Origin of the sequence: Paenarthrobacter sp., assembly GCF_031180005.1 — a bacterium.
In the GTDB taxonomy this organism is placed as follows: domain Bacteria; phylum Actinomycetota; class Actinomycetes; order Actinomycetales; family Micrococcaceae; genus Arthrobacter.
The window spans coordinates 82,376-138,250 of record NZ_JAPSHI010000006.1 but is presented as its reverse complement, the minus strand read 5'-3'; the positions used below and the strand labels follow the sequence as shown (position 1 = coordinate 138,250).

Sequence of the window (55,875 nt, the reverse complement as noted above, 5' to 3'; positions counted from 1 at the left end):
AACGAGCTCGCTGCAGAGAAGGGATAGCCATGACCGCCAAAATCAGCCTCCGGAACGTCACCAAGGAATTCACGGTACGGGCCACCAAAACCACAAGCGCCACCCGCCTCACCGCTATAGATTCCTTGAGCTTGGACGTCCGCGACGGCGAATTCCTCACCTTGGTGGGGCCCAGCGGCTCGGGCAAGACCACGCTCCTGGACCTCCTGGCCGGGCTCTCCACCCCGACTTCCGGTGAAGTCCTGGTGGATGGCAAAACCGTCACCGGGCCGGGCAAGGACCGCGCCGTGGTGTTCCAGCAGTATGCGTTGTTCCCCTGGCGTACGGCCTCGGCCAACGTCTCCATTGGGCTCGAAGGTGTGGGACCGGACGGCAAGAAGCTGAACCGCCGCGAACGCGCCGCGAAAGCCAGCGAATACCTGGCCCTCGTAGGCCTGGCGGGCTTCGAGGACCGCTACCCTCACGAACTCTCCGGCGGCATGAAGCAGCGTGTTGCCATCGCCCGAAGCCTGGCCTATGAGCCGGATGTGCTGCTGATGGACGAGCCGTTCGCGGCCTTGGACGCCCAGACCCGCGAGCAGCTTCAGGATGAGCTCCTCAGGATCTGGAAGGCCACCGGCAAGACCATTGTCTTCATCACGCACGGCATCGATGAAGCTGTGTACCTCGGCGAGCGCGTCGCGGTGCTGAGCGCCCGCCCGGGCCGGCTCAAGGAAATCGTGGACATCAACATCCCGGACCGTGACGGCGACGAGGACATCCGTTCCAACCAAGCCTTTGTGGAGCACCGCCACCAGGTGTGGACGCTCCTGCACGATGAAGTCCGCCGGGCGCAGGACGCCGGCCACCGCAAGATCCTGCCTGACGGCAGCGCGCCGGACGAACCGGCAACCATCACTGAAAGGAGCGCCGCCTGATGAGCACCACACTCGCTCAAGCCGAATCTGCCGCTGCAGGGTCCAAGTCGGGTACGGCGACTGACGCAAGTGCCGCCGTCGGGCCTTCCGATACTCAGGCGGCTTCCGACACTCGGGCAGCAACTGGAGAGCGGACGACGCCGGCCCCCGGCATAGTGCGACGCGTCGCCGGTGCCGTGGGGTCGGGTCTGTGGAAGTCCGCAGCTGTCCTGGCTTTCCTGGCGCTGTGGGAGCTTGGACCAACGTATTTGGCGAGCCCGTCCACCAGGGTGTTCCTTCCACCGCTGCATGAAGTGCTGTTAGCGTGGGGCAAGCTCTTCGAAGCCGGCAGCATCCAAGGCCATATCGCGGCCAGCCTCACCCGGTCCGTGACCGGCTTCGGCGCAGCGCTGGTGGCGGGTGTCTCCCTGGGCTTGCTCATCGCTTGGTACGGACGCCTGAACTCGGTCCTGAATCCGTTGCTGGAGCTTTTCCGCAACACAGCGGCGCTGGCCCTTCTGCCTGTTTTCACGCTGCTGCTGGGCATCGGCGAGGAGTCCAAGATCAGTATCGTGGCGTACGCGGCCTTCTTCCCGGTGCTCCTCAACACCATTGCCGGGGTGAAGACGGTGGACCCCCTGCTGATCAGGGCCGCCCGCTCCTTGGGGCTCAACAGCTTCAGGCTCTTCCAGAAGGTCATTCTCCCATCAGCCGTACCCACGATCTTCACGGGCATCCGCATGGCCGGCACCGCCTCCATCCTGGTGCTGATCGCCGCCGAAATGGTGGGAGCCAAGGCTGGGCTGGGGTACCTGATCGTGAATGCGCAGAGCAGCTTCCTCATCCCGGAAATGTATGCGGGCATCCTCACGGTGTCCTTGCTGGGGCTCGGCGTGAACTTCCTGCTGGTAGCCCTTGAAAAGCACTTCTCCCGCTGGCGGACCGCTGTTGGCGCCGCAGCTTCCTGACCCACCCCGTGGCACCCGCTGCGACCATCACAACAAGATCCATCACAACAAGTAAGGAACACGTCATGACCGTCATAACCGAAACCAAGCTCGAGTTCGCCAAACTCGGCTCCCGCATCGGCGCCGAAATCCGTGGCCTGGACATCAGCGGAGACCTGAGCGAAGAAACTGTTGCCCAGATCCGGGCTGCGCTGAACGAGCACAAGGCACTTGTTTTCCGCGAGGCCAACATCCTCACGGACGAAGCCCAGGTGAAGTTCGCTTCGCATTTTGGACCGCTGACCAAGGCGCACCCGACGGTCGCTTCCGTGGACGGCGAAGAGAATGTCCTGCCCGTGGACAGCGAGAACGGTTCGGCCAATAATTGGCACACGGACGTCACCTTCGTGATCAACCCGCCGCAGGCCTCCACGCTGCGCAGCATCGATCTCCCCGCCTACGGTGGCGAGACCCTGATCGCGTCCTCGGCCGGGGCTTACCAGGACCTCCCGGAAGAGTTGCGGAACTTCGCGAACACTCTGTGGGCCATCCACACCAACGACTACGACTACTCGGTGCCCAAGAACCTTGAGCACTCCAACGCGGAAGAACGACGCAAGGAATTCACCCGGCTGAAGTTCGAAACCGCCCACCCTGTGGTGAGGGTCCACCCGTTGACCGGCGAGCGCGGATTGTTCATTGGGGGCTTCGCGCAGCGGCTTCGGATTGTGGGCCTGTCCAACACTGAATCCAGGGACATCATCCGCCTGCTGCAGGCGTACGTGACGCGTCCTGAGAACGTGGTCAGGGTGAACTGGGAGCCCAACCAAGTGGTCCTGTTCGATAACCGCATCACCCAGCACTACGCACCGGACAACTACGACGGCCAGCCCCGCAAGCTCAACCGTGTGACTATTGCGGGAGACATTCCGGTGAGCATCGATGGCAAGCCCAGCCAGGCCTTGCAGGGTGACTCGAGCACGTACTCCGTGGTGGCTCCGATCAGCGACGCCTCGTAGTATGTGTGGCTGTTCGCACCCAACTGAGTCGCAGTTCAGGCCGTTCTGAGCGTTGGAAACGGCCTCAACTGCGACTCAGTTGGGTTAAAACCGGCGTTAGGGGATGTTGTTTCCCCGCGCTGCCACCCACAGTCCGTACCACTCGGCACGGGTCATGTCGGCAGCCACGGAGGCAGCACCGGCGCAGGCAGCAATTCGGGCAGGGTTGGTGGTTCCGACTACCGGCGAGATCCTGGCCGGGTGCTTCATGAGCCAGCCCAGCAGTACCGACTCCGGCGTGGTGTTCTTCTCCCCTGCCAATTTCTCAAGCATCTCCGCTGTAGCCGAATCGGCCGGCGAAAGCTCCGCGGACGGCGCACCTGTATAGCGTCCCTGGGCCAACGACCCGTAGGCCTGCAGTTCAATTCCCTTGGCCATGCAGTGCTCAAGAGTCCCATGCGGAAAGCTGTATTCCAGACTTTCCGCATGGTTGACCAGCACGGTACTCTCCAGCCAGCCCCGGCGGAGCAGGCTCATTTCCAGCTGGTTCGCCACGATGGGCGTCTCCAACTCGTCCTGCAGGAAAGCGATCTGAGCGCCGGACATGTTGGACACGCCCAACTGCCGCACCTTGCCTTCCGCCATGAGCTGTCCGACGGCGTCCGCCACCTCGCGCGGGTCCATCAACGGATCGGGCCGGTGCAGGAGGAGCACATCCACGTAGTCCGTTTGGAGCCGCTTCAGGCTTTCGTTGACCCGTTCAAAGATGGCGTCACGGCTGAGGTCGTAATGCGTCTCCAGTCCGCGCTCCCCCAGCCTGATCCCGCACTTGGTCTGCAGCTGGATCTTGTCGCGCAGACCCTGCGAACGGGCAAGGACCTCACCAAAGACGGCCTCGGACTTTCCGCTGCGATAGATATCCGCATGATCGAAAAGCTCAATGCCAATACCTTGCGCAGCTTCAATCACCGCAGCTGCCTGATCGATCTCCAAAGCCCCATAGGACGTGCCGTCCCAAGGGCCGCCGAGTCCCATGCAGCCATAAATCAGGCGTCCCCGCCCGTTCGCATTCGTCATAACTTCAGTATTCTGCCGCAGCGCCAGTAGTGTCCTCAGCGCTTACGCGTTGCTGACAATCCACGCGGTGGTGTCGGCGGGCAGCTTGCCATCCTCCAGCGGTGCGCTGGAAACCACTGCCTTTCCTTCCGGAAGCTCCACCGGCTTGCTGCCGAAGTTGGTCACCGCATGCCAGCCGCCGGGGCGGACGAAATGAAGCACGTCCTGGTTGCCGGTCTCCACCCATTCAAGCTCCTCATCGGTCTGGAGTTCGCTCCGCAGGCTCAGTGCCTTCCGGTAGAGCTCCAGGGTGGAACCTTCCACACCCTCCTGCTTCGACACCGCATAATCCTTGAACCACTCCGGCTGCGGAAGGTGTGCTTTGCCGGCACCGAAGCCGAAGGAAGGGCCTTCCGCGGTCCATGGCAGCGGTACACGGCAACCATCGCGGCCAATCTCGACGCCGGGGTTCCGGAAGAAGGACGGGTCCTGGCGTTCGGAATCAGGGATTTCCGAGACTTCACGCAGCCCGAGCTCTTCACCCTGGTAGAGGTAGGCAGAACCAGGAAGCGCAAGCAGCAAAAGCGTCGCGGCGCGCGCACGACGCAAGCCAAGTTCGACGTCGAGCTCTTCAGCCGGCGCGCCGGCCAGCAGCCAGCCCTTGCCGTCCTGGCCTTTGGGCTCGCCGCCGGTGATGTCCTGCGCCGCATTGGTTCCCTGCGCTACGGAGCCGCCCTTGGGCAGGCCGTACCGGGTGGCGTGGCGGACGACGTCGTGGTTGGAGAAGACCCACGTGGAGGAGGCTCCGGATTCTTTGGCCGCTACCAGGTTGTCCGTGATGATCTTCCGGAAGGATTCCGCGTCGTAGTCGGACTGCAGGAGGTCGAAGTTGAAGGCCTGGCCCAGACCTTCGGGGCTGGCGTAGCGGGAGCGGCGGGACTCGTGCACCCAAGCCTCGGCGACGGCGGTCCGCGGCGGTTTGTACTCATTGAAGAGTTTGCGCCACTCGGCGTAGACCTCGTGAACTTCGTCGCGGTCCCAGAACGGGTGGGAACCGTCGGTGAAGCCGTCCGTGCCATGGGCTTTGGCTTCCAAGTCAGCCTTCATGGGCAGCGGCTCGGAAAGATCCTTGGCCATGCCGTGGGCGACGTCGATGCGGAAACCGTCCACGCCGCGATCCGACCAGAAGCGCAGTGTCTTGAGGAAGTCCTCCCGGATCTCCGGGTTCTCCCAGTTGAAGTCCGGCTGCTCCTTGGCAAAGATGTGCAGGTACCACTGTCCGGGCGTGCCATCAGGCTCGGTAATCCGGTCCCAGATGGGTCCACCGAAGACGGAGTCCCAGTCCGACGGCGGCAACTCGCCGTTTTCGCCCCGCCCGTCGCGGAAGATGTAGCGGTCGCGTGCCGCGGAGCCCTTGGGTGAGGCCAGCGCTTCCTTGAACCACTCGTGGCGGTCGGAGGAGTGGTTGGGAACGATGTCCACCACTATCTTGATGCCTGCGGCGTGCATGGCGGCGGCCATCTCGTCAAAGTCCTCAAGGGTCCCCAGCTTAGGGTCCACGTTGCGGTAGTCGTCCACGTCGTAGCCGCCGTCCGCGAGCGCCGACGGGTAGAACGGACTCAGCCAGACGGCGTCGATCCCCAAGTCCTTCAGGTAGGGGACTTTGGCCGTGATGCCCTTGATGTCTCCCAGTCCGTCACCGTTCGCGTCGTAGAAGCTGCGCGGGTAGATCTGGTAAACGGCGGCTTGGCGCCACCAGTTCGGATCGGACATGCGGTCGGCTTCAGTGCGGTGTGCCTGAGTGGCGGAAGTACTCACGAAACTCCTTTGATTTAGAATCTAAATTTATCTTCTGGACCAGTATGAAACTCTGGTCCGGGAAGGTCAACAACTGCTAGCCCTTAACGGCGCCCTGTGTCACCCCGGCCATAACCCAACGCTGCGTAAACAGGTAGGCGATGATCGCCGGTGCCATGGCCATCAAGTAGGACGCGAAGGACACGTGGTAGTTGTTACTGAACTGCGTTTGGAAAAGGTTCTGCCGCACAGGAAGCGTCTGCAATGCCGGATCGGAAATAATCAGCGACGGCATCATGAAGTCATTCCATGCGTAGAGGAAAGCGAAGATCCCAACGGTTGCACTCATCGGCGCCAGCAGCGGAAAAATCAGCTTCCAGAAGGTCTGCCAGGTTGTTGCGCCATCTATCCTGGCGCTCTCTTCCAATTCCATCGGGATCGAACGCAGGAACGCGGTGAAGAGCAGCACGCTGAAGCTCAGCTGGAACATGGTGGCCAGCAGGATCACGCCGAACGGGTTGTCCAGGCCGAGGCGGCCGGTGAGCTGGATCTGCGGCAGCGCAACCACAGGGAAGGGGATGAACATGGCCCCCAAAAGGTAGAAGAACGAGTACCTGAACAGCCGCCGTTCCCAGTTCCGAACGATCGCGTAGGAGGCGAAGGCGGCCAGGATGATGGTGGCAAGGACGGTACCCGCCGTCACCAGCAACGACATCGCGGCCCCCACCGGGAAGTTCGTGAGGGTCCACGCTTGAACGAAGCCCTCCAGGCTAAATGGAGCGGGGAACGAGAAGGCATTGCCATCCACCGCCTGCCCCTGGGTCTTGAACGCCATGGAGACCGTGACGTACAGGGGAAGAAGCACAGTCACTGCACAAAGAACGAGGACGGTGGTTGCCGGCCAGTTGACGCGTTCCACTTTGGAGCTGGATTTTCTTGTCATCGATTCGTTGGTCATTACAGTGCGTTCCGTCCGCGAGTCAGCGAAAGCTGTACAAGAGAGATGAGGATGGCGACCACGAAGAAGATCGTCGCGTTGGCCATCTGATAGGCGTAGTCGCCGCCGTTGAAGCCGGAAATAACAGTCATCGCGATGCTCCGGGTAGAGGTTCCCGGGCCTCCGTTGGTCAGCCCGACGATGATGTCATAAGCGTTGAGGAAGCCCTTGAACCCGAGAATGATGTTGATGACCACGTAACCGGCCACCAGGGGAAGGGTGATCTTCAGAAGCTGCTGGAATTTGCTCGCTCCGTCGATTTCCGCAGCCTCATACACATCTCCGGGCACCGCAACCAGGCCCGCAATGTAAATGAGCAGAGCCCCAGGGACTGCCTGCCAGGCCGTGACCAGCACGATCGCAATCCACGCGAGGTCGGGATTGGCCAGCAAGCTACTTTCCAGCCATGGAATTCCTGCCGCAGCCCCGAGGGACGGCAAGGAGTTCGAAAACAGGAAGTTGAAGACGTAGGCGATGATGATGCCGGAAACCACCATGGGGATGACGAAGATGGTCCGAAGCGCTGTTTTCATCCGGATACGCGCGGTGAGCCCGACGGCAAGCAGGAAGGCGATCACGTTTACCGCGATCACTGTGACGATGGAGAATCCGAAAGTGAACAGGTAGCTCTGCAGGATCGCCGGGTCGCTGAAGATCGCGATGTAGTTGGTTAGGCCAATGAAATCCCAGTCACCGATTCCAATGGAGTTCGTGAAACTGAAGAAGATGCCCATGATGCCCGGAACCGTGATGGCCAGCGTGAACAGAATGAGGCTGGGAACCAGGAAAAGGTAGAAGATCGGTTCAACGCGCCGCCTGCTGCGTTGGGTTTGGGGCCGCTTTTGACGGCCCTGCTTTTGAAGGCCCTGCTTGGACGTGGTGGGGGTGGTGATGGTGGACATGTAGCTGACTCCCTATGGTCTGCACTACTGGCGGAACGGTCTGCACTACTGGCGGAACGCCAGGCGCGCCCAATCTGCGTCGAGGGTGCGGAGGGTGGATGCAGGGGGTGCGCCGAACACGATTGCCTGCGTGTAGTTCATGATCGGGATGGTGCGGGGAACGAGCACCGACGGGCCCTGATAAACCTTGCCGTTGTCGTAGTACTCCACCATTCCCTCAATCCGGGGGTCCGGGACGTTGGCAGTCTCCTTGGTGGGCGTGAAGCCCAGCTGCGATTTGTTGTAAGCATCAATCACCTCAGGCCGGTACAAATACTCGAGGAAGCCCCGTGCAGCATCCTTATGCTTGGAGGCCTCCGGAATCCAGGCCGCGAGGTCAACATTGACGCGGACGCGCAAATCCTCAGGGTCCTCAGTCATCGGCAGCGGAAAGGTTCCGAGCTTCAGGTCGGGGGCGGTCTTGGCGATCTCGCTGAAAGCCCAGGGACCTTGGAGATACATCGCAGCTTTGCCCTGTGAAAACGCGAGGTTGCCGTCGCCGTATGCCCGGCTAGCAGCATCCTTGTTCACGTAGCTTTTAGCCAGTGTCAACATTTTCTGGACGGGTTGGTCAAAGTCCTTCTGGAATGACACCGAAGACTCCGGCCCAACGTCCACCCCTTCAGCTTCAAGCTTCTTGAAGAAGTCAAGGGTGTCCACTTGGCCGCCTACAGAGTAGTCAAACCACCCTTGGGCGATGGTCCAGTCATCCTTCCACGTGGCATAGAACGGCGTTACTCCAGCGGCTTTCAGAGCTTCACAGGCTGCGATCAATTCGCTCCAGGTGGTGGGCACGGCAATGTTGTTGGCAGCGAAGATTTCCTTGTTGTAGATCACGGACGACGCCATGACCGAATACGGCAGGGCGCTGGTCCGGCCCGGGTACGAACCGTACTGCTCCATGAGTGGCTGGAGGTCCTCGCGAATGCGGGATGCTGCCTCCGTCCCTGACAAGTCGCTCAACGCTCCGCGCTGGACGAACCGGGACGTCTCCATGTTGTAGTTGGCAAGGGCGATGTCCGGCGGGTTGCCGCGAACGAAACTCGCGGACACGACGTCGACGCCGGAAGTGTCCAGTACCACCTCGGTTTCGTCCTGGGACGCGTTGTAGTCGGCAACAAGTTTGGTCATGAACCCGATGGCTTCCCGTTTGCTGAACGTGAAGCGGATCGTCTCTTTCTCCGAATTCCCTGCGTCTCCGGCGCAGCCGGAGAGTAGGCCGGCGAGCAGTGCCAAGCCCAGGCCTATTGCTGCAAAGCGTTTCCTGCGTGTCGGTTTCACAGACACTGTAGCCCTTTCGTCTTGCGGACCTCAGTGGCCGCATTTCCATCGTGCGGCGGACGATGCGCATCGCCACCCGAAGTTTAGATAGGAGGTAAATTTATGACCTATCGCTATCCATGGTGAGTGATTCCCGCCACAGGGTCAAGGGTTTGTCGAAATGCATTGTCATCTAAATTTATGTACTAAATTTAGAGAGACCGCTCTATCACTCCGATCGGACGGCTGAAAAGTGGGAGCTCCTAATGCAGACCGGGACCGCACCGTCAACGCAACTGGTACGCAGGGTCAATGCCAGCGCCATGCTCAAAGCCATGCGCGGCGCCGGCATCGTCACCGGCACCGAGCTGATGGCTGCCACCGGGCTTTCACGAGCCACCGTCATTTCGATCTGCGACGAACTCGTTCGGCTCGGCTGGCTCCAGGAATTGGAGAACCAGCGAGGAGCCGGTGATTACGTCAAAGGCAGGCCTGCCCGGCGCTTCGCTTTTGACGACAGTGCGGCCAGCGTGATCGGCATCGATATAGGTGCCAACAAGATCACAGCGATCGTGGCCGACATGGCCGGTACGCCCTTGTCCCAGGTCACCATGCCTTTCCGCGCCTACAACGTCCCGGCCAATGAACGCGCAGACGTGCTGGACAGAATCGCGGCAGAGGCCTTGGAGAAGGCGGGCGTATCCGCCGACTCTGTTTTAGCCGTGTCCGTTGGCGTGGCTGCCCCGGTCAGCCGGGCGGGCGAGGTCCTCAGGGCACAGGAATTCTGGAAATCGTTCGATGTCCGCAAGATCGTGTCCGAGCGCCACGGTTGGCACGTGCTCTTGGAAAACGACGCCAACCTTGCAGCCCTCGCAGAACGGTGGCAGGGAAGCGCACAAGGAGTCGACAACCTGGTAGTCATGCTGGCCGGTGACCGATTGGGGGCCGGCATCCTCGAATCCGGCCGATTGCTCCACGGGCAGGTTGGTGGTTTTGGCGAACTGGGATACCTGGACAACGTGGACGGGGTGGGCGACACCTACGGCATTGCCCACTACGCAACGCTATGGGGCAGGGAAGCCCTCGAATCCGGCGCGGAAACTGAACTGCGGGCACTGTGCGGCGGTGATCCTGAAGCCCTGACGGCAGAGATGGTTTTCAGGGCAGCAAAGGAAGGCGACCACGCAGCGCGTAAAGTCCTCGACCTTATGGCGCACCGCATGGCCCGGGTGATTGGCTCAATCAGTACGTTGGTCAATCCTGAGCTGGTGGTGATTGCCGGAGCCGTCGCGGCTTCTTCCCAGACCTTGATCCCAGCCATGGAAGAACAGGTGCCGGACTTCACCTTCACTCCCCCACGCTTGGCAACATCAACCTTGGGAGATGGCATTGTGTCCCTTGGTGCCATCCGCCACGCGTTGGACTACGTGGAAGAGAATGCACTGGACCTCTACCCGGCCTCACTGTCAACGCAAGTTGCTGCGGGCTGACCTGGTCCAACATCGGCCCTAGTCCGGCATTGACATGGTCCGCAGGTCCAGTTGTCGGAGGACCCTGTCAGCCACCTCCGGATCGGTGCCTGGCTCGTTGCGGGCTGCCACCACTTCCTGCCTGGCGGCATCGAGGGCGATGGTCTGCACGGCGATGGCCAGCTCCCGTCCACGCTTGCGCTTCTCAGCAACGGATTCGTTCTGCAACGTGCCATCCAAGAGCTCGGCATGGAGGCGGCGCATCTTTTCCTTGACCAAGGTCACCTTCTCGGCGGGGAGTTCCTTCATGAGGTCATGGTCTTTCAAAGCTGCCACGGCCGCCGACTGGGCACGCTTGGCAAGGACCTTGGCCGCGTCCTGCTCATGTGATCCGTCCTCCGTCGCGTCCAGGACGCGCATGAGCCACGGCAGAGTCAGGCCAGGGAGGACCAGAGTGGCCAGGAGCACCGCACAGGCAATCACCAGGATCTCGTGACGGGCCGGGAAGTCGCTGCCATCCGGCAAGGTCATGGGGAGGGCCAAAGCCAGCGCCAAGGTGGCCAGGCCACGCATGCCGCACCACGTCAGGATCAACACTTCCTTGGGCGACGTCGGTTGCAACAGGTTTCTGCGCTTACGTGCAGTGAGGGCGAGGAGGCCCAGCCAGAGGAAGCGCACTACGAACACCAGGACGCAGATCACCACGGCCATGCCGATCATCCCGAAAATGGCAGTACCTTCATCGCGGATGACGTGACGGATCTCCAGCCCCACCAGCCCAAAGGCCAGCCCGGTGGCCAGCAGCTCCACGACATCCCAAAAGGCGGTGCGGGTAATCCGCTCGGCAGCGTCCTGCGGCCGCGTATGACGCTGCAGTTCCAAGGCGGTGACGACGACGGCCACCACACCTGAGGCGTGCAGCTCTTCCGCGAGAATATACGCGGCAAAAGGAACCACCAAGGTCACAGCGCTTCGGGCAACCATGGAGGTGACCAGCTTGGTGATGAACTTGGTCAACCAGCCCATCGCGATGCCAAGCAGAACAGCCAGCGCAGCGCCAATGACGAACTGCGGAATTACTTCCGGGCCCACTTCCTTGCCCGACATTGTTGCTGCCACCGCTGCCTGGAAGATCACGATTGCCGCGGCGTCATTGAAGAGTCCTTCGCTCTGAAGGACCGTGATGAGCCGGCGCGGCATGTGCACTCGGCCCGCCACGGACTCCACGGCAACGGGGTCCGGCGGGGCCACCATGGCACCCAAGGCGATGGCAGCCGGGATGCCGATGCCCGGAATCATGAGCCACGCAGCGCCAGCCACCACTGCTGTGGACACGACCACGAGGGCCACAGCCATCAGCAGAAGTGTCCGCCAACGCACCCGGAAGACAGCCCAGGAACTCTTCTGCGCCGTTGCGAACAGCAAAGGCGGAAGGAAGATGGGCAGGATCAGTTCAGGCGAAATCTCAAACTCGGGGAAGCCCGGTATGAAGGTGAGGGCAACGGCCAGAAGCAGCATCAGGACGGGGTAGGGAAGCCGGAGCCTGTCCCCCAAGCCCACTGCCAGCACCGTTGCAAGCAGCAACCCGACAATGAGCGCCAACTGATCCATTCTCCTGCTTCCCCTGAAGTTGCACGGCACTTCCCCAGGCGAAGCCGAAAAAGTTCCCTACAAACATATCCCGGTGCACAGGCCCATCCCGGCGAATAGGCAGCGCTGCGTCAGTCCTCCGTCAAGGCGTCCACAACATCGTCGGTACCATCCTTGAACGTGATGGTCCGGTGGATGGTCCCCGGCAATTCCAGGACTGCCGCTGTCACCAAGGCAACGTTGGCCCTGGAGGTCTCCGTGCCATTGCCGGGGTTGGCTGGATCCGTTTCGATCAGACCCGTCGCAGGCTCGTTCGTCAAAGTTCCCGGGCCCAGGACGGTCCAGTCGAGGTCGGTGCTGCGCAGGTAGTCGTCTGCCGCCGCTTTGGCCTCGGCATAGGCGAAGAACGGGTGGTCTTCCGGGACGCCGTGATCTTTGGCGGCGCCGATGTAGGACACCATCACATACCGCTTGACGCCGGCCTCCCCCGCCGCGTCCATCGAGCGGATGGCTGCGTCACGGTCCACGGCGTAGGTCCTGGCAGGATTGCCTCCGCCGGCCCCGGCCGACCAGACCACGGCGTCGTGGCCCTTGAACGCCTGGGCGAGATCCGCCGTCGTCGAATTTTCCACGTCCAGCACCTCAGCAGTCGCTCCGGTCTCCGTGACATCTGCCACATGATCGGGATTTCGGATGATGGACGTGACGTCGTGACCTTCGCCACTAAGAATGCGGGACAGATGCAGGGCCACTTTCCCGTGGCCGCCAATGATTGCGATTCGGCTCATGAAACCATTCTGTCCCACGGAACAAAAAAAGACCCCGCAGGCGAATGCTGCGGGGTCTTGCTCTGTAGCGGTGGGGAGGCTCGATCTCCCGACCTCACGATTATGAGTCGTGCGCTCTAACCAACTGAGCTACACCGCCACGAATGAGAAAAACCTGTGTCAAGCCGGTCAAAACCGCCTTGACACAGGCCCTCATCCAGAGCCCCCCACCGGAATCGATCCGGTGACCTCGTTCTTACCAAGAACGCGCTCTACCACTGAGCTAGGGGGGCAACGAGTAAATACTCTACCGGACGTTTTCAGAAGCTACAAATCGGCGAAAAAACGCGGAAAAACGGCGCCGACACAATTTGCGAAGACGCATGTTTCCTGATCCGTATTGTGCACCGCCGGCAATCACCGTGGGCTCTTTAGGTGGACCGAATCAGGGCAGCCGGAGCACCTGCCCAGGGTAGATCTGATCCGGGTTAGGCACCGTATCTGCGTTGGTGGCGATGAGGGCACCAAGGTCCACGCCGTACTGCGCGGCGATTCCACTCATGGTGTCCCCCTGCTCCACCACAACCTCCGTGACCCGCGGCGCCACCGCTCCCGGCCGACCGGTCCCTGCCGCGGCCTCAGAGGCGGCCTCCTGCGCCTGCGGCTGGACTTCCGGGGCCTCGGGTTCCAAGCCCTCCTGCTCGGCCTCCTGAGCTGCGGCAGCGTCCGCAGCCGCCTGCTGCCGGGCTGCCTGCGCGGCAGCAGCCTCCGAAGCGGCCTTGTCCGCAGTGGAAACCTCGACGGCGGCACCATCCTCCGCTGCCTGGCTCGCAGCACTCTGGTCTACCGGAGCTGCCTCACTTCTTTCACCAGCGTCCTTGCCGCCGAAGCCCAGGTTCTTCTTCACGTTGTCCAGCAATCCCATGAGGTGATAGTACGGCGGCGCAGTGGCCGACGTCACCCCGGTTCTGCTCGAAATACCCGTGTGGGTTCCACAACGTCGCAAGGGGTCGTTCGTGAACCCCACTAAAGTGGTCTCTGGGAGGACCCATCTCGCGGAGGGTTGTGTAGCGTTTAGCGCACCTTCAGCGGGCAGTTTCGGAGCGGGGCATATGGGAATCCGGGACTGCCCGAGCGGTGGAGATTCCGATAAACGCGGCTTAGGGTGGTGCGCTGACTGGAGGTGTAACCAAGGAAACTCGGTCCGCCAGATTGCCGAACACTTGTGTTCTGCGTCACGATTCAACTGTGACCGCCACTACATGGTATGAAAAACATTCGGAAGACACTTCTGCTTGCCTTCGCTACTTTTACGATAGTGGCCGCAACAGTCTCTGCGCCCGCCCAAGCGGCGCCACCGCCGCCAGGCTACCCATCCAACGAAGTTATGGGCTATGGCCAGGGAAGCGCCGCAAATTACCCAATCCGACGAGGCTTCTACGATTCCGATGCCGACCAAGGTTTCGGCTTTGACAAAGCATGGTGGAAGCACGGCATCTATAGCGTCGGCGCGATCTCATGGGCCATGGGTGGAACAGAACGCTGGTGGGAAGGAACTGACTTCCTCACGCGCGTTTACGCCAACAAGATCACATGCGATTCGTTTGGTTGCCAAGTTGACGCCTCGCAACCTGTCAAGACGGTGACCGGAACGCAGTCCGTCACTACCTACTATGGTCAACCCGTATATGGACAGCTCGGCCTTAAGACCATTTACTGCGAGGGATACATCGTCTGTCCCTGGTGGGTCACTGGAGCCATGGACGGAACTCTTAGTCGCAGCACAGCCGGTACCGAGTCTGCTGATAAGAAGGTCCAGCCAACAAGCCCCGGCTCCCTTTACATCAGCTTTGAGCCGCTTGCAGTAGGTTCAACGGTCGACCGGTCCGATCTCGATAAGCAGCAGAAGAAGATCAAGCAAGCCGACTTGTCGGCTACCAAATAGACCCGATCAACCCGGAGGAGGAACCAGTGGACGACGGGATGAAACTCGACGTGTGGATGAAAGCATTTACAGACGGGTTCTCCGATACTTCTTCTCGGTCCCTCGGTACCATACGCTACCGGGCTGTAAGACCACTTGCCCCCGATGTGCTTGTTCTAGTTTACGAAGACTGGGAGAAGCACCTCAGCGCGAGAGCTTACCGCGTGGCCGACCTCAACGAGTTCCATGGGCTTCCTCGCGAAGTAGTCCGAAGCATTGTAGTTAGTGAGCTCATCGAACCAACGGCCCACGGAAGAACAGTGGATACGGAACGGTTAAAGGGCCTTAATGCCGAGTTTCCTGGCTTGGAATGGATCGGTGAAATACCAACCTAGAATCTGACGGCTCTGCCGGATTCACAAGGCAAGAGGGGGTGGGCGGCGAAACTCTGGCCGCCCGCCCTTTCCGATTCTGGGATATGTCTCTTCAAAGGTTCTAAGGGGTCAAAGGATGCGGTGACTAAGCTCCGGGTTCTCCTTTGGTCCCGGAGGATTAAGTGTAGTGCCTGGCCGATCGGCTGAAACTGCGCCGCTAGCGGATCCCCTACGGGACAGCCTCCGTCCCGGAAGTAGCCCCGGAGCAAGGGGTTAAACGCGTGAGGGGGCCGGCTCGAAAGCCGACCCCCTCACGGGAATTACTCAGTGGTGATCACCAAGAAAGTGTTTACCACTTGCCCTTGCGGTTGAAATCGCGGTGTCCGCCTTCGCCGCCACTGCGGGGCTTGCGTGCGCCGTCACCATGACCGCCGAAGCGGGAACCGCTTGCCTGTCCGCGGTCGCGGTCGCCGAAGCTGCCTGCGGTGCGCTCGGAGCGGTCGCTGTAGGAGCGGCCACCACGGTCAGCGGAGGTACGCTCGCCGTCGGACTTGCGGAAGTCCTTCTTGAAGCCACCGGCACCCTTGAAGTTTCCGCCGCCACGGTTTTCGCGGTCGCCATAGCCACCACGTCCGCCAGAGCCGCCACCCTGGTAGCTGCCACGGTCGCCGCTGGGCCGGCGGCCGTTATCCAGCTCGAGGTTGATCAGTTCGCCACCGATGCGGGTGCGGGACAGTGCGCGCAGCTGCTCGGGGCTCAGGTCTGCCGGGAGCTCCACCAGGGAGTGGTCCGAGCGGATGTCGATGCCGCCGATTTGCGCGGACGAGATACCGCCTTCATTGGCAATGGCACCAACGATGGAGCCCGGCATGACGCGCTGGCGGCGTCCCACGGAGATCCGGTAGGTGGCGTTGCCCTCGGTAAGTGCACGGGTCGGACCACGGGAACCGAAGCCGTCCTTGGAGCGCTCGCGCTTCTGGTACTCAGGAGCGGCAGGCAGTTCCTTGACCAGCAGCGGCTGTCCACCCTGGGCCATGACGGCCAGGGCTGCAGCGATTTCCGACGCCGGAACGTTGTGCTCTTCCTCGTAGGAGGAGATGAGGTCGCGGAACGCTGCAACATCCTCGGACTCGAGGGTCTCGGTGATGCGCTCGGCGAACTTGCCCAGGCGAAGAGTGTTGACGGTCTCGGCGGTAGGCAGGTGCATCTGCTCCACCGGCTGACGCGTGGCCTTTTCGATGGAACGCAGCAGGTACTTTTCACGCGGCGTCATGAACAGGATGGCATCGCCGGAACGGCCTGCACGGCCCGTACGGCCAATGCGGTGCACGTAGGACTCAGTGTCGTGGGGGATGTCGTAGTTGATCACATGGCTGATGCGCTCAACGTCAAGGCCACGGGCCGCGACGTCGGTAGCAACCAGGATGTCGATGCGGCCTTCCTTCAGCGCGTCCACAGTGCGTTCGCGCTGCTGCTGCGGGATGTCGCCGTTGATGGCGGCAGCCTGGAAACCGCGGGCCTTGAGCTTGTCTGCCAGGTCCTCGGTAGCCATCTTGGTGCGCACGAAGGCGATAACGCCGTCGAATTCTTCCACCTCAAGGATGCGGGTCAGGGCGTCCAGCTTGTGCGGGCCCATGACCTGAAGGTAGCGCTGCTTGGTGTTGGCACCGGTGGTGGTCTTGGACTTCACCGAGATCTCGGCCGGGTTGTTCAGGTACTGCTTGGACATGCGGCGGATCTGGCCCGGCATGGTGGCAGAGAACAACGCAACCTGGCGGGTTTCCGGAGTCTGCTGGAAAATCTGCTCCACGTCATCGGCAAAGCCCATGCGCAGCATTTCGTCAGCTTCGTCCAGTACCAGGTACTGGAGTTCGGAGAGGTCCAGGGAGCCCTTCGCGATGTGATCGATCACGCGGCCGGGGGTACCGACAACAACCTGTGCACCGCGGCGCAGGCCTGCGAGCTGGGGGCCGTAAGCCGAGCCACCGTAGACCGGGAGCACGGTGAAATCATCAATGTGCTTGGCGTAGGAAGTGAAGGCCTCCGCAACCTGCAGAGCCAGTTCACGCGTCGGAGCCAGGACCAGGGCCTGGGTCTTGCGGGACGGGCCGTTGAGGTCATGAAGTTCGGCCAGACGGGACAGGGCAGGTACAGCGAAAGCTGCGGTCTTGCCGGTACCGGTCTGGGCGAGGCCAACGACGTCGCGACCTTCAAGAAGCAGCGGGATGGTGGCTGCCTGGATGGGAGACGGCTTTTCGTAGCCAACATCCTGCAGGGCGGCCAGAACGCGTCCGTCAATACCAAGATCGACGAACTTGACGCCTTCTTCTTCCTCTTCTTCTACCTTGGGGGCAGGAGCTTCGGTGAAGGCGGGGGCTGCAGTCTCAGCTGCAACGGTCTCGACGGGGGCAGCGGCAGTAGCCGGTGCTTCAGCTTCGGCGGGTGCGGAGGTCTCTGCTGCTTCAGCGGACTCAGCCGTGGTGGCGTCGAAGTTTTCGTTGAGATTTTCGGTCATAGGGGGAAATTCCTCATCCATAGGGCAGTCGGCGCGGCCCGGTTGGGCTGGCCGCATTACTCGTCGCGAGAAACAGGAAAAGGTGCCCTGCTTTCGCAAGAAGTCCGGCGCTATCGCAATCCCATGGCAGGACTTCCCGCTGCATCTCTTGGCTGCTATCCCAGCAGTCTGTACAGCGTTTTCTTTAGCCGGCTCTCCCTATGAAAATGCCCGCACACATTTGCGGGCCCCAACACTTACCAGTCCTGCCTCAAGAATTGGGCAGGATAAAGGGATTTCCGGAGTGGGGGATATTTCAAGTGTAGGGCACGGAGGCCCATCACCGCGAGTTGAGAGTCCTTGAAGACAGGGTGAGCTTGTTCACACTGGCTTGCAAGACCCCCAACGGGGTTCTAGAACCCGCTTCTCCGCAGTACCTTTTCGAAGACCGGGTGGTAGTCCTCCTGCAAACGAATCTCCCCATCGGCGTCCGCATCCAGGAGGATCTGCACCAGCTCAGGGGTGGGCTCGCTGAACCATTGCCCCACAGTAATGCCGTGTTTGGGGACGAAGGTGCGGCGGATATGGTCCCCTGCGGAAATGGTGCCCGTCTTGATCACCCGGAGGTACGTTCCAACCCGACCGGCCTGCGTGAAACGCTTCACCCATTGGGGTTCGCCGATCACCCGTTGGAAGGTGGCGCACGGTACTCGCGGGGACGTGACTTCCAGCTCCACATCCAGGCCAATCTTCCAGCGCTCGCCGATGACCGCGCCGGTGGTTTCGATTCCGGCCACACGAAGGTTCTCTCCGAACACGCCGGCAGGCAACTCCCGGTCCAACTCACCTGACCAGTAGTCCGCATCTGCCTGCGAATACGCGTACAGGGCTTGGTCTTCCCCGCCGTGATCCACCCGGTTTGCCTGCACATCCCCGTGGAGCCCAAGTTTATGAACCTTGATTTGCCCCTCTACCGGACGTTTGTCCAGGCCCGTGACCCCCACACTCCCCTCGGGGTCGGGCAGCAGCTGGTGGACACGGCAGACGGCAAGGAGGGATGCGGTGTTCATGGTCACCAGTGTACGGACGGGCAGCTCCAAGCTTAAGGATCGAATCGGTAGCCCATACCGGCTTCCGTATGCAGGTGCCGGGGCTCGGCAGGATCCCGCTCCAGCTTTCGCCGTAGCTGGGCTATATATACGCGCAGGTACTGTGTTTCCTTCGCGTACGCCTGCCCCCAGACCTGGGTGAGGATCTGCTGCTGGCTCACGAGCTTCCCCTTATTGCGGACCAGCAGCTCCAGAATGTTCCATTCCGTGGGCGTCAGGCGCACTTCCGAGCCATCCTTGAGAATCTTCTTGCCTGCCAGGTCAACCATGAAGTCCGTGGTGGCCAGCGTTGGTTCCTCGTGTTCGGTCACAACCCGGCGCGAAGCGACCCTAAGCCGCGCCAGCAGTTCATCCAAACCGAAAGGCTTGGTCACGTAGTCGTCCGCACCGGCGTCGAGCGCTTCAACTTTGTCCTCCGATGCGTGCCGGGCGGACAGCACGATGATGGGCATATTGCTCCAGCTGCGGATACGTCGGATAACCTCCACCCCGTCCTTGTCCGGCAGGCCAAGGTCCAGCACCACGATTTTCACGGGCTGCTTGGCAGCGGCCCGCAGGGCGTCGGCGCCAGTGCCCACCGTCAGTGCCTGGTAGCCATGGGCCTGAAGTGTGATCTGCATGGCCCTGGCGATACGGGCTTCGTCCTCCACGATCAGCACCAGCGTCATTGCGGGTCCCCTGTCCACAGCGGCAAGGTGACCACCATGGTCAGGCCGCCGCCCGGCGTCGGCTCCGCTGCGAGCCTGCCACCCATTGCCTCGCTGAAACCCTTCGCGACGGCCAGTCCCAAGCCGATCCCGCCACCAGCGCTGGTTCCGCCTTCCATCGCAGGCGACGGCGAATCGCCAAAGCGCTGGAACGGCTGGAAAATATCCACCACTTCCTTCTGCCCGACGCCCCTGCCGTAATCGATGATCCTCAATTCGCCTGCGGGCCGCTCCCCCAAAGTGATGCCGGCACCCGTACGGGCGGTCAGGACCACGTCGGAGTCGGGCGCGTACTTCATGGCATTCTCCACGATGTTGGCCACCACCCGCTCGAGCATTCCGGTATCGGCCTGCACGGGGGGAAGGTTGGGCGGGAGTTCATTACGCAACCGCGCTGGGGGGATTCCCCTTAGCGCCTGCGGCAGCACCTCAGCCCACACAATTCCGGTCAACAGGGGGTTGACCGCGTCCGCCGTGATGCGGGACATGTCCAGGAGGTTGTCCACCAAATGGTCCAATCGGTCCGCATACTCCTCGATGGTCTCCAGCAACTCGCGTTCAACATCCGGCGGAAAATGCACATCCTCCTGGCGCAGACTGCTGACAGCGAGCTTGATCCCGGCCAAGGGAGTCCGAAGGTCATGCGACACAGCGCGGAGGATGGACGTCCGCATCTTGTTGCCCTCGGCCAACCGCGCATTATCCCGCCGACTCTTCACCAGCTGCTGCCTCTCCCGGACAGCCACCACGAAAGCCCCGAACGCAGCCAACATCCGTTGGTGTTCCGCCGACAACGGCCCGCCCCGCAGCAGCAGGGTGTAGTGGGGATCGACGACGGCGGCATGGTCGGCGGCGGCATGGGTCAACGGCGGATTCGGGCCGGCACTGGCCAGGACACGCAACCCGCGTTGGGCCCCGGCCGAAGCCATGCTCGGGGCTCCGGGCGCTTTGCCTGACGAGCCCAGCAGCGTTACCGCCTCCATGCCCAGGTTGCTGCGCACTTTTTCCAGAAACGATTCCAAGCTCCCATCCGAGCTAAGGATTCGCAGGGCCAGCTCACTAAGGGCCGTAGCCTCGGCCCCGGAGCGAGCCGCCTCCTGCGCGCGGCGGCTTGCGAGGCCCACGGCGAGCGCCACCCCACAGGCCACCCCAAGGAAAACCACCAAGGTGAACAACGTGGTGGGATCGGCAATGGACAGCGAACCCACAGGGTCCGCGGAGAAGTAATTAAGGAGGACACTGCCCAACACTGCGGCGACCACCGCGGGCCACAAACCACCGATGGCCGCCACCGCAACAGCTACTGCCAGTTGCAACAGCATGATCATGGCAAAGTTGCGGAAACCGAGGACAGTAACCATGAGTTCAATACCGGGCGGCATCAGGACAGCCAACACCAGGCCAGTGATGACCCGGGCGGAGCCAATGCCGCGAACCGGCGGAAGCCGCAGCAGCACGCCGTCGTCGACGTTGCTACGTGCTTCAGGTCCCGCCATGGCTACATCCTTACATGGTTCCGCAGGTGGGGACTTCTTCCCATTTACGGCTGTCACCCGTGCCTGCACCGCGCACAGGGACTAGGCTTGCTCTGAGCATTCTGGTCCGGCGTGGCGCCGGACACTTCAACGGTCTATCCAGGGGGATACACATGGGCCCGAAAGACAGCCCTGACGCAGCCGGCAACAACGGCAGCGGCAGGGACAACAACGGCGACTTCGGAGCGGGCAATAACCAGCCCAAGCCTCCTCCATGGCAGGTACCCAAACCCGAACTTCATCCTGAGCTGTTCACGCCCGTGCAAAACGACCCGGCGCCAGGCGGCGCCACCAACGGGAGCACAGGCAAGAGGAAGAAAACTCCCGCCGGGGCACCGCAGGGCGGTGCATTCCCGGCCGGGACGCCCCAGCCCGGCCAGCCCCTCCCCGTGGTTGACCCCTTCGCCAAGGAACGCGAGCGCGGTGAGGCCGAGGCGGCAAAGAAGAAAAAGCGCTCGCAGCGTCGCACCGTCGTGGTGGGTCTGGGTGTGACTGCCCTCTTGGCCGGCACCATCACCGCAATCGTGGCCAGCAACGAGAAGGAAGCCGACTACGCGCAGGTCTGTTTCAATGAGGAAACCGGCGAGCGCGTTGACGACAACCAGTGCGACAACAGCAGTTCGGCGGGCCGAAGTTCTGCGATCTACGCCTGGTACTTCTACTCCCGCGGGGCCAGTGTGCCCGCCGTGGGCCAGAACCGCAGCTCCTACCCGAGCTATACCAAGAACGTGCCTACGGACGCCAAGACTTCCAAGGGTTACAGCACCAAGGGCGGCACGGTCAGCCGCGGCGGTTTCGGCAGCAGCTCCAAAAGCGGCGGAAGCTCGGGAGGCTAGGCGTGCGTCGACTGCCCTCCAAGCCCAGACCGGACTGGAAGCAAAAGATCGAAGAACAGGGCCTGGTATTTTCCACTACCACCATGCCCGATGGCCGGAAAATCGAATACTGGAACGAATCGGCCTACTACGAGTTCACCGAAGACGAAGTGGAAACCCTCGAGAAGACCGCCGAGGACATGCACATCATGTGCTTGGAGGCCGCGAAGTACCTCGCCACCGGGGCCATGGGCGATATAGGCATCGGGCAGCAGGCGTTGGAACTCGCCGGCGAATCACTGCTGGCCGCGGACATGGACATTTACGGCCGCTTCGACTTCATCTATGACGGCAAGGGTGGTCCGGCCAAGATGCTGGAGTACAACGCCGATACCCCCACCGGACTGATCGAAGCCTCCGTGGCCCAGTGGTTCTGGCTGCAGGACGTTTTCCCCGAGAAGGACCAGTGGAACGGAATCCATGAGGCCCTGATCCGTCAGTGGAAGAAGCTGCAATTCCGTACCGGCATGAGCACTCTGCACGTTGCCCACTCGGAGGCGGAGGAATCCGGCGAGGACTGGATGACTGCGGCCTACATGCGCGATGTCGCAAGCCAAGGCGGGTGGACCACCATTGGCATCAACATGTCCGATATCGGCTGGGATCCCAACCTGAACCGGTTCGTGGACCTGGACAACTTCATGATCAGCACCATGTTCAAGCTGTACCCGTGGGAACTGATGATGAAGGAGCCGTTCGGACACCGCCTCCTCCAGCGCGCCCACAACCCCCGCTGGGTTGAGCCGGCCTGGAAGATGCTGCTGTCCAACAAAGCCTTGCTCGCTGCGCTATGGCATCTCTACCCCGACCACGAAAACCTGCTTCCCGCCTACCTCGGCGATCCAGGTCCCCTCAAGGAATGGGTGGCCAAGCCGCTGCATGGACGTGAAGGCGACAACATCCGCATCCACGCCCCGGGCATCGAGATCCAGCAGCCCGGTGGTTACGGGCGCGAAGGCTGGTGCTTCCAGCAGTACCATTCCCTCCCCGACTTCGACGGGAACCACCCGGTGCTGGGTCTCTGGGTAGTGGATGGCGAATCCGTGGGCTGCGGCATCCGTGAATCCGACGGCCCCATCACGGACTACTTCTGCCGCTTTGTCCCCAACACCATCGACGCCCCGGCGCCCATTGCGCCCCCTGCTACTTCCTACGGAGCTGCACTATGAGCACTGAAACTTCGACGCCGGGTGGCGGCCCAGCGGGCGGCGACCGTACCGCCGTCGTACCTTCCAAAGGCCTCCACGCGGGGATCCTGGACCTGGGCGACTCCGTCATGCTGGGTCTTGCGTCCACCGCGCCCGTCTACTCGCTGGCGGCCACGCTGGGCCTCATTGTGGCGGTCAACGGCAACTACACTCCCCTGATCCTGATCCTCGGCTTCATCCCTGTGCTGTTCATTGCTTACGCGTTCCGTGAGCTGAACAGCGCCATGCCCGACTGCGGCACTACGTTCTTCTGGGCCCGGAAAGCCTTCGGGCCGTGGGCCGGTTGGCTGGGCGGCTGGGGTGTGGCCCTCGCGGGAGTGGTGGTGCTGGCCAACCTGGCGCAAATCGCGGGCAAGTACCTGTGGCTGTTGATCGGCGACGGTTCCTTGGCCGACAACACCTGGCTCGTGACCGCTACCGGCGTGCTGTTCATCGTGTTCATGACGTACGTGAACCATCGCGGAATCCGGCTGGGCGAGCACGTTCAGCGCACCCTGACCTACATCCAGTACATCTCGCTGGGCATCTTTGCGGTCGCCATTATTTTCCGCATAGCAGGTGGAGCGCCTGAGGGGCAGGCCTTCGATTTCGAGTGGTTCAACCCTGCCGGCGCTTTTGCCGACCCCGGTGCGGTGGTCCACGGCGTCCTGCTTGCCCTGTTCATTTATTGGGGCTGGGACACGTGCCTGGCGCTGAACGAGGAGACTGATAACCCGGCCAAGACCCCCGGCCGTGGCGCCGTGATCTCGGCCTCTGTCCTGGTGGCGATCTACGTTTCCGTGGCCCTCCTGGTGATGATGTACGCCACGATCGGTACCGACGGTATCGGGCTGGGCAATGAAGCAAACCAGGACGACGTCTTCCTTGCCATGAAGGACGTTGTGTTGGGCCCTTGGGGCTGGCTGATCATCGTGGCTGTGCTGGCATCCGTTCTGTCCTCCACACAGACCACCATCCTCCCGACTGCCCGCGGAACCCTGTCCATGGGCGTCCACGGTGCGCTGCCGCCCAGATTCGGCAAGGTCCACGAGCGCTTCATGACGCCGGGCTTCTCCACTCAGGTGATGGGTGCGGTGGCCGTGGTTTATTACGTGGCCATGAGCTTCCTCAGCGAAAACCTGCTCTCGGACTCCATCAGCGCCATCAGCCTGTTCATCGCGTTCTACTACGCACTGACCGGCTTCTCCTGTGTGTGGTTCTTCCGCTCCACGCTCCGGGACTCGGCGCGGAACCTGTGGTTCCGAGGCATCCTGCCGTTCCTCGGTGCGCTGTCCCTCACCGTGGCGTTCTTCATCTCCGCAGTCCAGATGTGGGATCCGGCGTATGGCGACACGCAGATCTTTGGCATCGGCGGGGCCTTCGTCAGCGGCGTGCTGCTGCTGGCTCTGGGCGTGGTTTTAGCCGTGGTGTGCCGCTTCGCACCCTCCACCCGTGGCTACTTCACGGGAGAGCGCGCAGAGGTTGGGGCGGTCCGCGGCGAGTAGGCTGCCGTGCCTGCCGGTGGGTTAGCCACCTAGGATGCTGGAATGAGCGATTCAACGACGAACACCTCCGACGTCCTTGCCCTCGATTCCCTGCTGACTGCGGACGAGCTGGCCCTCCGCGACCGGGTTCGCGACTACACGGCGCAACGGATCCGTCCGAACATCGCGCGCTGGTATGAGGACGCTCATTTCCCACCCGAGCTCGCCCCGGAGTTGGGCGAGCTCGGTGTCCTTGGCATGCATTTGGAGGGTTACGGCTGTCCCGGGCGGACCGCCGTCGAATATGGCCTTGCCGCAATGGAACTGGAGGCTGGCGATTCGGGGATCCGCACCTTCGTCTCGGTGCAGGGCTCCTTGGCCATGACGGCGATCCATAAGTGGGGCTCGGAGGCGCAGAAAGAGCAGTGGCTGCCGCGGATGGCTGCCGGCGAGCTGATCGGTTGCTTCGCACTGACGGAGCCCACGGCGGGGTCGGACCCGTCCTCCATGACAACATTTGCCCGTGAAACCCCCGATGGCTGGGTCTTGGACGGGGCCAAACGCTGGATCGGACTCGCGTCGATTGCGGACGTCATGGTGGTGTGGGCGAACACCGAGGACGGAATCCACGGGTTCCTTGTTCCCGCCGGAACCCCCGGCGTGACCGCGACACCCATCGAGCCGAAACTCTCCATGCGCGCTTCGGTTCAGTGCGATGTAAAGTTCGACGGCGTGAGGCTGGGGACCGAGGCCATCCTCCCGGGTGCCCTTGGACTCCGAGGACCGTTCTCCTGCTTGAACGAGGCGCGCTACGGTATCGCGTGGGGTGCCATGGGAGCTGCGCGCGACTCGTACGAAGCTGCACTTTCCTACGCGAGTGAACGTTTGCAGTTCGGACGGCCCTTGGCTGGTTACCAGCTGACCCAGGAGAAGCTGGTGAACATGCTGGTGGAGATCCAGAAGGGCACCATGTTGGCCCTTCACCTGGGCCGTTTGAAGGACGCCGGCCACCTTCAGCCCCAACAGATTTCCATGGGCAAACTGAACAACGTCCGCGAAGCCATCAAAATCGCCCGCGAGGCCCGCACCATCCTTGGCGGTAACGGCGTCACACTTGACTACTCACCGCTCCGACACGCCAACAACCTTGAGTCGGTCCGGACCTACGAGGGCACGGATGAGGTTCACACCCTGATCCTGGGGCAGCACATCACGGGCATCGGAGCTTTCCGCGGCTAGCCCCCCAAGTAGGTCGCAGATCAGGTCGTTTTCAGGTCTGAGAACGACCTGAACTGCGACTCAGTTGGGTGAGGGGTCGGGTTAGGGGTCGGGTGAGGGTTCGGGGAGCACCACCAGATCAAAGTAGCCGCGCAAGCCCTTGACCACGTCCACTTCGTCGGGGGCCAGCAGCCATTGCGTCTGAAGCCCGTCCCACAGGGCAACCAGGGACATGGCAGCTACGTCAGGATCGACGTCGGAGCGGAGCCTGCCTTGGGCAGCCAGCTCGGCAAACCGCCGCGCATAGCTTTTGCGGAGACGTTCGAAACGTTCGGTGAAGTAGACCCGCCCGGGGTGCGAATCGGTGACGGACTCCGCGCACAAAACGGTGTACAACTCAACCACGCCAGGGATGTTCTCGTTGAAGAGCGCCGTACGGATCACCGAGTCAACCAAGCCCTCTTCCATGTCGTCCGGGAAGGCGTCACCGGTGATTTCGTCGCGGCGCTCCAGGACTGCCATCAGGAGATCGCGCTTGGACGGGAAATAGTGCAGCAGGCTGGTTTGGCTCAGGCCTACTTTGTCGGCAACATCCTGGAGGGATCCACCACGATAACCGTGGGCAGCAAACACCTCATGGGCAGCATCGAGGATGGTCCGGCGCCGTTCTTCGGATTTCGCGTAGGGGCCCCGCCGCGCTGCGCGACCCACGTCCTTTGTGGTCATGGCTAGCCAGTGTACATGCGTGTTGAGGGTCCAAAATGAAATTCGAGTAACTACTCGAATTTTCTGTTACCGTGGTCACACTTGTCGCGGCAGGATCCACGAATCCAAGCCCGCGTCATCGTCAACCTGACACGAAGAGGTGAAGGCTCATGACCCGATTCACGCGAAGACAACTCCTGGGCGCAGGCCTGGGCACAGCAGCCATGGGCCTGCTGACCGGGTGCGCTACCCCAGGAACACAGTCCGTCAACGCTGCCCCAACCATCCCCGCGGCCGGCGAGCCCGTGCGACTGACCTACTGGGCCTGGCTCAAGGACTTCCAGAAAGTCGCCGACGTCTGGAACGCAGCCAATCCGCACATCCAGGTGGACGTGGTGTGGATCCCGGGCGGCAACAACGGCGGATATCAGAAGATTTACTCGGCCTTGGCAGCGGGAGGCGGACCGGACTTGGCCCAGGTGGAGTTCCGTTCCATCCCGGAGTTCATGCTGGTCAACGGCCTGGTTGATGTGTCCCGCTATGGCGCCAATGACCACGCCCACTTGTACGACCCCACACTGTGGAAGCAAGTCAGCTACACAGGGGGCGTCTACGGCATCCCCCAGGACGCGGGGCCCATGGGCATGTTCTTCCAACCGGCCGTCCTGGACAAGGTGGGCGGAGTCGCTCCGAAAACCTGGGACGAATGGGCTGCGCTGGCCGCCGAACTTCGCTCCGTGGACAGCTACCTGGACTGTTTCCCCATCAGTGATGCCTCTCCATTCGCCTCTTTCGCCGGGCAGGCCGGCGCGCAGTGGCTGCGCCCGGAGGAGGATGGCTGGGTCATCAACATGACCGACGACGCCACGCTCAACACCGCGCGCTTCTTCGACAAAGCGATCGACGACGACCTCGTCACCACCGCGTATGGAGCCTTCTCCCCGGGCTGGTTTGCGGCTGCCGCCAAGGGCGGGATTGCCTCGACCATAACCGGCAGCTGGGGCGATGCGTTGGTTCAGGGTGTCAGCGGTTCCGAAGGAAAGTGGCGCGCAACTCCGATGCCCACCTGGGGCGATACGGGCTTCGGCTCAAGCTACCTCGGCGGTTCCACGGCGGCAGTCCTGGCCAATAGTAAGCACCCGAAGGAAGCAGTCGAGTTCGCAGTGTGGCTGACTACGTCCAAAGAGGGAATCGACGCCCAGATCAAGAACAGCGGCATCGGCTGGTCACCCAACCCCGAGTTCATCGGCACGGAGCGGCAACAACCCTCGGCGTTCTTCGGCGGCCAGCGCTACAACGAGGAAGTCTTCGTCCCGGCTACCCAACAGCAGAACCCGGACTGGTCCTGGTGGCCCGTAACCCAGCAGTCCTTCAACATTCTCAGCGACGGTTTCCGCAAGAAGGCCTTCGGGACCTCATTGGTGGATTCCATTGCCGCTTCGGAGCAGCAAATCATGACCGTTTTCAAGAACAAGGGCCTCAACATCCGGAAGGAAACGGCATGACCACCACCCGCACCGCACCCACCGTCCAGCACCCCGCCGCACCAAGCCGGGCCAGCAAACGGGCCGGTGCTGCCGCACGCGCACCCTGGCTCTTGCTGGCACCTTTCCTGGGGCTCTTCGTCCTCACCTTCCTGCTGCCCATCGTTGTGGCCATCATGTCCAGCTTCACCAAAGTGACCCGCAGCGGACTCTTCGGCGAGGCTGGCGTGACCAGCGAGTTCGCCGGCTTCAACAACTACGCCCAGGCCCTTGCCGACGGCAGCTTCGTCGCCTCCATCGGCCGAATGCTGCTGTTCGGGGTAGTCCAGGTGCCCGTCATGATCGTCCTGTGCACGGCGTTGGCCCTCATGCTGGAATCGGCCTCCGCGAAATGGCCGGGGTTCTTCCGTGCCGCCTACTTCCTCCCTTACGGCGTGCCGGGTGTCATCGCCACCATTCTGTGGTCCTTCCTGTACGTGCCCGGTCTCAGCCCGTTGTTTGACGTGGCCAAGGTTGTTGGCCTGACCCCTGATTTCCTCGGCGCGAACAGCGTGCTGTGGTCCATCGCGAACATCGTCACGTGGAGCTACACGGGCTACAACATGCTGATCATCGTTGCGCAACTGAAAGCCATCCCGGTGGAACTCTACGAGGCCGCCAAGGTGGATGGCGCCTCCACGTGGCGCGTCGCCCGGAGCATCCAGCTCCCCCTTATTCGTCCGGCCCTCATGCTCACCACGGTGTTCTCCATCATCGGAACCTTGCAGCTCTTCGCTGAGGCGCAAGTCCTCAAGACGGTGGCTCCGGCGATCGACAGCCAGTACACACCCAACCTCAGCGCCTACACAACGGCCTTTGCCTACAACGACTACAACGTCGCTGCAGCCCAGTCGGTCATCATCGCCGTGGCCGCATTCGCCCTTTCCTTCGCCTTCCTCGCACTGACGAACAGGAAGTCCTCATGACCGCCACCGCCACCGCCACGAAGCCCACCACCACCGCCGTCCGCAGCAAGGCTTTGGCAGGCCCGGACCGCTCAGCCGGAAGACGACGGTCATCCACCATCATCGTCACCGCACTTTTGGTGGTGGTCGCCTTGTACTTCCTGATTCCCGTGTACTGGGTCTTCGTCGCGTCCACGAAGTCCACCACCGATCTCTTTTCCACCAACGGCTTCTGGTTCGCCCCCACGTTCTCTCTCTGGGAGAACATCGGCCGCGTGGTCAGTTATGACAACGGGATTTTTGGCCGCTGGTTCTTGAATTCGGCGGTCTATGCCGGCGTCGGAGCGCTCCTGGCCACGTACTTTGCCGCAGCAGGTGGGTATGCCTTGGCCAAGTACGAATTCCGCGGACGCAACCTGGTATTCGGCACCATCCTTGGCGGCGTGCTTGTTCCCGGCACCGCCACTGCCCTGCCGCTGTTCCTGCTGTTTAGCCAGATGGGCTTGGCGAACACCTACTGGAGTGTCCTGCTGCCATCGCTGGTCTCCCCTTTCGGGCTGTTCCTCTGCCGCATCTACGCCCAGGCCACTGTTGATACCTCGCTGATCGAGGCCGCCAGGATCGACGGCGCCGGCGAGCTCCGCATCTTCCACACCATTGGGCTCAAGGTACTGACGCCGGCCTTGGTCACCGTTTTCCTGTTCCAGCTGGTGGGCATCTGGAACAACTACTTCCTGCCGCTGGTCATGCTGTCCGACGCAGAGCTGTATCCCATAACCCTGGGCCTGAACAACTGGCTCAGCCAGGTTGACCGTCTGCCCGAATTTTACGAACTAACCACAGGCGGGGTGCTGCTATCCATCATTCCGCTCAGCATCGCCATGGTTGTCCTGCAGCGCTTCTGGCGCGGCGGGCTGACAGAAGGAGCCGTTAAGTAATGACCAACACCGCCAACTACATCACTGATACCGGTCCTGGGACCGGCAAGAGGCTCCCGGCCCGCTCCTGGCTGCACACTGACGCGCCCACGCTGTCCCTCAACGGCCAATGGCGTTTCCGGCTTCTCCCCGGTGCGCCCGGAACCCCCGGCGGACGGGGTGTCCTTCCCGCGGGAGAGGCAATCGAAGGCTTCGCCGAGGAAGGGTTGGACGACTCCGGCTGGGACCGGATCCCGGTTCCGGCTCACTGGGTTTTGGAGGGGGACGGCAGCTACGGTCGCCCCATCTACACCAATGTCCAGTTCCCCTTTCCCACGGACGCACCCCACGTCCCGGACGAGAACCCCACCGGTGACTACCGGAGAGCCTTCGATCTGCCAGCGGATTGGAGCGAAGCCGAGCGCATCGTGCTGAGGTTCGACGGCGTCGAATCCCGCTACAAGGTATGGCTCAACGGCAGCGAGATCGGAGTGGGAACAGGCAGTCGGCTGGCCCAGGAATTCGACGTCACTGTTGCCGCCCGCCCGGGCCACAACGTGCTGGCTGTCCGGGTCCATCAATGGTCGGCTTCGAGCTACGTGGAGGACCAGGATCAGTGGTGGCTGCCGGGCATCTTCCGCGACGTCACCCTCCAGGCCCGCCCCAAGAAGGGGATCGACGACGTCTGGCTACGGACGTCCTACACCGCCGGCTCAGGCACCATTGATTCTGAGATTTCAGCGGACAAGGCGGCCTTCCCGCTTAGGCTATCCGTCCCGGAACTGGACGTCGACGTCGTCTGGAACTCCCCTGCCGACGTCGCCCCGGTGGCGATCACCGGCGTCGAACCCTGGTCCGCAGAGGTTCCGCGCCTCTATAACGCAGTGGTGGAAAGCGCAGGCGAGACCGTTTCGCTGCGCCTTGGTTTCCGGACCGTGGAGATCAAGGGCGATCAGTTCCTGGTGAACGGCCGTCGTGTGGTGTTCCACGGCGTGAACCGCCATGAGACGCATCCTGACCGCGGCCGCGTGTTCGACGAAGACTTTGCCCGCGCCGACCTCGCCCTGATGAAGCGGTTCAATGTCAACGCGATCCGAACCAGCCATTACCCTCCGCATCCTCGTTTGCTGGACATCGCGGACGAGATGGGCTTTTGGGTGATCCTGGAGTGCGACCTTGAAACGCACGGCTTTGAACGGCACGGCTGGGTAGGCAACCCCAGTGACGACCCCGCCTGGCGGGAGGCGTACATGGACCGCATGGAGCGGACGGTGGAGCGGGACAAGAACCACCCTTCAATCGTCATGTGGTCCTTGGGCAACGAGTCCGGAACGGGCGCCAACCTCGCTGCGATGTCCGCGTGGACGCACGCCCGCGATACCGGGCGGCCCGTCCACTACGAGGGCGACTACAGCGGCGCTTACACAGACGTGTACTCGCGCATGTACTCCTCGGTTCCTGAGACTGAGGCGATCGGCCGCGACGATTCCGGTTCGCTGTTGCTGGGCTGCTCCGCTGCGGAGTCCGCACGACAGCGCACCAAACCGTTCATCCTGTGCGAGTACGTCCACGCCATGGGCAACGGGCCCGGCGCCATCGACCAGTACGAGGACCTGGTGGACCGCTACCCGCGGCTGCACGGCGGATTCGTCTGGGAGTGGCGGGACCACGGCATCCGCACCACCACGGCCGACGGCACAGAGTTCTTCGCCTACGGCGGGGACTTCGGCGAGGTTGTCCACGACGGCAATTTTGTGATGGACGGGATGGTCCTCTCTGACTCCACGCCCAGCCCGGGACTCTTTGAGTACAAGCAGATTGTCGCTCCCCTGCGCCTGGGCTTCAGCACGGAAAACCACGACGGCGGCCCCCGGAGCTTCGTTTCGGTCGCCAACCTGCGGCACACGGCAGATACGTCCGACGTCGTACTGCGCTGGCGTACAGAGGCAGACGGTGTGATGACCGCTTCGGGCGAAATCGACGTCGTCACTGAAGCGGGAGCCTCCCTCGCCGCCGGGGATTCGGCGCATATCGAGCTGCCTGAATTTGATGTTGTGGAACTTGGCTCTGGAGTTGGCGAGCAGTGGCTGACCGTGGAGGTGGCACTTCGAAAGGACACGGCCTGGGCCGAAGCAGGGCATGTCATCTCTGCCGCGCAGCTGGAACTGACCGCAGCACGTCCCCGCCTGACGACCCCTCGCCCCCTGGCATCGGCTGGACGGGCAGCTTCGCAGGTTTCCGGGACCGTCTCGCTGGGTCCTGGTGTATTTGAGGATGGTCGCTTGGTGTCGCTCGCGGGGCTGCCGGTGTCCGGGCCGCGGCTGGAGCTATGGCGTGCTCCCACGGATAACGACGCCGGTGCCGGCCGCGGCAGCTACGACCTCGCCGATCCTTGGCTCAATAACGGCGATGGCGTTGCTGCACCTTCGATGGAAAAGGTGTGGCGCCGTGCCGGTTTGGACAGGATCACGGCCCGGGTGGAAAAGGTCTCAGCCAGCGAAAGCAGTGTGCTGACCCGCACCCGTTACGCCGCAGCAGACGCCGCGCATTGGGTGTCTGTGGAGGAGAGCTGGCAGCTATCCGACGGCGAACTGTGGCTCCGCTTGGACATTGTTCCGAGCGCAGGATGGGACATGATTTGGCCGCGGGTGGGGGTGCGCTTTGATCTGCCCGGCTCGGTGGATGGTGCCTCGTGGTTCGGCGCCGGCCCCCGTGAGTCCTACCCGGACAGCATGCACGCGGCCCTTGTGGGCCGCTACTCTGCGGGCATCGACGAGCTTTCGGTGAATTACGCCAAGCCGCAGGAGACGGGCCACCGAAGCGCTGTCCGGACGCTGGATCTGCTGAACAATAGCGCTTCCTGGCTGCAGCTCGACGCGGTTCCCGACTCACGCGGACGTTTGCCCGGCTTCACGCTCTCCCGGCACACAGCCCAAGAGATCTCCGCGGCAGCGCATCCTCACGAGTTGCCGGCGAGCAAGGGCAGCTACTTGTACCTTGATGCCGTCCAGCACGGGCTGGGGTCAAGGGCCTGTGGACCCGACGTGTGGCCGGAGTACGCGTTGCGCCCGGAAGCGCGGACGCTGACGTTCCGGGTTACCGAAGCGGGCTAAACCTCACGTTGCGGGGCCTGCTCTGCGTGCTTTCGGGGACGAATACTGCGCAGAGCGGGCCTCGCAACCCGGCTGGCCCCCGTTGCGGGGCCTGCTCTGCGTGCTTTCGGGGACGAATACTGCGCAGAGCGGGCCCCACAACCCGCCGGAACCCCGTTGCGGGGCCTGCTCTGCGTGCTTCCAGGCACATATAACGCGCAGAGCGGGCCCCACAACATCTGCGGGGATCGTGTTGTCAGGCGACCGCTACGGGTTCCTTCTTCACGGGGTCCTTGCGGATGGTGGCACTGATCACCGCGGCCACCGTGCACATCGCAGCTGCGCCGAGCCAGGCGTAGTTGTAGTGCCCGGTGGCATCGCGGATGAAGCCGGCCAGGAGGGCGGCAACGGCAGCCCCGAGCTGGTGAGCCGCGAAGACCCAGCCGAAGACTACCGAACCATCGGCACCGAAAACCGATCGGCAAATTGCTGCAGTGGGCGGCACAGTGGCAACCCAGTCGAGCCCGTAGACCACAACGAAGATGATCATGCTCGGCTCCACTGACGAGCCCAGCAGCAGCGGCAGCACCAGCAGGCCGATCCCCCTGAACTGGTAGTACACGGCCAGCAGGACCTTGGGGTTGAAGCGGTCGGTCAGCCAACCGGACGCGATGGTCCCCACGATGTCGAAAATTCCGACGACGGCCAACAAACCTGCCGCCGTGGTTTCGGGCATCCCGTGATCGTGCGCCGATGGAATGAAGTGCGTGCCGATAAGGCCATTGGTGGTGGCTCCACAAATCGCGAAACCCGCAGCCAAGGCCCAGAATGTGCGGACTTTAGCTGCCCGTTTGAGGACCTGCAGGGCACGGATCGCCGCATTGGGGGAATCCTCAGAGTCCGGCGACTTAGCCACAGCGGCAGGTTCCTCCGCACCGAAGGGCAGGACCCCGACGTCGGCGGGCGAGTTCCGCAGCCAGCGCAGCACCAGCGGAACCACCGCGAGCGCACCGGCAGCGATGAGCAAGGAAGCGCCTCGCCAGCCCGGGTTCTGGGCAAGCGCGGCGATAAACGGCAGGAACACCAACTGTCCGGCGGCACTTCCTGCGGTCAGGATGCCAATGACCAGGCCCCGGCTCTTGGCGAACCAGGTGTTGGCGATGGTCGCAGCGAATACGAGGGCCATGGAACCGGTGCCCAGGCCGATCAGCAGTCCCCAGGTGAGCAGGATCTGCCAGGACTGGTTCACGAAGACGGTCAATGCTGACCCGAGCCCGATGAGACACAGGGCCAGCGAGGTGACCTTCCTGATGCCGAAGCGTTCCATGAGGGCCGCAGCGAACGGGGCCGTCAAGCCGAACAAAACCAGGTTGATGCTGACGGCCAAGGAGAGGATCGTGGTGGACCAGCCGAACTCCTCCTGCAACGGGACCATGAGCACCCCGGGTGCCGCACGGAAGCCTGCGGCTCCAACCAGCGCCAGGAAGGCAACTGCAGCAACGATCCAGGCGGGGTGGAGACGGCGGTTCTTGCCGGCAGGCGTCCCGGTTTTTTCGGGCGGTGCCCCAGTGACGTCGGGAGCGGTCATGCGGGGATCTCCGTTTCAGGGGAAGCTGTGCCGGGTGCAGTGGCGAGTGGGAGTGGATGGTCGCTGCGTTTGAGGCTATGCCAGCTGGTGTTACCGGCAGTCAGCGGGGCCCCGCAGTTGGTGCATGTGTCCGCCGACAACGTGGCTTGCCCGCAGTCAGTGTGGATGACCTTCATATGGGACACCTCGTTGGGAGCTTCCAGGTGCTTCTCCGCCCAGATGATGATGGCGTTGAGCACTGGAAGCGCGTCCTCGCCCTTAGGTGTGAGGACGTATTCCTGCCGTGTGCGCGTGCCGTCCTGGTAGGGGCGTTGGGCGAGCAGTCCGGCGTCGAGGAGCCATCCCAGGCGTTTGCTGAGGACATTGTCTGCTACCTCGAGGCGTTGCTTGATGGCATCGAAGCGTCCGTTGCCGAAAAAGATTTCGCGGAGGACCAGGCTCCCCCAGGGATCGCCGAGGACATCCAGGCCGCGGGCGAGGCTGCACGTGCGGGCAGACCAGTCGGAACGAAGAGGCATGCGCACAAAACTAGCTGACTTCCCTAAAGAAAGCCAGGTGTTGCCTCAGCCGATCTTGGCAAAGGCCTGCTCAAGGTCCGCTATCAGGTCCTCGACTTCTTCGATTCCGCAGGAAAGGCGGAGGAGGTTCACCGGGACAGCCAGCTCGGTACCCTTCACAGAAGCGTGTGTCATCTCCGAGGGGTAGTTCATGAGGGACTCGATGCCGCCCAACGATTCCGCAAGCGTGAACACCGAAGTGGATTCAGCAACCGTGCGTGCAGCCGCTTCGCCACCCTTGAACTGTACGGAGACCATGCCGCCGAACTTCTTCATCTGCTTGGCCGCGAGCTCGTGTCCGGGGTGGTCCGGGAGGCCCGGGTAGAGCACGGCTTCAACCTCGGGACGCTGCAGCAACCATTCGGCCACCGCCTGGCCGTTCTCGCTGTGGCGGTCCATGCGAACGCCCAGCGTCTTCAGGCCACGGGTTGTCAGGAAGGCATCCATTGGCCCCGAGACGGCACCGACGGCGAACTGGATGAAACCGATCTTCTCTGCCAGCTCATCGTCTTTGACCACGATCGCGCCACCCACAACGTCGGAGTGGCCGCCGATGTACTTGGTGGTGGAGTGGACCACCACATCGGCGCCCAAGGCGAGCGGGGTCTGCAAGTAGGGGGACGCGAAGGTGTTGTCCACCACCAGGAGGGCACCGGCGTCGTGCGCTAAGACGGCGAGTGCCTCGATGTCGGTGATCTTCATCATCGGGTTGGACGGCGTCTCCACCCACACCATTCGCGTCTTGTTGGCCGCAACAGCAGCGGCTACGGCGTCGAGGTCGGACATGTCCACGGGCGTGTTGCCGATGCCCCAATCACCCAGCACGCGGTTGATCAAGCGGTAGGTTCCACCGTAGGCGTCGTTGCCCAGGACAATGTGATCCCCTGGCCGGGCGAGGGCCCGGATCAGGGAGTCCTCGGCTGCAAGGCCGGAGCCGAAGGAAAACGCAGCGGTTCCACCTTCAAGCGCGGCAAGCTGCTCCTGGAGTGCGTCGCGGGTGGGGTTGCCGCCGCGGCCGTATTCATAACCTGAGCGCAGGTTGCCGATGCCGTCTTGGGCGTACGTGGAGCTGAAGTGCAGCGGGGGCACCACAGCACCGGTCACCGGCTCGAAGGCCTGTCCGGCGTGGACGGCGCGCGTGTTGAACCCGGCGTTGTTGCTGGCAGACATGGAAGCTCCTCTGGGTTTGAAGGGTTGGATCAGGGCGGCGCTTAATTGCTCAGGTACGCCAAAAGGTCGTGGCGCGTCAGGATGCCCACCGGGGCGCCAACGAATGTCACCATCACGGTATCGACGTCGGACAGCAGCTCACGCGCGGCGGAAATGGTTTCCAGCGAGCCGATTACGGGGAGCCTGTCCCCCATATGTTCGGAGATCATGTCCGTCAGCTTCGCTTCCCCACGGAACAGCTTGCTGGTGAGGCTGCGCTCGTCCACGGCACCCATGACCTCGCCCATCACCACCGGTGGCTCCTGCGAGAGCACCGGGATGTGGGAGACGCCGAACTCGTTCATGATGTTGATGACGTCGCGGACGGTTTCATTCGGGTGGATGTGGACCAGGTCCGGCATTTCGCCAGTCTTGGACTTGAGCACCTCGCCCACGGAAGCTTCTTCGCCGCCGGAGAGGAAGCCGTAGGAACGCATCCATTGGTCGTTGAAAATCTTGGCAAGGTAGCCGCGGCCGGAATCCGGGAGTATCACCACTACAACGGCTGACTCGTCCAGGTCCTTGGCAGCCTGGAGCGCCGCGACCACGGCCATGCCGGAGGAACCGCCCACCAAGAGGCCCTCTTCCCGGGCAAGGCGGCGGGTCATGGTGAAGGAGTCGGCGTCTGATACGGCGATGACGTGGTCCGGGACGGCGGGATCGTAGTTGCCGGGCCACATGTCCTCGCCCACGCCTTCCACGAAGTAGGGCCGGCCGGTTCCGCCTGAGTAGACCGAGCCTTCCGGATCCGCGCCGATGACCTTGACCGGGCCGCCGTCGGACTCGGCACGGTCCGCCGAGACTTGCTTGAGGTAGCGACCTGTGCCGGTGATGGTGCCGCCGGTGCCGGCGCCGATGACCACGTGCGTCACCCGCCCGTCTGTGTCCTGCCAGATTTCCGGGCCCGTGGACTCGAAATGACTGCCGGGAGCGGCGGGGTTGGAGAACTGGTCCGGCTTGAAGGCGCCCGGGATCTCCTTGACCAAGCGGTCCGAGACACCGTAGTAGCTCTGCGGGCTGTCGGGCGCGACGGCGGTAGGCGTCACCACAACTTCGGCACCGTACGCCTGAAGCACGGCGCGCTTGTCCTCGCCCACTTTGTCCGGCACCACAAAAACGCACTTGTAGCCCTTTTGCTGGGCTACGAGCGCCAGCCCCACTCCCGTGTTGCCCGACGTCGGCTCTACGATGGTTCCGCCCGGTTTGAGCCGGCCGTCCTTTTCCGCATCTTCGATCATCTTCACGGCGATCCGGTCCTTGATGGATCCGCCGGGATTGATGTATTCGAGCTTCACCAGAACGGTGGCTTTGATGCCCTCCGTGACGTGGTTGAGCTTGATGAGGGGCGTATTGCCGATGAGGTCCAACACGGACTGGGCGTACTTCATAGGTACAAAGTTACCGCGTGGTCGCTATGGGGCTTGACCCGGCCCCTCCCGCTAGGCCCCGGCGGAGGTGTCCGTCTGCCAGACACCCAGGACGTTGCCCTCCGTGTCCTTGAAGTAGGCGTACCAGCCCATGGTGGGTACGGCGTCCTTGGCCTGGACCACGCTGCCGCCTGCGGACTCGATCTGCCCCAGTGCGGCATCAATATCGTCCACATCGATGGTGAGGATGGGGGTCTTCAAATTGTCCGTGCGCGGGAACAGGGCTCCGTTGATGGCTCCCGGCTCCGTTGGCGTGCCGGTCTGCTCGTCGGAAGGGGCTGTGATGGCGATCGTGTAGTCCATCCCTTGCATGGGGCTCAGGTTCCAGCCGAAGGCACTCTGGTAAAAACTGTTGGCCCGGCCTGTATCGTCCGTCGGAATCTCGAAATGCACTATGGCGGCCATGATTTGTGCTCCTTGTTCCTGGGATTTGTTCCTGGGATTTGTTCCTCGGATATGGCGCGGCCCACCCACGCCACATCTGGGAGTCTAGCGGCGGGCGGTTGTTGCCGTAAGGGGTCCCCGGATGCAGATTGTCAGCCGGGCGTGGGACCATGAAAACATGACCATCGCAGAAGCCCCGCCCGTTGTTGCGGCCGCGGCAGATGCGGCCGTTCGGTGGCATCCGGGCGGTTCCTTCCGCTTGGACCGGACCATGTTTCCGCTCATGCGGGGCAACGCGGATCCGTCTTTTGCAGCGCACACCAGCGGTTTTTGGATGGCCTTTACCACTGCTTCGGGGCCGGTCACGTTGAGGCTTTCGGGAGGCGGTGTGGGAGTCGATTCCTTCGTTGATGCCCAAGCCTGGGGACCGGGAGCGGACGACGCCGTCGCCGGAGTACCGCGGTTGCTCGGCGCCGACGACGATTGGTCGGCATTTGACGAACCCGCCTTCCATGCCACCCTTCCGCGGTTGGTCACGGAATCACGACGCCGGAACCTGACTCTGCGCTTGCCATCCACAGGGCGGATGGTTGACTCCCTGGTGCCCACCATCCTGGAGCAAAAAGTCACCACTTTGGAGGCAAGGCGCGGCTACCGTTACCTGATGTATCGCCACGGAACGGCAGCGCCGGGCAAGGCCCCTGCTGGACTCCTGGTCCCTCCTACTGCGAGGCAGTGGCTGGCCATCCCTTCGTGGGAGTGGCACAAGGCCGGTGTTGGACCACAGCGCTCGGCCACCGTGATGCGGGCGCTGCAATCCGCCGTCGCGCTTGAACGGCTGGCGGACCTGAGCTCAACGCAGGCCGGCGCCAAGCTGCAGACCATTCCGGGCATCGGCATCTGGACGGCCGCCGAAGTGGTCCAACGCACCCACGGCTGCCCGGATTCGATCTCCGTGGGCGACTACCATCTGGCCGCCTACGTGGGATACGCGCTGACGGGCCAAAAGACGGACGACGCCGGGATGATCGAACTGCTGGAACCATGGCGCGGGCAAAGGCAGCGGCTGGTGCGGATGTTGTATCTCAGCGGCTTCCGCAAACCCACTTTCGGGCCAAGGATGACGGTCCAGGACCACCGCGGCCACTGAGTTTTGATTGCGGACAGGAGCTGTCCGCAGGAGCATGGACGGTCTTCATTCACGGGTATAGCGTGGCGCCTAGGAGCCATCACCTGCCATCCCTGGAGTGACCGTGATCCACACCAACAAGCTCACCAAGACCTTCACCGTGAAGAAGGAAACCGTCGAGGCCGTGAAGGGCGTGGACATCGACGTCGCCCCCGGCGAACTTGTCGCCTTCCTTGGCCCGAACGGCGCCGGCAAGTCCACGACCCTGCGGATGCTCACCACCTTGTTGAAACCTACGTCAGGGTCGGCAACGGTGGCGGGCGTCGATGTGGCCAAGGACCCCGCAGGGGTGCGGGCCCGGATCGGCTACATCGGCCAAGGCAATGGCGGCGGGCACAGTTACCGCGTGATCGACGAACTGATCATGCAAGGCCGCTTCTACGGAATGAACACCACGGACGCGAAGGCCCGTGCCGAAACTCTCATGGCATCCCTGGACCTCACCGACCTCGCAAAGCGCACCGTGATCAAGCTTTCCGGCGGGCAACGACGCCGCATGGACGTGGCCCTCGGGTTGATGCACTCCCCTGGCTTGCTGTTCCTCGATGAGCCGTCCACCGGCATGGATCCCCAGAACCGCGCCAACCTGTGGGAACACATCATGCGGATGCGCGAGGAGCATGGGACCACCATTGTGCTGACCACCCATTACATGGATGAGGCCGATTCCATGTCCGAGCGCGTCATCGTGATCGACCACGGGACCATCATTGCCGACGACACCGCTTCACGACTCAAGGCCAACCTCGCCGGGGACCTCCTGGCCGTGGAGGTTGCCGCCGGTTCCGCGTCCGAGGTGCGAGGACTGCTGGGTCGCGCCGCCTCGGAAGGCGACATGGAGGAAAACGCGTACGACGGCGTGGTCCGGTTCCGTCTCCGCTTGGCCCAAGGCGCCCAACTGGCGCCGGGGTTGCTGAAGGAAATGCACGACGCCGGCGCTCCCGCCCAGTCGCTGGAACTGAAACCGCCAACACTGGACGACGTTTTCCTGGAACTGACCGGCCGCAGCCTGCGGGAAGGAGCTGAAGTCTGATGATTGAACAAGCCGTTGCCCCGGGTGTGGCTCTCCAAAAGCGCGGTCCGCGAAGCGTCGTCACTGACACGTGGTTCGTGTTCTGGCGTGAAATGCTGCTGCCTCTGCGGGATCCGTTCTCGCTGATTTTCTCCCTCATCCAACCGCTGGTGTTCCTGGGGTTGTTCGGGCCGCTGCTGGGCTCGGCCGTGGGCGCTCCGGCCTTTGGAGGCCAATCCACGCTGCAGTGGTTCCTTCCCGGAGTGGTGGTGATGATCGCGTTGTTCGGCACCTCCATGACGGGCTCAAACCTGCAGTACGAACTCATGACCGGTTCCTATGAGCGGATATTGGCCACACCGCTTTCGCGGTCTTCGCTCATGATTGGCCGGGCGCTGAAGGAGTGGGCTCCCCTGGTGTTGCAGGGTTTGCTGATCTCCGTGGTCTGCATCCCGTTTGGTTTCATTTTCCATCCACTGCACGTGGTGTTGGGGCTGGTCATCCTGGGCATCTTCGGCATCGGGCTGGGAGCGTTGTCCTATGCGCTTGCCTTGGTGTCCCAGAACAAGGAATGGATTTTCTGGGGCGTGCAACAAACCTTGCTGTTCCCCCTCATGATCCTCTCCGGCATCATGTTGCCCATCGAGGCCGGACCCGGTTGGATGAAGGTTGCCAGCTTGTTCAATCCCCTGACCTACCTGGTTAATGCCGAACGGGAGTTGTTTGCCGGACGCATTGGTATGGACACGATGTGGGGTCTCCTGGCCGCTGTGGTGACGGCCGCCGTCGGACTTGTAGTGGGAATCCGGACGATCAGCCGGAACACCAACTAGCTGCAGGTTCAGTCAGCTACAGGTGCAGCCGGGACACCGCCTCCTGGCGCATGTCCACCTTCCGTACCTTTCCGGACACAGTCATGGGAAAGGACTCGCGGACGTCGATGTAGCGCGGGATTTTGTAGTGGGCCAGCTTCCCTCGACAGTACTCCGCCAGGTCCTCGGTGGTCAGAGCCTCAGCGTCGGGCTTGAGGATGATGCAAGCCATCAGCTCTTCTCCGTACTTCCGGTCGGGAACGCCGATGACCTGCACGTCCTGGATGGATGGGTGGAGATACAGGAATTCCTCGATCTCCCGCGGGTAGATGTTCTCCCCACCGCGGATCACCATGTCCTTGATCCGGCCCTCGATCACCACGTAGCCGTCCACATCCATGCGGGCGAGATCACCGGTGTGCATCCAGCCTTCAGCGTCGATTGCCTCCGCCGTTTTGTCCGGTTGGCCCCAGTAGCCCTGCATCACTGAGTAACCGCGCGTGCAAAGCTCACCGATGACGCCGCGCTCCACCACCTCGCCTGAACCCGGGTCAACAATGCGGCTTTCAAGGTGCGGCATTGTCCGGCCTACCGTGCTGGTGCGCTGCTCCAAGGTGTCCCCCGCCCGGGTCATGGTGGACACGGGCGAGGTCTCGGTCATGCCGTAGCAGATGGCAACATCGACCATGTGCATCTCATCAATGACCCGGCGCATCACCTCCATGGGACAAAGGGAACCGGCCATGACTCCGGTGCGCAGCGTGGAGAGATCATAGGAGTTGAAATCGTCCAGTGCGAGCTCGGCAATAAACATGGTGGGCACACCGTAGAGGGACGTCCCGCCGAAGTCTTGAACTGCTTCCAACGCCGCCGACGGGTTGAAACCGCGACCCGGAATGATGGTTGCTGCCCCAAAGCTCAGCGCGTTCAAATTCCCGATCACCATTCCGAAGCAGTGATAAAACGGCACTGGGATTACCACCCGGTCATGCTCGGTGTAGTTCAGGAGCCGGCCGATCGAGTGTCCGTTGTTGAGGATGTTGTGGTGTGTCAACGTGGCACCCTTGGGGAATCCAGTGGTGCCGGAGGTGTATTGCAGGTTAATGGGATCGTGCGGGTCAAGGTCGTCCATGCGATCCCGAAGCGCTGAAAGCCCGACGCCGTCTGCCAGGGTAAGGAGTTGGGCGTACGTGAGTTCGTGGTTGGCTTCCGGAACGCCCGCAGTGAGTCCCAATTCCGGCTCGCCCGGGAGGAAAACGATCTCCCGGAGGTCGGGACAGTTACGGGCCGCATCCCTGACCATGCCCACGTAGTCGCTGTTCTTATCCGATGGCGCTGCCACCAGCATTCGCATGCCGTTCTGATTCAGCACGAACTCCAGCTCGTGGCTCCGGTAGGCCGGGTTCACGTTGACCAGCACCGCACCGATCTTGGCTGTGGCGTACTGAAGAATGGTCCACTCGGCACAGTTGGGACTCCAAATGCCGATTCGCTCGCCCTTGGCCACACCCATGGCGAGCAGCGCGCGGGCGAGGTGATCGACGTCGTCGTTCAGCTTTTGGTAACTCCAGCGGCGGGCGTCACCGCCTGGCACCGCTGCCGCTTCGATGAGCGCGTCCCGCAGGGGAAACCGGGCCGCGATGCGCTCAAAATTGGCGCCAATGGTCTCTTCGAGGAGCGGGACGTCAGTGTCTCCGGCAGTGTAGGACAACATGACGGAACGCTACCAAGGGACGGCGCGCAACAGAACCGTAACCGCCTCCAGCGGCGCCGTGTCCTGCCGGTAGGGTTGAAGCCATGAGTGAACCCATTGACCTGCAGGCCACGTTCATCCCCAACGAAGGCGAGTTCTTCCGAGTGAAGCTCGCTTTGGAAATCGCGATCGACGAGGTTGTCAACGAGCCCGGCTGCATCCGCTATGAACTGACCGAGGCCACCGAAGAGAAGCTGGTCCTGACTGAGCGCTGGGAATCCGAGGAGCTTCTGGAGAAGCATTCCAAGGGCATCGCCGTCCAGGACCTGAACGAGTCCCTCAGCGCGCTGCTCGCCGAGCCGGTCAAGCTCGAACGGCTCTAGGCTCTCCCCGCTTCAGTACGGCGAAATCGCTGCAAGACTGTGAGAACGCCTTAAACGCATCGAGGTCGCCGGAATTTCGGCGACCTCGATGCGTCCCGGCGAGCTCGATGTTTCGAGCCGCCGCTTAGTCTTAGTTTTCCTGAGCCTCTGCACGTGCCTTGGCTACATGGGCGTGGACCTCTTCCATGTCCAGACCCTTCACGGCCTCTATGACCTGCTCCAACTGCGGGCCGTTGAGGGCTCCAGGCTGCGAGAAGACCAGGACCTTCTCGCGGAATGCCATAAGCGTCGGGATGGAAGTGATCCCGGCTTCGGCGGCGAGCTGTTGCTCAGCTTCGGTGTCTACCTTCGCGAACACGACGTCAGTGTGCTTCTCTGAAGCTGCCCCATACGTGGGGGCGAACTGACGGCACGGGGCGCACCAAGCCGCCCAGAAATCCACCAGGACAATGTCATTGTCCTCGATGGTCGATGCGAACTGTTCTCCAGTGATGTCAACTGTAGCCATCCTTCCACGGTACGCGACCCACGTGGCGATGTCCCGTGGAGGGTGGCCCTGTTCGCTTCCCGCGTCACCGGGAATAAACGCCGAACCACCCGTTTTCGGCAGTCCCTTGATCCCGGTTGAACAGCTGTTTAGTGTGTGCAACATGCGTTCAACGCAGAGGATTTGATGAGTTCGAGGCCCGGGACGCCTTACAGCAAGACAGCACCAGCGCCGGAAGGGAGCATGCACTGTGACCCAGGCAATCGTCGTCGAGGGTTTGCGTAAGAAATTCGGAGCCCGGGAAGTGCTCCATGGGCTCGACTTCGCGGTGGAACCCGGGACAGTGTTCGGCGTCATCGGGCCGAACGGAGCGGGCAAGACCACCATCATGCGCTGCCTTCTGGACATCATCAGGCCCAGCGCGGGGTCCATCTCGGTGCTGGGACAGGACCCACGGCAGGCAGGCACGGCCCTTCGCCGCAGGATCGGCTACCTTCCCGGCGAACTGCATTTGGAAGACAGGACCACGGGCCGCCGCATACTGGAGCACTTCGCAGCAATCAGCGGGCCTGTGGAGCCTCGGCATGTCGACGGGCTCGCCGAGCGGCTGAACCTTGACCTCGATCGCCAAACCCGGAAGCTCTCCAAAGGCAACAAACAGAAGCTTGGACTGCTGCAGGCCTTCATGCACAAGCCGGAACTCTTGGTGCTCGACGAACCCACCAGCGGCCTGGACCCCTTGGTTCAGCAGGTGTTCCATACGATGGTCCGTGAAGCGGTGGATGAGGGCGCCACCGTGTTCCTGAGCTCGCATGTCCTCAGCGAAGTACAGCAGGCCGCCGACGCCGTCGCCATCCTCCGCGACGGCGAAATCGTCACCGTCGCCACCGTGGAGGCGCTCAGGACGGCAGCCGTCCGGCAGCTTCGGTTCAGTAGCACCGGAGCGGAACCGCACGACGTCGGCGCGCTGCTGGCCAGGGTGCCCGGCGTCGCCAACGTGGCAGTACGGGAGCTCAAGGCCGACGGTCACGCCGCCGGAACAGTTGAGGTTACGGCAACGCTCTCCGGTCTTGTACAGCCCTTGATCCAAGAGCTGTCCAGGCTGAACCTGACGGATCTGGTCCTTGAGGAACCCGATCTGGAGGATGCCGTATTGACTCTCTACGCGGGCCAATCTCCAGGGACGGGCCAAGCTGCCGGGAATGGCGATACTTCGGGCCGCCGCGCGGAAGGAGCACACCGTGCCTAGAATTCTCCCGTTGTTCACGAAGGGCTTGGCTGACTCGTGGCGTTCAACATTGGCATGGGCACTGGGCTTGTCGGCGGCGTGCATGCTCTATCTGCCCCTGTTTCCCTCGATCGGAGGCACGCAGATGGAGGACATGATCAACGCGCTTCCCCCTGAAATGACCAAAGCCCTGAACTACGATCAAATCGCATCAGGCCCCGGCTACACCCAAGCCACCATGTTCGGGCTGCTCGGGTTCCTGCTGATGTCCATGGCCTCGGTCGGCTGGGGCGCCGCGGCCGTGGGTGGCGACGAGGAATCCGGGTTGCTTGAGCTGACGCTCGCCCACAGTGTCACCCGCGTGCAGGTGGTCCTCGAGCGTGCACTGGCCATCCTGGTTCGTATCGCGCTGCTCTCGGTGCTCGTCTTCCTGCTGGTGCTGGGACTGAACGGGCCCTCGCAACTGGGAATCGACGTCGGACACCTCGCCGGGGCGGTGCTGCTGTTCGCCGCCTTGGCGCTGCTCAGCGGGACAGCCGCGCTCTGCGCCGGAGCGCTCAGTGGCCGAAAGGTGTACGGGATCGCGGCGGGCGCCGCCGTGGCCGTCCTCGGATATGTGTTCAATGCGGTGGGGCGGCAAAGTCCGGACGTAGAGTGGCTGCTTAACCTTTCGCCCTACCACTGGGCGTACGGTAACTCACCCGTGGCGAACGGTGCTGATTGGGGAGCCGCAATAGGCCTGTACGGCATCTCGCTAGCCTTGATTGGGCTCGGGGCTGTGGCACTGCAGCGACGCGACGTAGGGGTTTAGCTCCACACATGCGGGGCCGGACGACGCGCTCCGGGAAGTGCATTGTTTTCCCGCCACTCGTGGATCCACTCGGGCAGTTCCAGGTCAGCCGGCGGGGCTCCGAACTCGGCGATGATTTCTTCCTGCGTGACAGGCTTACCCTTGTTGACCAGCCGGGTGGCGATGTGTGCCCGTGCATAGATTTCACCGTCCACCACCATGCGTTGTTCGAAGTAGATGGCCTTGGTGTCCAGCCCGATGATGCGGGTTTCGATGGTGTATTGCTGCCAGAGCTGCAGCGACTTGCGGAAAGCGATGGTCTCACCGGCGGCCACCGGGCTCCAGCCCCGCTTGCGCATTCTTGTCCAGATGCCGCTGCGGACCATGAGGTCGAAACGGCCAAGGTCCATCAGTGAGAAGTACATGCCGTTATTGACGTGCATCGCGATATCGATGTCAGTGGGCAGAACCCGTAAAGGCAGCGATGATTCTTCCCAGACGCCCAGGGGCGAACGCCTGGACGACGTGAACAGCAGCATGAGGGTACGAAGAAGCAGATGCATGCCTCAATGTTACCCGTCGGTAACTTCGGACGGAATATGCGGACCGCATGATGGACTCGGGCCTTACCCCAAAGCCTCTTTATGTACAACGATTGCACTAACGTTTACCGCCGGTTCATGAAAGACGTGCACAATATCTGAAACTCATATTGATCGAACACCTAAGGGGGACCCTTTGAGCACACTGCAAACCGCCAAGCCGCAAGGCGACGTTTGGCCGGAACTCTCCCGCCACCAGGACGTGGTCCTCCAGGACGCACGCGGGAACCGCATCGAAGGAACCATCGATGGCATGACCAATGACCGCAGCACGCTGTGGATCCAGCTCAAGGGCGGCTTGGGCCGCCAACTGATCCACCATTTGGACGGCTACTGGCTGGAGACACCGGCCGCCTGAAGCTGTGGAGTACTTCCGCTGTGGCTAGTATTCCCGTATGACTCAAGCGCGATACAGGGACCTCGTTGAATGGCCTCTCATGGCCACGGCACTGATTTTCCTCACGGCCTACGCGTGGCAGGTCATAGGTCGCATCAGCGGCCCGGAGGCCGTCCCTTTTGAGGTTGCCCTCTGGATCACGTGGGGAATCTTTGCCTTGGACTACTTCGTCAATCTTTGGCTTGCCGAAGACCGGATGCGCTGGTTCTTGTGGAACCTGCACGAACTCCTGATCGTGGTACTCCCCTTTTTCCGGCCCCTCCGACTGCTTCGACTGGTCACGCTGCTCTCCGTCCTGCAACGCACCGTAGGTGAAACCCTGCGCGGACGCGTCGCCACGTACGTAGCAGGCGCAGCTGCGATGCTCATCCTCATCGGAGCGCTGGCCGTGCTGGATGTTGAACAGAACGCCCCTGACGCGAAGATCGTCACTTTCGGGGACGCAGCGTGGTGGGCTATCACCACTATCACTACCGTGGGCTACGGCGACCTCTACCCCGTGACCCCCATCGGCAGGATCGTCGCTGCAGCCCTCATGATGAGCGGGATCGCTGTCTTGGGTATTGTCACGGCATCCATCGCTTCGTGGCTCCTGCAACGAATCGAGGAGAACGCCGAGGGGGTAGCAGCGGCAGCAGAAGCCAAGGCCACCGCAGCCGAGGAACCCGTGCGTGCCGAGATGGCCGATCTGGTGACAGAGATCGCGGCCCTGCGGATGGAGATCGCGGAGCTCCGGCAAGTGACGGAGCGCCGCTGACAGGGGCACGAGGCTTAATCCGGGATCCCCGCTTCCCTGCCGATTCCCGTGCCGCCACCACCCACTTTGAACACGGTGGCGCCACGACATGCCGGCGAATGCGGCGCGCCTCCCACATTCCAGCATCAAAGTGGGTGGCAGAGGAACGGTCCATTCCCGGCACGCACCGCCCACGCCACATATATACCCCGGAGACCGGGACGCTGGCTGAGGCTACCCGCACTCGTTGAGGCCACCCAGCCAGACCGGCGCCACCCGGATCCGGGCGGCGTCAGCGAACCTGGGTGGCCCGGGCGAATATGCGTGTCGGTAACAGAGACCCCGAGCAGCAGCGAGTAGCCGGGCATACGAAAAAATCCCCGGAACCAATGGTTCCGGGGATTTTCCTTGGGTGGCAGATGAGGGATTCGAACCCCCGTAGGCGTTGCCAGCTGATTTACAGTCAGCCCCCTTTGGCCGCTCGGGTAATCTGCCGAACTTCAAAAGAAGATCACTTCCGGAGACCGTTTCTTTTAGATCCGGTAACCGAAGGCAGAGACAACCTTACAGAACTTTCTGCGAAGAATCTAATCGGGCGCAGACACCCGGGATTTCGCGGTATTTCAGGTTTCCCCGAGGATCCGGCCGGCCAGTTTCGCTTCGAACTTTTCGGCTTGCTCAGCGGTGATCTGGTTGAGCTGCACGGCGCGCAGGAGGTCAGCATGCACTCCGTCCATCCGGGACGCCGCGTCGGGAACCGGGCTCAGCACGATCGACGCCGCCACAGCCGCGGCAGCTACGGCACTCGCTGCGGCAACTGCAGCCGTGCCTATGGATCCTGCTGCTGCAGATGCGGATTTGCTGATGGACTGGGCGGCCTTGCTGCTCATGCTGATCCTCCGTGGATGCGTTCTTCCAACTGGTACAACTCTCAACCAGGAGCCTCTGTTCCAACCCTGCATGTGCTGTGAGCGAACTGTGAAAGAAGTCCACGGCCCCAACCCGCGCCTTCCGTACTAGGCTGGATGCCAGACCAACCCGCCCTCACAGGGCCCCCAACCTAAGGAGAGTCATGGCAGGCGAATCCACGTTCGACGTCGTAAGCAAGGTAGACAAGCAAGAGGTGGCCAACGCGCTCAACCAGTCCCAGAAGGAAATCGCGCAGCGATACGACTTCAAGGGCGTCGGTGCTGAAATTGATTTCAGTGGCGAAAAGATCCTCATGAAGGCCAATTCAGAGGACCGCGTCCTGGCTGTCCTGGACGTCTTCCAGTCCAAGCTCATCAAGCGCGGCATTTCTTTGAAGTCCCTGGACCAGGGTGAGCCTTTCCCCTCCGGCAAGGAATTCCGTCTGGAGTGCACCATCAAGGAGGGCATTGCCCAGGACATCGCCAAGAAGATCAACAAGATCATCCGCGATGAAGCCCCTAAGTCCGTCAAGTCCCAGATCCAGGGCGACGAACTCCGCGTCACGTCCAAGTCCCGTGATGACCTGCAGGAGACCATGAACATCCTCAAGAAGTTCGAAGAAGCTGACCTGCAGTTTGTGAACTTCCGCAGCTAGTATTTGCTGACACGTTGCCGGCCCGCTTTTCCGTTGTTGAGCAAACACGGAAAAGCGGGCCAACGACGCTTAAGCCAGTTACAGCAGTGGGCGCCCGGCCATCCGCTCCAGTCGGCTGATCCGTTCCTTCATGGGCGGGTGCGTGGAGAACATGCGCCGCATGCCGCCGCCACGGAACGGGTTGGCGATCATCAGATGGGACGCGTTGACCAGCCGTTGGTCAGGCGGGAGCGGCAATTGGCTGACGCCTGACTCGATCTTTCGCAGGGCTGAGGCGAGCGCCAAGGGATCGCCGGTCAGTTCCGCGCCGTCCTCATCGGCGTCGAACTCACGGGTACGGGAGATGGCCATCTGAATCAGTGAGGCCGCGAAAGGCGCGAGCAGGGCCATCGCGATGGTGGCCAGAGGGTTGGCATTGCGCCGGTCCCCGCTGCCAAAGATCAGCAACATCTGGCCCACGGAGGTGATCACTCCGGCCACCGCAGCAGCTACCGACGAGGTAAGGATGTCGCGGTTGTACACGTGCATCAGCTCATGTCCCAGCACTCCCCTGAGTTCGCGGGCATCGAGCAGGTGGAGGATCCCCTCGGTGCAGCACACGGCTGCGTTCTTGGGATTGCGTCCGGTGGCGAAAGCGTTGGGCGTCATGGTGGGCGAGAGGTAGATCCGCGGCATGGGTTTGTTGGCACGAGCGGACAGCTCTCGAACAATCTGGTACAGCTGCGGCGCCTGAGCCTCGGTGACGGGGTAGGCGGCCATGGAACGGATGGCAATTTTGTCGCTGTTCCAATAGCCGTAGGCCGTGGTGGCCACACCAATCAGTGCCATGATCCAGATGGGTGTGGTGCTGCGCGTCCCGGCGGCGATGATGGCACCCAAACCCAACAACACCGCCCACAGCACACCGAAGAGCGCCGCGGTCTTGAGTCCATTGTTGTGTTTATGCACGGTTGTTCTTGTCGCTTTCCTCGGCCTTGCAGGGGTTCTGTACGGATTAACGCCGACGCCCCTTCTGGTGTTCCGTGGTCAGCCTACGTTGCCAGTAGCAACACTCCGCCTTCACTCAGGAACTGGGTGACACCGCCGGCCAGCAACTCTCCCTGCTGCGGGAACTGCTTGGTAGGCTCACCCCGGGGAAGGAGTTGACATGGGCTTGGAGCGACGATTGCTGTACCGTTCGGGGTTTTGGGAAATCGCCCGGCCGCGCCATCCCCTCACGGCCGGGCACATCTTGATCAGGCTGTCCGATCCGTCTACCGAATTCGCGCAGGCTTCAGCGTCCGACTGGCTCTTCTGCCACAACCTGGCACGCGCCGCCCTCCACGACGTACTGGGGGCAAGCCGCTTCTCGGTGATGTTCGCCCACAGCTGGCACCCGCTGGGCTCTGCCATAGGCGAGCCCGTGGCCGAGTCCTCAACCCCCACGTTCCACCTCTTCGGGCGTTGGGATGGAGAAACCACGACGCCGGGTGCCCAGCTTTCCTTGCCGGCCCACCGTCGTGCCGGCGAGCCTGAGCACAACCTGGAAGCCACCGACGCGGCGGTCCGTGAGGCGCTGCGGCTGAGCCGGCCCGAAGCCTACGCGAGTTCCGGACCCGAGCCGGGCGCCGCCGTCGAGCCCTCTTCTGGAGTCGAGCCCTCTTCTGGGGGCGAGCCCTCTTCTGAATCCGCACCGCTGGTACGGGCCGTGGAAACGGGACCTCGCCATACGGTGATCGAACCTGTCCGGGCTGTGGAGAACTTCCGTGACATCCTGCCAGTGGAACTGCTGGCAATGGCTGCGACCTTGGGCGCCCTTCCACTGACCGGAGGCCTCAGTGGCTTCAGTTGCCTGGCGTTGGAATCCGAGACAGCAGGCGCCGCTCTGCGGGTCCATGCACTGGGCAGATCCGCAGCTGAGGACGTAAATCCCATGGAGGATCTGCTCCGTTCACCAGAAGTTAGCCTTGCCTTATTGTGAACTGCTCAAAATAAGTGTTTCAATGAATGCATGACAGATCACACAGCCGAGCAAGCAGAATGGGCCGCCGCCCTGCATGCGCACGGCCGGCGTGTGACCAAACAGCGGCTGGCCGTGCTTGCCGCAGTCCAGCACCATCCGCATTCTCCGGCAGAAGGCATTCTTGCCGCTGCCCGCAAAGAGCTTCCTGAACTGACGGCGCAGTCCGTTTACGTAGTGCTCAGCGACCTCACGGACTTGCAGATGCTGCGTCGCTTTGAACCCCCGCACTCCCCGGCGCTGTACGAAACCCGGGTGGGTGACAACCACCATCACGCCGTCTGTATCAGCTGCGGCAAGGTGGAGGACGTGGATTGCGCCGTGGGACACGCACCGTGCCTCACCCCGCACTGGGATGAGAATTCCAAGCCCATGACCATCCAGATCGCAGACGTCCTTTACCAAGGCATCTGTCAGGACTGCCAGTCCAAACAACAGCTTCCCGTAACTTCCGTAACTCAGAAATAAGAAAAAGGAGAACAATGACTGCCATTTCAACAACTCAGTCAGGTGCCCCCGTTACCTCCGACGCGCACTCGAAGTCCGTCGGCGCTGACGGTGCCATCATCCTCACCGACCACTACCTGGTGGAAAAGCTCGCGCAGTTCAACCGCGAGCGGGTCCCGGAGCGTGTAGTGCACGCCAAGGGTGGCGGCGCATTCGGTACGTTCAAGACCACTTCGGACGTTTCGGCTTACACCAAGGCAGCCTTCCTGCAGCCGGGCGTTGAGACGGACATGCTGATCCGTTTCTCCTCCGTTGCAGGCGAGAACGGTTCTCCCGACACCTGGCGCGACCCCCGCGGTTTCGCCGTGAAGTTCTACACCTCCGAGGGCAACTACGACCTCGTTGGCAACAACACCCCCGTCTTCTTCATCCGCGACGGCATCAAGTTCCCGGACTTCATCCACTCCCAGAAGCGCCTCCCGGGCAGCCACCTGCGTGACGCTGACATGCAGTGGGACTTCTGGACCCTCTCCCCCGAGTCCGCACACCAGGTCACCTGGCTCATGGGCGATCGCGGCCTCCCGGCTTCCTGGCGTGAAATGCAGGGCTACGGCTCGCACACCTACCAGTGGATCAACGCCGCCGGCGAACGTTTCTGGGTCAAGTACCACTTCAAGTCCAACCAGGGCGTCAAGACCATCACCGGCGACCAGGCTGAACAGCTTGCCGGCTCGGACGCGGACTTCTACATCCGCGACCTCCAGGAGAACATTGCCGACGGCAACTTCCCCTCCTGGGAACTGCACGTCCAGGTCATGCCTTACGAGGACGCCAAGACGTACCGCTTCAACCCGTTCGACCTCACCAAGGTTTGGCCGCACTCTGACTACCCGCTGATCCACGTGGGCACCATGGAGCTGAACAAGAACCCGGAGAACTACTTCGCGCAGATCGAGCAGGCCACCTTCGCGCCGTCGAACTTCGTACCGGGTATTGCCGCTTCGCCGGACAAGATGCTGCAGGCCCGCATCTTCTCCTACGCTGACGCACACCGCTACCGCGTGGGCACCAACCACGCACAGATCCCGGTGAACCAGCCGAAGAACCAGGTCAACAACTACAGCCAGGACGGACAGGGTCGTTTCCTGTTCAACTCCCCCTCCACCCCGGTATACGCACCGAACTCGGTGGGTGGCCCGGCTGCTGTTGAGCCGACTTCACCTGCCGGTGGCTGGGAGAACGACGGCGAGCTCACCCTCTCCGCCCACACCCTGCACGCTGAGGACGACGACTTCGGCCAGGCCGGTACCTTGTACCGCGAGGTCTACGATGACGCCGCAAAGGCCCGCCTCCTGGACACCATCACCGGTGCCGTCGGCGGCGTGAAGCACGCCGACATCAAGGAACGCGCCATCCAGTACTGGACCAACGTTGACTCCGAGCTCGGTGCCAAGCTCCGCGCCAACCTCGGTGCAGGCCAGACCGAGTCCGACGCCGAAGCAGCCAACAAGCTCTAAGTGTCTCTGCTCTACTGCATTTCCAGGAACACCCCGTTGCGGATATTCTCCGCGGCGGGGTGTTCCTTTTGTTTTCCACATAGCCCTGGTTCGCTATGGCTGGGCCGGCATCGGCGTCCCTAGGATCCTTGTATGAGCACATTCGAAGGCATCCCTACTGCCGCATTCCGTTTCTACGCCGAGCTTGAAGAGAACAACAACCGCGAGTGGTGGCTGGAGCACAAGACAACGTACGACGCCGCGGTGAAAGGCCCGCTGACTGCTCTCCTTTCGGAGCTGGAGCCGCAGTTCGGGCCGGCTAAGATCTTCCGACCCAACCGGGACATCAGGTTCTCCCAGGACAAGTCACCGTACAAGACGGCCCAAGGCGCGTTCGCTGCCAGCCAGGAGGGTGTCGGATACTACCTCCAGATCAGTGCCGATGGTCTGCTGATCGGCGGCGGCTACCACTCCCACACGCCAGCCCAACTGGCGCGTTTCCGGGCCGCAGTGGATGCTCCTGATAGCGGTTTGGAGCTGCAGGGAATTGTCGATTCGGTGGCAGCGGCAGGCTTCGCGATTGAGGGTGAAAAACTCAAGACTGTTCCCCGGGGTTTCGACAAAGACCATCCACGTGCTGAGTTGCTCAAGCACAAGTCCCTTTCCGCCGGGGAGGAGATCGGGCAACTGGACTGGCTGTCCACCCCTGCGGCTAAAGACCGGATCGCAGCGCGTTGGGAAGTGCTGCGGCCGCTCGTTGAATGGGTCAGTGGGCATGCGGCGCCCTAACGCGGGAACGCCCGGAAACCTATGGTTTCCGGGCGTCCCGTACTTCAAATCACTCAGCTGTCCGACAAGCTACTCACATTGGTCTAAACCTTGGTGAAGGAGTCCTCGTCCTCGTCGCCCTTGGCCTTGGAGCTTTCGGGAGCACCGTTCACGGAGGCCTTGGCTGCGGCGAACTTTTCGTTGAGCCGTGAGTGCCGCTGGCCGTAGGCGAAGTAGATGGCCATGCCGATGATCAGCCAGATCGCAAAGAAGATCCAGGTTTCCACCGCCAGGTTGGTCATGAGGTAGAAGCAGAGGACTGCGGATACCCACGGCAGGACCTTGCCGAACGGGACCCGGAAAGCGGGCTTGAGGTCCGGGCGCTTCTTACGCAGCACCAGGATGCCCACGCTCACCATCACGAACGCGGACAGCGTTCCGATGTTGATCATTTCCTCGAGCAAGTCCACCTTGGTTACGCCTGCTACCAGGGCTACAGCCGCACCACAGATGATCTGCAACCGGGCCGGCGTCGAGCGCTTTTCGCTGGTCTTGGACAGCGAGCGGGGCAGGAGGCCGTCGCGGCTCATGGCCAGGACCACGCGGGACAGGCCCATGAGCAGCACCATAATCACGGTGGTCAGGCCCACCAGGGAACCGAACGCGATGATCTTGGCCGCGTCAGTGTTGCCTACCGCCTCGAAAGCTGTGGTGAGCGTGGGGTTCTTTACCTCGGCCAACTGCGTGTAGGACACCATGCCGGTCAGCGCGAGGGAGACCAGGATGTAGAGCAGCGTCACCACTGCAAGGCCGCCGAAGATACCGCGGGGAAGGGTTTTCTGCGGGTTCTTGACCTCTTCGGCGGAGGTTGCCACCACGTCAAAGCCGATGAAGGCGAAGAACACCAGGGCTGCCCCGGCGAAGACGCCGAGTGTTCCGTACTGGGCCGGAGCAGCGCCGGTGAGGAAGCCGAAGAAGGACTGCTTCATGACGTCGGCGACACCGGAATCGGTGGGCTCGGAGGCAGGAATGAAGGGGGTGTAGTTGGAGAACTTCACGTAGCTGAAGCCAACAACGATCACGAACAGCACCACGGCGATCTTGATCAGCGTGAAGACGTTGCCAACGCGGGCGGACAGCTTTGTCCCCAGCACCAGCAAGACGGTGAAGATTGCGACGATGAGGAAGGCACCCCAGTAGAGATCAACACCAGCCACCTGGATTGACGGGGGCATTTCCACACCCATCAGGCCAAAGACCGTACTGAGGTAAATGCCCCAGTACTTTGCGATCACGGCTGCAGCGGTGAAGAGTTCAAGGATGAGGTTCCAGCCAATGATCCACGCGAGGACTTCGCCCATGGTGGCGTACGTGAACACGTAGGCGGAGCCTGCCACGGGGATCGCTGTAGCGAATTCCGCGTAGCACATGATGGCCAAAGCACACGTGACAGCGGCGATGGCGAAGGAGATGGTGACGGCAGGGCCGGCAAAGTTTGCGGCAGCCTTGGCTCCAACCGAGAAGATCCCGGCGCCGACAGCAACGGCGACGCCCATGATCATCAGGTCCCAGGTACTGAGGCTGCGCTTCAGCTTTCGCCCGGGCTCGTCGGCATCGGCGATCGATTGCTCGATCGACTTGGTCCTGAAAATGTTCATAAAAATGCCACATTCTGGATGGGAGTGGTATAGGACTCATCAAGAATAGTGTCCGGCCCTTGGACGGCCATATTTATCCCAGATAGTGAGACGAACCACGAAACCCCGTGACAGCTGTTGCTGGTGTGACGGACGCGGGTAGCCCCCGTCACACCAGTTATGGGTCCCTAAACGCTTGGCACATCCCAGTCCATGAGGGTGGAACGGATCAGGAACCGTTTGCCCTCAGGTGATTCCACCGAGAATCCACTACCGCGTCCCGGAACCACATCGACTGTGAGGTGAGTGTGGGACCAGTAGTTGAACTGCTCCTTGGACATCCAAAACTCCAAGGGCTGCGGCTCCCCGTCGGCTCCGATATCGAAGCGGCCCAGAAGGACGTCGGAGTCGCCTGTCAGGAACTCCCCCGCCGGATAGCACATGGGTGCAGAGCCGTCGCAGCAACCACCCGACTGGTGGAACATGAGTGGCCCGTGCTGGTCCCGGAGTTTGCGGAGGAGTTCCACGGACGCCGTGGTGAGCGCCACCCGGGAGAAATCCTCCCCGGGCAGCGTCACCGCGGCTTCCAAGCCGGCATCGTCCATCAGAACTTCAGGACCACTCGGCCGTCGATCTTGGCGTGCTTCATCTCGTCAAAGACCGCGTTGACCTCGGAGAGTTCCCGGGTGGAGACCGTTGGCTT

54 protein-coding genes and 3 tRNA genes (2 of these 57 only partly in view) are annotated in these 55,875 nt (G+C 62.3%); 28 read left to right on the top strand and 29 right to left on the bottom strand.

Annotated features, from left to right (window positions below; translation table 11 throughout):
* The 4 genes from RIF72_RS06785 to RIF72_RS06770 form a co-directional block, all read left to right on the top strand.
* Positions 1-27, top strand: partial view of an ABC transporter substrate-binding protein gene (locus RIF72_RS06785; RefSeq protein WP_309074084.1) — the final stretch only. 999 nt of this gene lie to the left of the window's left edge; 27 of the gene's 1,026 nt are visible here — the last part of the coding sequence; its start codon lies off the left edge, out of view; it ends in the stop codon at positions 25-27.
* A gap of 2 nt (positions 28-29) precedes the next feature.
* On the top strand, positions 30-917 hold the full coding sequence (locus RIF72_RS06780) for an ABC transporter ATP-binding protein (RefSeq protein WP_309074083.1): 888 nt from the start codon (positions 30-32) through the stop codon (positions 915-917).
* Positions 917-1,864, top strand: a complete 948-nt coding sequence (locus tag RIF72_RS06775; protein WP_309074082.1) for an ABC transporter permease — start codon at positions 917-919, stop codon at positions 1,862-1,864. Before RIF72_RS06780 ends, RIF72_RS06775 begins: the two co-directional genes overlap by 1 nt.
* Before the next feature lie 65 nt (positions 1,865-1,929).
* Entirely contained in the window at positions 1,930-2,862 is a 933-nt protein-coding gene (locus RIF72_RS06770) for a TauD/TfdA family dioxygenase (protein ID WP_309074081.1), read from the top strand.
* 96 nt (positions 2,863-2,958) lie between these two features.
* Here the strand turns inward: RIF72_RS06770 and RIF72_RS06765 are convergent, their stop codons facing one another.
* The 5 genes from RIF72_RS06765 to RIF72_RS06745 all read right to left on the bottom strand — a co-directional run bounded on the left by RIF72_RS06765 (position 2,959) and on the right by RIF72_RS06745 (position 8,919).
* Complete coding sequence (locus RIF72_RS06765; protein WP_309074080.1) at positions 2,959-3,918, bottom strand: aldo/keto reductase; 960 nt, start codon at positions 3,916-3,918, stop codon at positions 2,959-2,961.
* Positions 3,919-3,960: 42 nt separating this feature from the next.
* Entirely contained in the window at positions 3,961-5,715 is a 1,755-nt protein-coding gene (locus RIF72_RS06760) for a glycoside hydrolase family 13 protein (RefSeq protein ID WP_309074079.1), read from the bottom strand.
* A 76-nt stretch (positions 5,716-5,791) separates the two neighbouring features.
* Positions 5,792-6,652, bottom strand: a complete 861-nt coding sequence (locus RIF72_RS06755) for a carbohydrate ABC transporter permease (protein ID WP_309074078.1) — start codon at positions 6,650-6,652, stop codon at positions 5,792-5,794.
* Positions 6,652-7,593 carry a sugar ABC transporter permease gene (locus RIF72_RS06750; RefSeq protein WP_309074077.1) on the bottom strand — a complete coding sequence of 314 codons (942 nt, stop codon included), beginning with the start codon at positions 7,591-7,593 and terminating at the stop codon, positions 6,652-6,654. Before RIF72_RS06750 ends, RIF72_RS06755 begins: the two co-directional genes overlap by 1 nt.
* A gap of 45 nt (positions 7,594-7,638) precedes the next feature.
* Positions 7,639-8,919, bottom strand: coding sequence for an extracellular solute-binding protein (locus RIF72_RS06745; protein WP_309074076.1), 1,281 nt, complete (start codon positions 8,917-8,919; stop codon positions 7,639-7,641).
* A gap of 239 nt (positions 8,920-9,158) precedes the next feature.
* Between RIF72_RS06745 and RIF72_RS06740 the strand changes: the two genes are divergently transcribed.
* Complete coding sequence (locus RIF72_RS06740) at positions 9,159-10,382, top strand: ROK family protein (RefSeq protein ID WP_309074075.1); 1,224 nt, start codon at positions 9,159-9,161, stop codon at positions 10,380-10,382.
* Between the two features lie 18 nt (positions 10,383-10,400).
* Here RIF72_RS06740 and RIF72_RS06735 read toward each other — a convergent pair whose 3' ends face one another.
* The 5 genes from RIF72_RS06735 to RIF72_RS06715 all read right to left on the bottom strand — a co-directional run bounded on the left by RIF72_RS06735 (position 10,401) and on the right by RIF72_RS06715 (position 13,643).
* Complete coding sequence (locus RIF72_RS06735) at positions 10,401-11,972, bottom strand: Na+/H+ antiporter (RefSeq protein ID WP_309074074.1); 1,572 nt, start codon at positions 11,970-11,972, stop codon at positions 10,401-10,403.
* A 110-nt stretch (positions 11,973-12,082) separates the two neighbouring features.
* On the bottom strand, positions 12,083-12,739 hold the full coding sequence (locus tag RIF72_RS06730) for an SDR family oxidoreductase (protein WP_309074073.1): 657 nt from the start codon (positions 12,737-12,739) through the stop codon (positions 12,083-12,085).
* A gap of 65 nt (positions 12,740-12,804) precedes the next feature.
* A tRNA-Met gene (locus RIF72_RS06725) sits at positions 12,805-12,878 on the bottom strand.
* A gap of 61 nt (positions 12,879-12,939) precedes the next feature.
* Positions 12,940-13,011: transfer RNA gene (locus RIF72_RS06720), tRNA-Thr, on the bottom strand.
* 152 nt (positions 13,012-13,163) lie between these two features.
* Positions 13,164-13,643 carry a LysM domain-containing protein gene (locus RIF72_RS06715; RefSeq protein ID WP_309074072.1) on the bottom strand — a complete coding sequence of 160 codons (480 nt, stop codon included), beginning with the start codon at positions 13,641-13,643 and terminating at the stop codon, positions 13,164-13,166.
* 342 nt (positions 13,644-13,985) lie between these two features.
* Between RIF72_RS06715 and RIF72_RS06710 the strand changes: the two genes are divergently transcribed.
* Together RIF72_RS06710 and RIF72_RS06705 are read left to right on the top strand one after the other, a co-directional pair.
* Complete coding sequence (locus tag RIF72_RS06710) at positions 13,986-14,663, top strand: hypothetical protein (RefSeq protein WP_309074071.1); 678 nt, start codon at positions 13,986-13,988, stop codon at positions 14,661-14,663.
* A 26-nt stretch (positions 14,664-14,689) separates the two neighbouring features.
* The gene (locus RIF72_RS06705; protein ID WP_309074070.1) at positions 14,690-15,037 is read left to right on the top strand and encodes a hypothetical protein; all 348 of its coding nucleotides are present in this window, start codon (positions 14,690-14,692) and stop codon (positions 15,035-15,037) included.
* 328 nt (positions 15,038-15,365) lie between these two features.
* On the opposite strand, the gene RIF72_RS06700 is transcribed toward RIF72_RS06705, so the two are convergent.
* The 4 genes from RIF72_RS06700 to RIF72_RS06685 all read right to left on the bottom strand — a co-directional run bounded on the left by RIF72_RS06700 (position 15,366) and on the right by RIF72_RS06685 (position 20,822).
* Positions 15,366-17,531 carry a DEAD/DEAH box helicase gene (locus RIF72_RS06700; protein WP_309074069.1) on the bottom strand — a complete coding sequence of 722 codons (2,166 nt, stop codon included), beginning with the start codon at positions 17,529-17,531 and terminating at the stop codon, positions 15,366-15,368.
* A 392-nt stretch (positions 17,532-17,923) separates the two neighbouring features.
* Positions 17,924-18,580 carry an MOSC domain-containing protein gene (locus RIF72_RS06695; protein WP_309074068.1) on the bottom strand — a complete coding sequence of 219 codons (657 nt, stop codon included), beginning with the start codon at positions 18,578-18,580 and terminating at the stop codon, positions 17,924-17,926.
* A gap of 32 nt (positions 18,581-18,612) precedes the next feature.
* Entirely contained in the window at positions 18,613-19,287 is a 675-nt protein-coding gene (locus RIF72_RS06690; RefSeq protein WP_309074067.1) for a response regulator, read from the bottom strand.
* Positions 19,284-20,822, bottom strand: a complete 1,539-nt coding sequence (locus tag RIF72_RS06685) for an ATP-binding protein (RefSeq protein ID WP_309074066.1) — start codon at positions 20,820-20,822, stop codon at positions 19,284-19,286. Before RIF72_RS06685 ends, RIF72_RS06690 begins: the two co-directional genes overlap by 4 nt.
* A 152-nt stretch (positions 20,823-20,974) precedes the next feature.
* On the opposite strand from RIF72_RS06685, the gene RIF72_RS06680 reads away from it, so the two are divergent.
* From RIF72_RS06680 to RIF72_RS06665, 4 genes are read left to right on the top strand one after another with little or no spacing between them, the layout of a single operon-like run.
* Entirely contained in the window at positions 20,975-21,697 is a 723-nt protein-coding gene (locus tag RIF72_RS06680; protein ID WP_309074065.1) for a Tat pathway signal protein, read from the top strand.
* Between the two features lie 2 nt (positions 21,698-21,699).
* Positions 21,700-22,905 (top strand): glutathionylspermidine synthase family protein, encoded by a 1,206-nt coding sequence (locus RIF72_RS06675; protein WP_309074064.1) that lies wholly within the window; start codon positions 21,700-21,702, stop codon positions 22,903-22,905.
* Positions 22,902-24,428: an APC family permease gene (locus RIF72_RS06670; protein WP_309074063.1), complete on the top strand. Its 1,527-nt coding sequence runs from the start codon at positions 22,902-22,904 to the stop codon at positions 24,426-24,428. The genes RIF72_RS06675 and RIF72_RS06670 overlap by 4 nt, the downstream gene beginning before the upstream one ends.
* A gap of 42 nt (positions 24,429-24,470) precedes the next feature.
* A complete protein-coding gene (locus tag RIF72_RS06665) occupies positions 24,471-25,646 on the top strand; it encodes an acyl-CoA dehydrogenase family protein (protein WP_309074062.1) in 1,176 nt (391 codons plus the stop codon).
* An 81-nt stretch (positions 25,647-25,727) separates the two neighbouring features.
* On the opposite strand, the gene RIF72_RS06660 is transcribed toward RIF72_RS06665, so the two are convergent.
* The gene (locus RIF72_RS06660; protein WP_309074061.1) at positions 25,728-26,351 is read right to left on the bottom strand and encodes a TetR/AcrR family transcriptional regulator; all 624 of its coding nucleotides are present in this window, start codon (positions 26,349-26,351) and stop codon (positions 25,728-25,730) included.
* Positions 26,352-26,500: 149 nt separating this feature from the next.
* Between RIF72_RS06660 and RIF72_RS06655 the strand changes: the two genes are divergently transcribed.
* Genes RIF72_RS06655 through RIF72_RS06640 form a run of 4 tightly spaced genes read left to right on the top strand, consistent with a single transcriptional unit; the run spans position 26,501 to position 32,788 of the window.
* A complete protein-coding gene (locus RIF72_RS06655; protein WP_309074060.1) occupies positions 26,501-27,835 on the top strand; it encodes an extracellular solute-binding protein in 1,335 nt (444 codons plus the stop codon).
* Entirely contained in the window at positions 27,832-28,779 is a 948-nt protein-coding gene (locus RIF72_RS06650; RefSeq protein WP_309074059.1) for a sugar ABC transporter permease, read from the top strand. Before RIF72_RS06655 ends, RIF72_RS06650 begins: the two co-directional genes overlap by 4 nt.
* Positions 28,776-29,696: a carbohydrate ABC transporter permease gene (locus RIF72_RS06645; RefSeq protein WP_309074058.1), complete on the top strand. Its 921-nt coding sequence runs from the start codon at positions 28,776-28,778 to the stop codon at positions 29,694-29,696. The genes RIF72_RS06650 and RIF72_RS06645 overlap by 4 nt, the downstream gene beginning before the upstream one ends.
* Positions 29,696-32,788 carry a glycoside hydrolase family 2 TIM barrel-domain containing protein gene (locus RIF72_RS06640; protein WP_309074057.1) on the top strand — a complete coding sequence of 1,031 codons (3,093 nt, stop codon included), beginning with the start codon at positions 29,696-29,698 and terminating at the stop codon, positions 32,786-32,788. Before RIF72_RS06645 ends, RIF72_RS06640 begins: the two co-directional genes overlap by 1 nt.
* Positions 32,789-33,023: 235 nt before the next feature.
* Here the strand turns inward: RIF72_RS06640 and RIF72_RS06635 are convergent, their stop codons facing one another.
* From RIF72_RS06635 to RIF72_RS06615, 5 genes are read right to left on the bottom strand one after another with little or no spacing between them, the layout of a single operon-like run.
* Positions 33,024-34,355, bottom strand: a complete 1,332-nt coding sequence (locus tag RIF72_RS06635; RefSeq protein WP_309074056.1) for an MFS transporter — start codon at positions 34,353-34,355, stop codon at positions 33,024-33,026.
* Positions 34,352-34,873, bottom strand: a complete 522-nt coding sequence (locus RIF72_RS06630; RefSeq protein WP_309074055.1) for a helix-turn-helix domain-containing protein — start codon at positions 34,871-34,873, stop codon at positions 34,352-34,354. Before RIF72_RS06630 ends, RIF72_RS06635 begins: the two co-directional genes overlap by 4 nt.
* A gap of 45 nt (positions 34,874-34,918) precedes the next feature.
* Positions 34,919-36,082, bottom strand: a complete 1,164-nt coding sequence (locus RIF72_RS06625; protein ID WP_309074054.1) for a cystathionine gamma-synthase — start codon at positions 36,080-36,082, stop codon at positions 34,919-34,921.
* Between the two features lie 41 nt (positions 36,083-36,123).
* Positions 36,124-37,509, bottom strand: a complete 1,386-nt coding sequence (locus RIF72_RS06620) for a cystathionine beta-synthase (protein WP_309074053.1) — start codon at positions 37,507-37,509, stop codon at positions 36,124-36,126.
* Positions 37,510-37,560: 51 nt separating this feature from the next.
* A complete protein-coding gene (locus RIF72_RS06615) occupies positions 37,561-37,953 on the bottom strand; it encodes a VOC family protein (protein WP_309074052.1) in 393 nt (130 codons plus the stop codon).
* 157 nt (positions 37,954-38,110) lie between these two features.
* On the opposite strand from RIF72_RS06615, the gene RIF72_RS06610 reads away from it, so the two are divergent.
* From RIF72_RS06610 to RIF72_RS06600, 3 genes are all read left to right on the top strand, one after another.
* Positions 38,111-39,082 carry a 3-methyladenine DNA glycosylase gene (locus RIF72_RS06610; RefSeq protein WP_309074113.1) on the top strand — a complete coding sequence of 324 codons (972 nt, stop codon included), beginning with the start codon at positions 38,111-38,113 and terminating at the stop codon, positions 39,080-39,082.
* Between the two features lie 103 nt (positions 39,083-39,185).
* Positions 39,186-40,154, top strand: coding sequence for an ATP-binding cassette domain-containing protein (locus RIF72_RS06605; RefSeq protein ID WP_375164202.1), 969 nt, complete (start codon positions 39,186-39,188; stop codon positions 40,152-40,154).
* Entirely contained in the window at positions 40,154-40,966 is an 813-nt protein-coding gene (locus RIF72_RS06600; RefSeq protein ID WP_309074050.1) for an ABC transporter permease, read from the top strand. Before RIF72_RS06605 ends, RIF72_RS06600 begins: the two co-directional genes overlap by 1 nt.
* Before the next feature lie 16 nt (positions 40,967-40,982).
* Here RIF72_RS06600 and RIF72_RS06595 read toward each other — a convergent pair whose 3' ends face one another.
* On the bottom strand, positions 40,983-42,659 hold the full coding sequence (locus RIF72_RS06595; protein ID WP_309074049.1) for an AMP-binding protein: 1,677 nt from the start codon (positions 42,657-42,659) through the stop codon (positions 40,983-40,985).
* Between the two features lie 83 nt (positions 42,660-42,742).
* Between RIF72_RS06595 and RIF72_RS06590 the strand changes: the two genes are divergently transcribed.
* Positions 42,743-43,021: a putative quinol monooxygenase gene (locus RIF72_RS06590; protein ID WP_024817673.1), complete on the top strand. Its 279-nt coding sequence runs from the start codon at positions 42,743-42,745 to the stop codon at positions 43,019-43,021.
* 130 nt (positions 43,022-43,151) lie between these two features.
* Here the strand turns inward: RIF72_RS06590 and RIF72_RS06585 are convergent, their stop codons facing one another.
* Positions 43,152-43,529, bottom strand: a complete 378-nt coding sequence (locus RIF72_RS06585; protein WP_091469153.1) for a co-chaperone YbbN — start codon at positions 43,527-43,529, stop codon at positions 43,152-43,154.
* Between the two features lie 229 nt (positions 43,530-43,758).
* Between RIF72_RS06585 and RIF72_RS06580 the strand changes: the two genes are divergently transcribed.
* Positions 43,759-44,757 (top strand): ABC transporter ATP-binding protein, encoded by a 999-nt coding sequence (locus RIF72_RS06580; RefSeq protein WP_309074048.1) that lies wholly within the window; start codon positions 43,759-43,761, stop codon positions 44,755-44,757.
* Positions 44,750-45,547, top strand: a complete 798-nt coding sequence (locus tag RIF72_RS06575; RefSeq protein ID WP_309074047.1) for an ABC transporter permease subunit — start codon at positions 44,750-44,752, stop codon at positions 45,545-45,547. The genes RIF72_RS06580 and RIF72_RS06575 overlap by 8 nt, the downstream gene beginning before the upstream one ends.
* On the opposite strand, the gene RIF72_RS06570 is transcribed toward RIF72_RS06575, so the two are convergent.
* Entirely contained in the window at positions 45,544-46,089 is a 546-nt protein-coding gene (locus RIF72_RS06570; RefSeq protein WP_309074046.1) for an acyl-CoA thioesterase, read from the bottom strand. The two genes, RIF72_RS06575 and RIF72_RS06570, sit on opposite strands and share 4 nt — an antisense overlap.
* A gap of 175 nt (positions 46,090-46,264) precedes the next feature.
* On the opposite strand from RIF72_RS06570, the gene RIF72_RS06565 reads away from it, so the two are divergent.
* Both RIF72_RS06565 and RIF72_RS06560 read left to right on the top strand, forming a co-directional pair.
* The gene (locus RIF72_RS06565) at positions 46,265-46,486 is read left to right on the top strand and encodes a hypothetical protein (protein WP_309074045.1); all 222 of its coding nucleotides are present in this window, start codon (positions 46,265-46,267) and stop codon (positions 46,484-46,486) included.
* A 37-nt stretch (positions 46,487-46,523) separates the two neighbouring features.
* The gene (locus tag RIF72_RS06560) at positions 46,524-47,282 is read left to right on the top strand and encodes an ion channel (protein ID WP_309074044.1); all 759 of its coding nucleotides are present in this window, start codon (positions 46,524-46,526) and stop codon (positions 47,280-47,282) included.
* Between the two features lie 392 nt (positions 47,283-47,674).
* Here RIF72_RS06560 and RIF72_RS06555 read toward each other — a convergent pair.
* Both RIF72_RS06555 and RIF72_RS06550 read right to left on the bottom strand, forming a co-directional pair.
* Positions 47,675-47,756, bottom strand: a tRNA-Tyr gene (locus RIF72_RS06555).
* 128 nt (positions 47,757-47,884) lie between these two features.
* Entirely contained in the window at positions 47,885-48,151 is a 267-nt protein-coding gene (locus RIF72_RS06550) for a hypothetical protein (RefSeq protein WP_309074043.1), read from the bottom strand.
* A gap of 182 nt (positions 48,152-48,333) precedes the next feature.
* On the opposite strand from RIF72_RS06550, the gene RIF72_RS06545 reads away from it, so the two are divergent.
* A complete protein-coding gene (locus tag RIF72_RS06545; protein WP_017200185.1) occupies positions 48,334-48,825 on the top strand; it encodes a YajQ family cyclic di-GMP-binding protein in 492 nt (163 codons plus the stop codon).
* 78 nt (positions 48,826-48,903) lie between these two features.
* Here RIF72_RS06545 and htpX read toward each other — a convergent pair whose 3' ends face one another.
* Positions 48,904-49,773, bottom strand: coding sequence for a zinc metalloprotease HtpX (htpX, locus tag RIF72_RS06540; RefSeq protein WP_017199870.1), 870 nt, complete (start codon positions 49,771-49,773; stop codon positions 48,904-48,906).
* A 199-nt stretch (positions 49,774-49,972) separates the two neighbouring features.
* Here htpX and RIF72_RS06535 point away from each other — a divergent pair, with 199 nt between their 5' ends.
* The 4 genes from RIF72_RS06535 (at position 49,973) to RIF72_RS06520 (ending at position 53,556) form a co-directional block, all read left to right on the top strand.
* On the top strand, positions 49,973-50,785 hold the full coding sequence (locus RIF72_RS06535) for a hypothetical protein (protein ID WP_309074042.1): 813 nt from the start codon (positions 49,973-49,975) through the stop codon (positions 50,783-50,785).
* A 30-nt stretch (positions 50,786-50,815) separates the two neighbouring features.
* On the top strand, positions 50,816-51,292 hold the full coding sequence (locus RIF72_RS06530) for a Fur family transcriptional regulator (RefSeq protein ID WP_017199873.1): 477 nt from the start codon (positions 50,816-50,818) through the stop codon (positions 51,290-51,292).
* A gap of 14 nt (positions 51,293-51,306) precedes the next feature.
* A complete protein-coding gene (locus RIF72_RS06525; RefSeq protein WP_309074041.1) occupies positions 51,307-52,788 on the top strand; it encodes a catalase in 1,482 nt (493 codons plus the stop codon).
* Between the two features lie 132 nt (positions 52,789-52,920).
* A complete protein-coding gene (locus RIF72_RS06520; RefSeq protein WP_309074040.1) occupies positions 52,921-53,556 on the top strand; it encodes a DUF2461 domain-containing protein in 636 nt (211 codons plus the stop codon).
* An 83-nt stretch (positions 53,557-53,639) separates the two neighbouring features.
* Here the strand turns inward: RIF72_RS06520 and RIF72_RS06515 are convergent, their stop codons facing one another.
* From RIF72_RS06515 to adhP, 3 genes are all read right to left on the bottom strand, one after another.
* A complete protein-coding gene (locus tag RIF72_RS06515) occupies positions 53,640-55,193 on the bottom strand; it encodes an amino acid permease (protein WP_309074039.1) in 1,554 nt (517 codons plus the stop codon).
* Between the two features lie 167 nt (positions 55,194-55,360).
* Positions 55,361-55,777, bottom strand: a complete 417-nt coding sequence (locus RIF72_RS06510) for a DUF779 domain-containing protein (RefSeq protein ID WP_309074038.1) — start codon at positions 55,775-55,777, stop codon at positions 55,361-55,363.
* Positions 55,777-55,875, bottom strand: the end of a protein-coding gene (adhP, locus tag RIF72_RS06505) for an alcohol dehydrogenase AdhP (RefSeq protein WP_309074037.1). It continues 924 nt past the right edge of the window; the window shows 99 of its 1,023 coding nt (coding positions 925-1,023); the start codon falls outside the window, past its right edge — the gene reads right to left on this strand; it ends in the stop codon at positions 55,777-55,779. Before adhP ends, RIF72_RS06510 begins: the two co-directional genes overlap by 1 nt.

Excerpts from the sequence above, each read along its gene's own strand:
- RIF72_RS06615 (WP_309074052.1), bottom strand. The coding sequence starts at position 37,953 with ATGGCCGCCATAGTGCATTTCGAGATTCCGACGGACGATACAGGCCGG.
- RIF72_RS06620 (WP_309074053.1), bottom strand. The coding sequence starts at position 37,509 with ATGAAGTACGCCCAGTCCGTGTTGGACCTCATCGGCAATACGCCCCTC.
- RIF72_RS06715 (WP_309074072.1), bottom strand. The coding sequence starts at position 13,643 with ATGGGATTGCTGGACAACGTGAAGAAGAACCTGGGCTTCGGCGGCAAG.
- RIF72_RS06510 (WP_309074038.1), bottom strand. The coding sequence starts at position 55,777 with ATGGACGATGCCGGCTTGGAAGCCGCGGTGACGCTGCCCGGGGAGGAT.
- RIF72_RS06630 (WP_309074055.1), bottom strand. The coding sequence starts at position 34,873 with ATGCCTCTTCGTTCCGACTGGTCTGCCCGCACGTGCAGCCTCGCCCGC.
- RIF72_RS06625 (WP_309074054.1), bottom strand. The coding sequence starts at position 36,082 with ATGTCTGCCAGCAACAACGCCGGGTTCAACACGCGCGCCGTCCACGCC.
- RIF72_RS06560 (WP_309074044.1), top strand. The coding sequence starts at position 46,524 with ATGACTCAAGCGCGATACAGGGACCTCGTTGAATGGCCTCTCATGGCC.
- RIF72_RS06520 (WP_309074040.1), top strand. The coding sequence starts at position 52,921 with ATGAGCACATTCGAAGGCATCCCTACTGCCGCATTCCGTTTCTACGCC.
- RIF72_RS06665 (WP_309074062.1), top strand. The coding sequence starts at position 24,471 with ATGAGCGATTCAACGACGAACACCTCCGACGTCCTTGCCCTCGATTCC.
- RIF72_RS06730 (WP_309074073.1), bottom strand. The coding sequence starts at position 12,739 with ATGAGCCGAATCGCAATCATTGGCGGCCACGGGAAAGTGGCCCTGCAT.
- RIF72_RS06535 (WP_309074042.1), top strand. The coding sequence starts at position 49,973 with ATGGGCTTGGAGCGACGATTGCTGTACCGTTCGGGGTTTTGGGAAATC.
- RIF72_RS06695 (WP_309074068.1), bottom strand. The coding sequence starts at position 18,580 with ATGAACACCGCATCCCTCCTTGCCGTCTGCCGTGTCCACCAGCTGCTG.
- RIF72_RS06635 (WP_309074056.1), bottom strand. The coding sequence starts at position 34,355 with ATGACCGCTCCCGACGTCACTGGGGCACCGCCCGAAAAAACCGGGACG.
- RIF72_RS06770 (WP_309074081.1), top strand. The coding sequence starts at position 1,930 with ATGACCGTCATAACCGAAACCAAGCTCGAGTTCGCCAAACTCGGCTCC.
- RIF72_RS06670 (WP_309074063.1), top strand. The coding sequence starts at position 22,902 with ATGAGCACTGAAACTTCGACGCCGGGTGGCGGCCCAGCGGGCGGCGAC.
- RIF72_RS06655 (WP_309074060.1), top strand. The coding sequence starts at position 26,501 with ATGACCCGATTCACGCGAAGACAACTCCTGGGCGCAGGCCTGGGCACA.
- RIF72_RS06660 (WP_309074061.1), bottom strand. The coding sequence starts at position 26,351 with ATGACCACAAAGGACGTGGGTCGCGCAGCGCGGCGGGGCCCCTACGCG.
- RIF72_RS06595 (WP_309074049.1), bottom strand. The coding sequence starts at position 42,659 with ATGTTGTCCTACACTGCCGGAGACACTGACGTCCCGCTCCTCGAAGAG.
- RIF72_RS06775 (WP_309074082.1), top strand. The coding sequence starts at position 917 with ATGAGCACCACACTCGCTCAAGCCGAATCTGCCGCTGCAGGGTCCAAG.
- RIF72_RS06530 (WP_017199873.1), top strand. The coding sequence starts at position 50,816 with ATGACAGATCACACAGCCGAGCAAGCAGAATGGGCCGCCGCCCTGCAT.
- RIF72_RS06640 (WP_309074057.1), top strand. The coding sequence starts at position 29,696 with ATGACCAACACCGCCAACTACATCACTGATACCGGTCCTGGGACCGGC.
- RIF72_RS06780 (WP_309074083.1), top strand. The coding sequence starts at position 30 with ATGACCGCCAAAATCAGCCTCCGGAACGTCACCAAGGAATTCACGGTA.
- RIF72_RS06545 (WP_017200185.1), top strand. The coding sequence starts at position 48,334 with ATGGCAGGCGAATCCACGTTCGACGTCGTAAGCAAGGTAGACAAGCAA.
- RIF72_RS06690 (WP_309074067.1), bottom strand. The coding sequence starts at position 19,287 with ATGACGCTGGTGCTGATCGTGGAGGACGAAGCCCGTATCGCCAGGGCC.
- RIF72_RS06525 (WP_309074041.1), top strand. The coding sequence starts at position 51,307 with ATGACTGCCATTTCAACAACTCAGTCAGGTGCCCCCGTTACCTCCGAC.
- RIF72_RS06750 (WP_309074077.1), bottom strand. The coding sequence starts at position 7,593 with ATGTCCACCATCACCACCCCCACCACGTCCAAGCAGGGCCTTCAAAAG.
- RIF72_RS06755 (WP_309074078.1), bottom strand. The coding sequence starts at position 6,652 with ATGACCAACGAATCGATGACAAGAAAATCCAGCTCCAAAGTGGAACGC.
- RIF72_RS06685 (WP_309074066.1), bottom strand. The coding sequence starts at position 20,822 with ATGGCGGGACCTGAAGCACGTAGCAACGTCGACGACGGCGTGCTGCTG.
- RIF72_RS06550 (WP_309074043.1), bottom strand. The coding sequence starts at position 48,151 with ATGAGCAGCAAGGCCGCCCAGTCCATCAGCAAATCCGCATCTGCAGCA.
- RIF72_RS06710 (WP_309074071.1), top strand. The coding sequence starts at position 13,986 with ATGAAAAACATTCGGAAGACACTTCTGCTTGCCTTCGCTACTTTTACG.
- RIF72_RS06515 (WP_309074039.1), bottom strand. The coding sequence starts at position 55,193 with ATGAACATTTTCAGGACCAAGTCGATCGAGCAATCGATCGCCGATGCC.
- RIF72_RS06680 (WP_309074065.1), top strand. The coding sequence starts at position 20,975 with ATGGGCCCGAAAGACAGCCCTGACGCAGCCGGCAACAACGGCAGCGGC.
- RIF72_RS06735 (WP_309074074.1), bottom strand. The coding sequence starts at position 11,972 with ATGGATCAGTTGGCGCTCATTGTCGGGTTGCTGCTTGCAACGGTGCTG.
- RIF72_RS06700 (WP_309074069.1), bottom strand. The coding sequence starts at position 17,531 with ATGACCGAAAATCTCAACGAAAACTTCGACGCCACCACGGCTGAGTCC.
- RIF72_RS06740 (WP_309074075.1), top strand. The coding sequence starts at position 9,159 with ATGCAGACCGGGACCGCACCGTCAACGCAACTGGTACGCAGGGTCAAT.
- RIF72_RS06765 (WP_309074080.1), bottom strand. The coding sequence starts at position 3,918 with ATGACGAATGCGAACGGGCGGGGACGCCTGATTTATGGCTGCATGGGA.
- RIF72_RS06610 (WP_309074113.1), top strand. The coding sequence starts at position 38,111 with ATGACCATCGCAGAAGCCCCGCCCGTTGTTGCGGCCGCGGCAGATGCG.
- RIF72_RS06585 (WP_091469153.1), bottom strand. The coding sequence starts at position 43,529 with ATGGCTACAGTTGACATCACTGGAGAACAGTTCGCATCGACCATCGAG.
- RIF72_RS06600 (WP_309074050.1), top strand. The coding sequence starts at position 40,154 with ATGATTGAACAAGCCGTTGCCCCGGGTGTGGCTCTCCAAAAGCGCGGT.
- RIF72_RS06645 (WP_309074058.1), top strand. The coding sequence starts at position 28,776 with ATGACCGCCACCGCCACCGCCACGAAGCCCACCACCACCGCCGTCCGC.
- RIF72_RS06570 (WP_309074046.1), bottom strand. The coding sequence starts at position 46,089 with ATGCATCTGCTTCTTCGTACCCTCATGCTGCTGTTCACGTCGTCCAGG.
- RIF72_RS06590 (WP_024817673.1), top strand. The coding sequence starts at position 42,743 with ATGAGTGAACCCATTGACCTGCAGGCCACGTTCATCCCCAACGAAGGC.
- RIF72_RS06650 (WP_309074059.1), top strand. The coding sequence starts at position 27,832 with ATGACCACCACCCGCACCGCACCCACCGTCCAGCACCCCGCCGCACCA.